This window comes from Streptomyces decoyicus, assembly GCF_019880305.1.
Taxonomy (GTDB): domain Bacteria; phylum Actinomycetota; class Actinomycetes; order Streptomycetales; family Streptomycetaceae; genus Streptomyces; species Streptomyces decoyicus.
In genome coordinates this window covers 973,057-1,030,727 of the sequence record NZ_CP082301.1, presented here as the reverse complement: position 1 = coordinate 1,030,727, position 57,671 = coordinate 973,057, and the positions used below count along the sequence as shown (strand labels likewise).

45 protein-coding genes, 3 rRNA genes, 2 pseudogenes and 1 riboswitch (2 of these 51 only partly in view) are annotated in these 57,671 nt (G+C 70.0%); of the genes and pseudogenes, 31 read left to right on the top strand and 19 right to left on the bottom strand.

Annotated elements, in window-relative coordinates:
• The 3 genes in view from K7C20_RS04365 to K7C20_RS04355 are tightly spaced (each overlapping or abutting the next) and all read left to right on the top strand, a layout consistent with a single transcriptional unit that may run on beyond the window.
• Positions 1-207, top strand: the end of a protein-coding gene (locus K7C20_RS04365; protein WP_078953455.1) for an NUDIX hydrolase. 846 nt of this gene lie to the left of the window's left edge; only the last 207 of its 1,053 coding nucleotides appear in the window; its start codon lies beyond the left edge, outside the window; the stop codon is at positions 205-207.
• On the top strand, positions 204-782 hold the full coding sequence (locus K7C20_RS04360) for a hypothetical protein (RefSeq protein WP_052414383.1): 579 nt from the start codon (positions 204-206) through the stop codon (positions 780-782). The genes K7C20_RS04365 and K7C20_RS04360 overlap by 4 nt, the downstream gene beginning before the upstream one ends.
• A complete protein-coding gene (locus K7C20_RS04355) occupies positions 689-2,047 on the top strand; it encodes an adenylosuccinate synthetase (protein ID WP_245171611.1) in 1,359 nt (452 codons plus the stop codon). Before K7C20_RS04360 ends, K7C20_RS04355 begins: the two co-directional genes overlap by 94 nt.
• Here K7C20_RS04355 and K7C20_RS04350 read toward each other — a convergent pair.
• The gene (locus K7C20_RS04350) at positions 1,977-2,822 is read right to left on the bottom strand and encodes a M15 family metallopeptidase (RefSeq protein WP_053209951.1); all 846 of its coding nucleotides are present in this window, start codon (positions 2,820-2,822) and stop codon (positions 1,977-1,979) included. The genes K7C20_RS04355 and K7C20_RS04350 overlap by 71 nt on opposite strands.
• Positions 2,823-2,983: 161 nt before the next feature.
• Positions 2,984-5,377 carry a glycoside hydrolase family 31 protein gene (locus K7C20_RS04345; RefSeq protein WP_222892563.1) on the bottom strand — a complete coding sequence of 798 codons (2,394 nt, stop codon included), beginning with the start codon at positions 5,375-5,377 and terminating at the stop codon, positions 2,984-2,986.
• A gap of 342 nt (positions 5,378-5,719) precedes the next feature.
• On the opposite strand from K7C20_RS04345, the gene K7C20_RS04340 reads away from it, so the two are divergent.
• Together K7C20_RS04340 and K7C20_RS04335 are read left to right on the top strand one after the other, a co-directional pair.
• On the top strand, positions 5,720-7,750 hold the full coding sequence (locus K7C20_RS04340) for an acetoacetate--CoA ligase (RefSeq protein WP_053208948.1): 2,031 nt from the start codon (positions 5,720-5,722) through the stop codon (positions 7,748-7,750).
• A gap of 148 nt (positions 7,751-7,898) precedes the next feature.
• Positions 7,899-8,825, top strand: a complete 927-nt coding sequence (locus K7C20_RS04335; RefSeq protein WP_030088800.1) for a hypothetical protein — start codon at positions 7,899-7,901, stop codon at positions 8,823-8,825.
• 93 nt (positions 8,826-8,918) lie between these two features.
• Here K7C20_RS04335 and ptsP read toward each other — a convergent pair whose 3' ends face one another.
• Positions 8,919-10,589 (bottom strand): phosphoenolpyruvate--protein phosphotransferase, encoded by a 1,671-nt coding sequence (ptsP, locus tag K7C20_RS04330; RefSeq protein WP_030088801.1) that lies wholly within the window; start codon positions 10,587-10,589, stop codon positions 8,919-8,921.
• A 77-nt stretch (positions 10,590-10,666) separates the two neighbouring features.
• The gene (locus K7C20_RS04325) at positions 10,667-11,116 is read right to left on the bottom strand and encodes a PTS sugar transporter subunit IIA (RefSeq protein ID WP_030088803.1); all 450 of its coding nucleotides are present in this window, start codon (positions 11,114-11,116) and stop codon (positions 10,667-10,669) included.
• Between the two features lie 607 nt (positions 11,117-11,723).
• On the opposite strand from K7C20_RS04325, the gene K7C20_RS04320 reads away from it, so the two are divergent.
• From K7C20_RS04320 to K7C20_RS04260, 13 genes and pseudogenes are all read left to right on the top strand, one after another.
• A 16S ribosomal RNA gene (locus tag K7C20_RS04320) occupies positions 11,724-13,252 on the top strand.
• Positions 13,253-13,554: 302 nt separating this feature from the next.
• Positions 13,555-16,676: ribosomal RNA gene (locus tag K7C20_RS04315) — 23S ribosomal RNA — on the top strand.
• A gap of 74 nt (positions 16,677-16,750) precedes the next feature.
• A 5S ribosomal RNA gene (rrf, locus tag K7C20_RS04310) occupies positions 16,751-16,867 on the top strand.
• The 16S, 23S and 5S rRNA genes sit together here, the layout of an rRNA operon.
• 149 nt (positions 16,868-17,016) lie before the next feature.
• Entirely contained in the window at positions 17,017-17,625 is a 609-nt protein-coding gene (locus tag K7C20_RS04305; protein WP_030084946.1) for a CDP-alcohol phosphatidyltransferase family protein, read from the top strand.
• A 122-nt stretch (positions 17,626-17,747) separates the two neighbouring features.
• On the top strand, positions 17,748-20,243 hold the full coding sequence (locus K7C20_RS04300; protein WP_030084944.1) for a mannose-1-phosphate guanyltransferase: 2,496 nt from the start codon (positions 17,748-17,750) through the stop codon (positions 20,241-20,243).
• A gap of 84 nt (positions 20,244-20,327) precedes the next feature.
• A complete protein-coding gene (locus K7C20_RS04295; protein ID WP_030084942.1) occupies positions 20,328-21,251 on the top strand; it encodes a DUF881 domain-containing protein in 924 nt (307 codons plus the stop codon).
• Positions 21,248-21,580: a small basic family protein gene (locus K7C20_RS04290; protein ID WP_003984969.1), complete on the top strand. Its 333-nt coding sequence runs from the start codon at positions 21,248-21,250 to the stop codon at positions 21,578-21,580. The genes K7C20_RS04295 and K7C20_RS04290 overlap by 4 nt, the downstream gene beginning before the upstream one ends.
• A gap of 5 nt (positions 21,581-21,585) precedes the next feature.
• Complete coding sequence (locus K7C20_RS04285) at positions 21,586-22,680, top strand: DUF881 domain-containing protein (RefSeq protein WP_209443895.1); 1,095 nt, start codon at positions 21,586-21,588, stop codon at positions 22,678-22,680.
• Positions 22,681-22,798: 118 nt separating this feature from the next.
• The gene (locus K7C20_RS04280; RefSeq protein WP_078953131.1) at positions 22,799-23,647 is read left to right on the top strand and encodes an FHA domain-containing protein; all 849 of its coding nucleotides are present in this window, start codon (positions 22,799-22,801) and stop codon (positions 23,645-23,647) included.
• Positions 23,648-23,664: 17 nt separating this feature from the next.
• Positions 23,665-24,411, top strand: coding sequence for a transcriptional regulator FtsR (gene ftsR, locus K7C20_RS04275; protein ID WP_030084936.1), 747 nt, complete (start codon positions 23,665-23,667; stop codon positions 24,409-24,411).
• Positions 24,412-24,467: 56 nt separating this feature from the next.
• Positions 24,468-24,941 carry a bifunctional nuclease family protein gene (locus tag K7C20_RS04270; RefSeq protein ID WP_006606439.1) on the top strand — a complete coding sequence of 158 codons (474 nt, stop codon included), beginning with the start codon at positions 24,468-24,470 and terminating at the stop codon, positions 24,939-24,941.
• 187 nt (positions 24,942-25,128) lie between these two features.
• Positions 25,129-25,733: pseudogene (locus K7C20_RS04265) on the top strand (MerR family transcriptional regulator).
• Between the two features lie 66 nt (positions 25,734-25,799).
• Positions 25,800-27,266 carry a DNA polymerase IV gene (locus tag K7C20_RS04260; RefSeq protein ID WP_078953132.1) on the top strand — a complete coding sequence of 489 codons (1,467 nt, stop codon included), beginning with the start codon at positions 25,800-25,802 and terminating at the stop codon, positions 27,264-27,266.
• Here K7C20_RS04260 and K7C20_RS04255 read toward each other — a convergent pair.
• Complete coding sequence (locus K7C20_RS04255; RefSeq protein ID WP_048829859.1) at positions 27,170-27,559, bottom strand: PRC-barrel domain-containing protein; 390 nt, start codon at positions 27,557-27,559, stop codon at positions 27,170-27,172. The genes K7C20_RS04260 and K7C20_RS04255 overlap by 97 nt on opposite strands.
• 114 nt (positions 27,560-27,673) lie before the next feature.
• Positions 27,674-27,771, top strand: a riboswitch (glycine riboswitch).
• 188 nt (positions 27,772-27,959) lie between these two features.
• On the opposite strand from K7C20_RS04255, the gene gcvP reads away from it, so the two are divergent.
• Entirely contained in the window at positions 27,960-30,845 is a 2,886-nt protein-coding gene (gene gcvP, locus K7C20_RS04250; RefSeq protein WP_053209116.1) for an aminomethyl-transferring glycine dehydrogenase, read from the top strand.
• Positions 30,846-30,929: 84 nt separating this feature from the next.
• Here the strand turns inward: gcvP and K7C20_RS04245 are convergent, their stop codons facing one another.
• Complete coding sequence (locus K7C20_RS04245) at positions 30,930-31,124, bottom strand: DUF5999 family protein (RefSeq protein WP_030084924.1); 195 nt, start codon at positions 31,122-31,124, stop codon at positions 30,930-30,932.
• A gap of 341 nt (positions 31,125-31,465) precedes the next feature.
• On the bottom strand, positions 31,466-32,056 hold the full coding sequence (locus K7C20_RS04240; protein ID WP_053209115.1) for a hypothetical protein: 591 nt from the start codon (positions 32,054-32,056) through the stop codon (positions 31,466-31,468).
• A gap of 567 nt (positions 32,057-32,623) precedes the next feature.
• Here K7C20_RS04240 and K7C20_RS04235 point away from each other — a divergent pair.
• Positions 32,624-34,177 (top strand): glutamate-cysteine ligase family protein, encoded by a 1,554-nt coding sequence (locus K7C20_RS04235; RefSeq protein WP_030084913.1) that lies wholly within the window; start codon positions 32,624-32,626, stop codon positions 34,175-34,177.
• A 79-nt stretch (positions 34,178-34,256) separates the two neighbouring features.
• Here the strand turns inward: K7C20_RS04235 and K7C20_RS04230 are convergent, their stop codons facing one another.
• Positions 34,257-36,044 carry a substrate-binding and VWA domain-containing protein gene (locus K7C20_RS04230; protein ID WP_053209114.1) on the bottom strand — a complete coding sequence of 596 codons (1,788 nt, stop codon included), beginning with the start codon at positions 36,042-36,044 and terminating at the stop codon, positions 34,257-34,259.
• Between the two features lie 194 nt (positions 36,045-36,238).
• Between K7C20_RS04230 and K7C20_RS04225 the strand changes: the two genes are divergently transcribed.
• Positions 36,239-37,060, top strand: a complete 822-nt coding sequence (locus tag K7C20_RS04225; RefSeq protein WP_053209113.1) for a CPBP family intramembrane glutamic endopeptidase — start codon at positions 36,239-36,241, stop codon at positions 37,058-37,060.
• Positions 37,061-37,123: 63 nt separating this feature from the next.
• On the opposite strand, the gene K7C20_RS04220 is transcribed toward K7C20_RS04225, so the two are convergent.
• Entirely contained in the window at positions 37,124-37,945 is an 822-nt protein-coding gene (locus K7C20_RS04220; RefSeq protein WP_053209112.1) for a PhzF family phenazine biosynthesis protein, read from the bottom strand.
• Between the two features lie 447 nt (positions 37,946-38,392).
• Between K7C20_RS04220 and K7C20_RS04215 the strand changes: the two genes are divergently transcribed.
• From K7C20_RS04215 to K7C20_RS04205, 3 genes are all read left to right on the top strand, one after another.
• Positions 38,393-40,798 carry an ATP-binding cassette domain-containing protein gene (locus K7C20_RS04215; protein WP_053209111.1) on the top strand — a complete coding sequence of 802 codons (2,406 nt, stop codon included), beginning with the start codon at positions 38,393-38,395 and terminating at the stop codon, positions 40,796-40,798.
• A 79-nt stretch (positions 40,799-40,877) separates the two neighbouring features.
• Complete coding sequence (locus tag K7C20_RS04210) at positions 40,878-41,306, top strand: helix-turn-helix transcriptional regulator (protein WP_030084907.1); 429 nt, start codon at positions 40,878-40,880, stop codon at positions 41,304-41,306.
• A 10-nt stretch (positions 41,307-41,316) separates the two neighbouring features.
• Entirely contained in the window at positions 41,317-41,733 is a 417-nt protein-coding gene (locus tag K7C20_RS04205) for a VOC family protein (protein ID WP_030084906.1), read from the top strand.
• A 127-nt stretch (positions 41,734-41,860) separates the two neighbouring features.
• Here the strand turns inward: K7C20_RS04205 and K7C20_RS04200 are convergent, their stop codons facing one another.
• The gene (locus K7C20_RS04200) at positions 41,861-42,415 is read right to left on the bottom strand and encodes a hypothetical protein (RefSeq protein ID WP_209443894.1); all 555 of its coding nucleotides are present in this window, start codon (positions 42,413-42,415) and stop codon (positions 41,861-41,863) included.
• A 259-nt stretch (positions 42,416-42,674) separates the two neighbouring features.
• On the opposite strand from K7C20_RS04200, the gene K7C20_RS04195 reads away from it, so the two are divergent.
• Positions 42,675-43,301 (top strand): PadR family transcriptional regulator, encoded by a 627-nt coding sequence (locus K7C20_RS04195; protein ID WP_030084904.1) that lies wholly within the window; start codon positions 42,675-42,677, stop codon positions 43,299-43,301.
• Positions 43,302-43,364: 63 nt separating this feature from the next.
• On the opposite strand, the gene K7C20_RS04190 is transcribed toward K7C20_RS04195, so the two are convergent.
• Positions 43,365-43,793, bottom strand: a complete 429-nt coding sequence (locus K7C20_RS04190) for a type II toxin-antitoxin system Rv0910 family toxin (protein WP_030084902.1) — start codon at positions 43,791-43,793, stop codon at positions 43,365-43,367.
• 313 nt (positions 43,794-44,106) lie between these two features.
• Here K7C20_RS04190 and K7C20_RS04185 point away from each other — a divergent pair, with 313 nt between their 5' ends.
• From K7C20_RS04185 to K7C20_RS04175, 3 genes and pseudogenes are all read left to right on the top strand, one after another.
• Entirely contained in the window at positions 44,107-44,637 is a 531-nt protein-coding gene (locus K7C20_RS04185) for a Clp protease N-terminal domain-containing protein (RefSeq protein ID WP_053209110.1), read from the top strand.
• Positions 44,638-44,710: 73 nt separating this feature from the next.
• Entirely contained in the window at positions 44,711-45,844 is a 1,134-nt protein-coding gene (locus K7C20_RS04180) for an EamA family transporter (protein ID WP_078953125.1), read from the top strand.
• Between the two features lie 74 nt (positions 45,845-45,918).
• Positions 45,919-46,184 (top strand): annotated as a pseudogene (locus K7C20_RS04175) (EamA family transporter); the annotation flags it as partial.
• 57 nt (positions 46,185-46,241) lie between these two features.
• Here K7C20_RS04175 and K7C20_RS04170 read toward each other — a convergent pair.
• Both K7C20_RS04170 and K7C20_RS04165 read right to left on the bottom strand, forming a co-directional pair.
• On the bottom strand, positions 46,242-46,904 hold the full coding sequence (locus K7C20_RS04170) for an FMN-binding negative transcriptional regulator (protein ID WP_030084893.1): 663 nt from the start codon (positions 46,902-46,904) through the stop codon (positions 46,242-46,244).
• Between the two features lie 9 nt (positions 46,905-46,913).
• Positions 46,914-47,579, bottom strand: coding sequence for a pyridoxamine 5'-phosphate oxidase family protein (locus K7C20_RS04165; RefSeq protein ID WP_053209109.1), 666 nt, complete (start codon positions 47,577-47,579; stop codon positions 46,914-46,916).
• Between the two features lie 35 nt (positions 47,580-47,614).
• Here K7C20_RS04165 and K7C20_RS04160 point away from each other — a divergent pair, with 35 nt between their 5' ends.
• On the top strand, positions 47,615-48,946 hold the full coding sequence (locus K7C20_RS04160) for an aminotransferase class I/II-fold pyridoxal phosphate-dependent enzyme (RefSeq protein WP_048829858.1): 1,332 nt from the start codon (positions 47,615-47,617) through the stop codon (positions 48,944-48,946).
• 135 nt (positions 48,947-49,081) lie between these two features.
• On the opposite strand, the gene K7C20_RS04155 is transcribed toward K7C20_RS04160, so the two are convergent.
• Positions 49,082-50,134 (bottom strand): DMT family transporter, encoded by a 1,053-nt coding sequence (locus K7C20_RS04155; RefSeq protein ID WP_107083379.1) that lies wholly within the window; start codon positions 50,132-50,134, stop codon positions 49,082-49,084.
• A gap of 74 nt (positions 50,135-50,208) precedes the next feature.
• On the opposite strand from K7C20_RS04155, the gene K7C20_RS04150 reads away from it, so the two are divergent.
• Entirely contained in the window at positions 50,209-51,117 is a 909-nt protein-coding gene (locus tag K7C20_RS04150; protein ID WP_030084883.1) for a LysR family transcriptional regulator, read from the top strand.
• 21 nt (positions 51,118-51,138) lie between these two features.
• Here the strand turns inward: K7C20_RS04150 and K7C20_RS04145 are convergent, their stop codons facing one another.
• The 3 genes from K7C20_RS04145 to K7C20_RS04135 form a co-directional block, all read right to left on the bottom strand.
• Positions 51,139-52,512 (bottom strand): carboxyl transferase domain-containing protein, encoded by a 1,374-nt coding sequence (locus K7C20_RS04145; protein ID WP_053209108.1) that lies wholly within the window; start codon positions 52,510-52,512, stop codon positions 51,139-51,141.
• Between the two features lie 178 nt (positions 52,513-52,690).
• Positions 52,691-54,151, bottom strand: coding sequence for an acyl-CoA synthetase (locus K7C20_RS04140; RefSeq protein WP_053209107.1), 1,461 nt, complete (start codon positions 54,149-54,151; stop codon positions 52,691-52,693).
• Positions 54,152-54,367: 216 nt separating this feature from the next.
• Positions 54,368-54,832, bottom strand: coding sequence for a pyridoxamine 5'-phosphate oxidase family protein (locus K7C20_RS04135; RefSeq protein WP_030084874.1), 465 nt, complete (start codon positions 54,830-54,832; stop codon positions 54,368-54,370).
• A 356-nt stretch (positions 54,833-55,188) separates the two neighbouring features.
• Between K7C20_RS04135 and K7C20_RS04130 the strand changes: the two genes are divergently transcribed.
• A complete protein-coding gene (locus tag K7C20_RS04130; RefSeq protein WP_030084872.1) occupies positions 55,189-55,845 on the top strand; it encodes a cysteine hydrolase family protein in 657 nt (218 codons plus the stop codon).
• Positions 55,846-55,916: 71 nt separating this feature from the next.
• Here the strand turns inward: K7C20_RS04130 and K7C20_RS04125 are convergent, their stop codons facing one another.
• Together K7C20_RS04125 and K7C20_RS04120 are read right to left on the bottom strand one after the other, a co-directional pair.
• Positions 55,917-56,468, bottom strand: coding sequence for a Rieske (2Fe-2S) protein (locus K7C20_RS04125; RefSeq protein ID WP_048829856.1), 552 nt, complete (start codon positions 56,466-56,468; stop codon positions 55,917-55,919).
• Positions 56,469-56,702: 234 nt separating this feature from the next.
• Positions 56,703-57,671, bottom strand: the end of a protein-coding gene (locus K7C20_RS04120) for a S9 family peptidase (protein ID WP_053209118.1). 1,251 nt of this gene lie beyond the right edge of the window; only the last 969 of its 2,220 coding nucleotides appear in the window; the start codon falls outside the window, past its right edge; it ends in the stop codon at positions 56,703-56,705.

Here is a 57,671-nt window from a genome sequence, read left to right as displayed (position 1 = left end):
TATGAATCCATCTGGGGCAGCCTGCTGCACGCCGGGAACTTCCACCGCAAGGTGCTTTCCGTCCCCGGCTTCGTCGAATCCACCGGCGCGACGGCGGCCCGCGGGGGAGCCCGCGGAGGTCCGCGCGCCCGCCTCTACCGTGCGGGCGACGCCCGTCTGCTGCACCCGGCGCTGCTGCGCCCCGACCGGGAGGAGAGCGTGCGATGACCCCCACGGCCGCGGACGCGCCGCGCACCCGCGCCGCCGCCCGCACCGCGCTGTCCGCCGCCCGCCGGCCCGCGGACCTCTTCGCCGACGACGCCGCCGCGGCCGCCCGGACCCACCGCAGACTCGCCCGTCTGCTGCACCCCGACACCGCTCCGGCTGCCGAACGCCCGCAAGCCGAGGCCGAGTTCGCCCGCCTCGACGCACTCTGGCAGCAGCACACCGCCGCCGCCCGCCCGACCCTGACCACCCGCCGCCGCACGTACACCCTCGGTGCCACCCTGGCCACCGGTGACCTCGCGGTGCTCCGTGAGGCGTCGTACGAGCAGGACGGCACCCGGCACCGCGCGCTGCTGAAGATCCCGCGCGCGGTCACCGACAACGACCTCATGGAGCGTGAGGCGCAGGCACTGGACCGGCTGGCGCGGCACGGCGACCGGCGCCACCGCGCCTATGCACCCCGCCTGCTGGAGTCCACACCATCGTGGTCGATCTCGGCTACGGCGACGCGGGCAAGGGCACCGTCGTCGACCGGCTCTGCGTCCCCCGGGCGGACGCGGCGCCGGTCACGGCGGTGATCCGCTTCAACGGCGGCGCCCAGGCGGCCCACAACGTCGTCACCACCGACGGCCGCCACCACACCTTCGCCCAGTTCGGCTCCGGCACCTTCAGCGGCGTCCCCACCCATCTCTCCCGCCTGATGCTGGTGGACCCCTTGGCGCTCGCCACGGAGGCCCGGCATCTCGCCTCGCTCGGCGTCCCGGACCCGCTCGCGCTGCTGACCGTGGACCGCCGCGCCCGGCTCACCACGCCCTACCACGCGGCCGCCAACCGGGCCCGGGAGTGCTCCCGGGGCGCCGCCCGGCACGGCTCCTGCGGCATGGGCATCGGCGAAACCGCCGCCTACGCCCTCGCCCACCCCGCCGACGCCCCCACGGCCGGAGACTGCACCTCCCGTACGGCCCTGCGCCGCAAACTCACCCTGCTGCGCGACCGCCTCACCGCCGCGGTGGGCCCGCTCGACGCGCCACCCGTCGACGCCTGCCTGGTCGCCTGCACCGCCTTCGCCGACCACGTCACGCTCGTCGACGAGACCCATCTGCCCGGCCTGCTGCGCCGCGGCCCGGCCGTCTTCGAAGGCGCCCAGGGCGTCCTGTTGGACGAATGGCGCGGTTTCCACCCCTACACCACCTGGTCCACCACCACCTTCGACGGCGCCGAAACCCTCCTCGCCGAGGCCGGCCGGCCGCACGCAGCGCTGCGTCTGGGCGTCGTACGGACCTATACGACCCGGCACGGCCCCGGCCCGCTCGTCACCGAGGACCCCGCCCTGGCAGCCGTCCTCCCCGAGCCGCACAACGGCCACGGCCGTTGGCAAGGAGCCTTCCGCGCCGGCCACTTCGACGTGCCCGCGCACGCCTACGCCATCGCTGCCTGCGGGGGAGTGGACGCCCTCGCCGTCACCCACCTCGACGCCCCGGCCCGCCACCGCGCGCTGCGCCTCGCCCACGGCTACCGCACCCCGGACGGACCCATGGACCGCATCCCGGCGGCGCGGCCGGGCGACCTGCGCCGCCAACAGGCGGTCACCGAAAGGCTGTTGAGCGCCCGCCCGGACCGCTGGCAGACGCCCGGCAGCGACCCGCATGCCTGGACCGACGCCCTCTCCGCCGCCTTGTCCGCCCCGGTCCTCCTGGAGTCCTACGGGCCGACCGCGGCGGACAAGGCAGGGCCGCCGGCAGGGTCACTGGCAGGGCTGCCGGCGCGGGCGGTCAGTGCCGGACGAGCGACCGCCGGGCGACCGGGAAGTCGAAGTAGGTGTCCGGAAACGTCTCCGGTGTGAAGGTGTAGTGCCACCACTCGTACGGGTAGTTGACGAAGCCGGCGCGCTCCATGCCGTCCTTCAGCAGCAGCCGGTTCGCCCGCTGCTCGCCCTTGATCCGGGGGTCGAGGGTGTGCGCCAGGGTGTCAAAGCAGTCGAAGCCGGTTCCCATGTCCAGTGAATTGTCCGGGAAGCGGGCCGCTCTCGGGCCGAAGCACGATGACAACGGCTCCCCGGGGACGTACGGCCGGGTCGGCAGGGCGGGCAGCCGCACCAGTGTCAGATCGAGGGTGCTGCCCCTGCTGTGTCCGGACTTCTCCGCGATATAGCCGTCCCGGAAGAGCGTCGACTTGTCGACCCGCGGATAGAACTCGCCCTTCATCCGCTGGTCGCCGAGGTCCTTGGCCCAGGCCACGAAGTGGTTCACGGCGCGCTGCGGCCGGTAGCAGTCATAGACCTTGAGGGAGTATCCGCGGCGCAGGAACACGCGCTGTGCCCGGTGCAACGCCCGTGCCGCGTCCCGGGTCAGCAGGCACATCGGCGCCCGGTAGCCGGTCACCGGCACCCCCATGAAGTTGTGCGGGGTGACGTAGCGCATCTCCTGGATGATCGTGGGATCCACGTCCCGCAGCGCGACGAACTCCCGTGGCGCCTTGGGGTCGTTGGCCGGATGCGACGACGGTGCCGGGCGGTGCGGGACGGTGCCCGCCGCCGCACCCGAAGGGACAGCGGCGACGGCGATCAGCGCGGCGGCAGCGGCAGCAAGGCCGCGCAGCGCGGCAGCAAGTCTCGGCATGGCCCCCGTTTACCAGCCACCGCAGTCGGAGGGGAAGACCCGCCGCACACCCGGTCCGCCGCGCAACAGGCCCACCATGCGCCGCGCCCGCCCCTTCCGCCCCGCCACACCGCCGGCCCGGCTACGCCACCGCCGGCCCGCTACGCCTCCGCCCGCCCCGGCTACGTCTCCGCCCCCTCCTCCAGCCCCCGCACCCGCACCGGATACCCCACCTCGCCCCCGTCCCGCCGCTCCACGACCACCCGGGCGCCCTCCCGCCGCGAGGTGAAGCGCTCCACGGTCGGCCGCTGCCAGCCGTCCCCGGCGTCCGGCACCACCAGCCCGCTGCCCCCGCGCCCGGCCACCGGCGCCCACACCTCCAGCTCCGTCCCGCCGTCCGCCCCCGCCACCGGCAGCACCGCACCGGCCCGGGCCAGCACCGGAATCCGCGACAGCGGCGCATCCACCCACACCTGCCCGGGACCGTCGTACGCCCGCCCGCTCGCGGTGTCGTACCACCGGCCGCGCGGCAGCCGCACCGGCCGCCGGGTCACGCCCGCCGCCAGTACCGGCGCCACCAGCAGCGCATCCCCCAGCAGAAAGGCGTCCTCGCAGTCCCGCAGCGCCCGGTCCCGCGGCGTGCTCCACCACACCGGCCGGACGTACGGGGCCCCGGTCAGCCGCGCCAGCTGCCCCAGCGTCTCGAAGTACGGCAGCAGCCGCTGCCGTTCGTGCAGCGCCGTACGGGCCGCTTCGAGCACCTCGGTCCCGTACTCCCACGGCTCCCGCCGCCCCGCCCCGAACGCCGAATGTGTACGGAACAGGGGCATGAAGGACCCCAGTTGGAACCACCGCAGATACAGCTCCGGGGACGGCACCCCGGAGAACCCGCCGATATCGGGACCGCTGTACGGCACCCCGCACAGCCCCAGCCCCAGCACCAGCGACAGCGAAGCACGCAGCCCCGGCCAGCCCGTCGCCACATCGCCCGACCAGCTGCCCCCGTAGCGCTGCATCCCCGCCCAGCCCGAACGGGAGAAGAGGAACGGCCGCTCGGCCGGCCGCAGTTCGCACAGCCCCTCGAAGCCGGCCCGTGCCATCGCCAGGCCGTAGACGTTGTGCGCCTCCCGGTGGTCGCCGCCCCGCCCCTCCAGCGCATGCCGTGCCGAGCGCGGCAGCGTCCGCTCCCCGAAGGCGGCAAAGGAGACCGGCTCGTTCCTGTCGTGCCAGAACCCCGAGAAGCCCTGCGCCAGCCGCTCCGCGTAGAGCGCACCCCACCACTTGCGCGCCCGTGCATCGGTGAAATCCGGGTACACCGACTCGCCCGGCCACACCACCCCGCGGACCTCCTGCCCCTGTGCGTCCCGGACGAAGGCGTCCGCTGCCGCCCCGCCCTCATAGACCGCGTCCCCCGGCTCCGCCTTGACCGCCGGATCCACGATCGACACCAGCCGTATCCCGTCCGCCCGCAACTCCCGCGCCAGACCCGGCAGATCCGGATAGCGCTGCCGGTCGACGGTGAAGACCCGGTGCCGGTCGTAGTGGTCGATGTCCAAATGGACGGCCGACAGCGGAAGTTCGCGCTCCTTGTAGCCCGCCACCACCCGGCGCACCTCGGCCTCCCCGCCGAAGCCCCAGCGGGCGTGCTGATATCCCAGCGCCCACTGCGGCGGCAGCGCGGGCGCCCCGGTCAGCGCCGTCCAGCCCTGGAGCACCCGGGCCGGGGTGCCCGCCAGCACCCAGTAGCGCAGCGGTCCGCCGTCCATCCGCAGCTCACAGGTACCCGGCCGGTCATGACCCGAGCCCGCGCCCTCCGCGCCCTCGCGCAGCGTCACCCGGCCGTCCCAGGAATTGTCGTGGAAGACCAGATGCGTACCGGCGTCCGCCACCACCAGCTGGACGGGCATCGTCAGCGACAGCGGCTCGTCCCCCGGCCCGAAGGCGCCACCGGGATCGGTGTTCCACAGCCGGTACGCACCGTCCCGCAGCCGCGGCCCGTGCGCCCGGCCGCCCAGCCCGAAGAACCGGGCATCGGCCGCGACCTCCGCCCGCTGCACCCAGCGCGCGGCGCCGCCCTCGGCCCGCCCGCCCGCACCCGCCGCGGCTATGCACTCCCACCAGCGCGGCGGCAACTCCCGCCGCAGCACCGCCCCGCCGGGCGTCCGCACCTCCACCGCCCCGTGCCGGGACACCACCACCAGCACCCGCTCGGAGACCACCCGCCAGCCGCCGTCCGTATCGGGCTCCAGCACCACCCGCGCGTCCACTTCGGGACACGCCCCGGCCAGTGCGTACGACGGCTCCGGCTCGGCACCGTCCCAGCCGCAGAACACCGCACCGCCCGCGGCGACCCGCACCCGCAGCGACGACCGGGCGAAGTGGATCACCCCGCCGCCCGGCTGGGACTCCGCGCCGCGCGCCGCACCCGGGACCCGCGCCCGCTCCGCCGTGCGGCGCGGCAGCGCCAGCGCATCCGCCCGCCGTGCCCGCCACGCCGTACGCACGGACCGTAGCCCCTGCGCCGGCCCGATCGCCTTGATCATCCGTACCGACCGCACCAGATCCCGCCCGTCCATGCCGGTCAGCCTGCCATTTCCGGCCCGGTGCGCGGGCACCGTTCAACTGCCGTTCACCTGCACCGGGTCACGCTCGGCCGCCTTCGGGCCCGCGGATCGCCGTCCGATGGCCTATTCCCGCCGTATGTCCCCCTGTGCGCCCCCCGGAACCGTCCCGCACCACATGCCGCCACCACATCCGCCACCCCTCGAATGTGGGGAGCCCACCCTGGTGCGGAAGTCGATCACATGGCATCGTCCAGGCAAGCCGTGTCACGCGCACACGCCCACCCGCTGGGCCGGGGGACCCCCGCCGCCGTGCGCGCCCGACGCCTACGACGCGTACCGCCCGGGAGCCGCATCATGACCACCGCACCGCCGTCCGCCCCGCAGCCGGAACCCCTCTGGCAACCAGGCCCGGACCGTATCGCCGGCGCACAGGTCACCCGCTTCCACGCCTGGGCGGCCACGCACCACGGCGCACCCGCCCCCACCCCCGGCGACCCCGCCACGAGCTACGCCGCTCTGCACCGCTGGTCCGTCGACGACCTCCCCGCCTTCTGGCAGGCCACCGCGGAGTGGTTCGACGTCCGCTTCGCCACCCCGTACGAGACCGTCCTCGCCGACCGTGCGATGCCCGGCGCCCGCTGGTTCCCCGGCGCCATCCTCAACTACGCCGAGCACGCCCTGCGCGCCGCCGAGGACCCGGCCCGCGCCGACGCGCCCGCGCTGCTGTACGTCGACGAGACCCATGAGCCCACCCCCGTCACCTGGACGGAGCTGCGCGCCCAGGTCGGATCGCTGGCCGCCGAACTCCGCCGCCTCGGCGTCCGCCCCGGCGACCGCGTCAGCGCCTACGTCCCCAACATCCCGCAGGCCGTCGTGGCGCTCCTCGCCACCGCCGCGGTCGGCGGCGTATGGACCTCCTGCGCCCCCGACTTCGGCGCCCGCAGCGTGCTGGACCGCTTCCAGCAGATCGAACCCGTCGTCCTGTTCACCGTCGACGGCTACCGCTACGGCGGCAAGGAACACGACCGCCGCGACACCGTCGCCGAACTCCGCGCCGAACTTCCCACCCTGCGCGCCGTCGTTCACATCCCCCTCCTCGGCACCCCCGCCCCCGAAGGCGCCCTGACCTGGTCGGACCTGACCTCGAACGACACCGAACCGGTCTTCGAGCAGGTCCCGTTCGACCACCCGCTGTGGGTCCTGTACTCCTCCGGCACCACCGGCCTGCCCAAGGCCATCGTCCAGTCCCAGGGCGGCATCCTGCTCGAACACCTCAAGCAGACCGGCCTGCACTGCGACCTCGGCCCCGACGACCGGTTCTTCTGGTACACCTCCACCGGCTGGATGATGTGGAACTTCCTCGTCGCCGGCCTCCTGGTGGGCTCCACGATCGTGCTCTACGACGGCAGCCCGGGCCACCCCGACATCTCCGCCCAATGGCGGGTCGCCGAAACCACCCGCGCCACCGTCTTCGGCACCTCCGCCGCCTACGTCATGGCCTGCCGCAAGGCCGGTATCCACCCGGCCCGCGACCTCGACCTCTCCGCCATCACCTGCGTCGCCACCACCGGCTCCCCGCTCCCGCCGGACGGCTTCCGCTGGCTGCACGACTCCTTCGCGGAGAGCGGCGCCGACCTGTGGACCGCCTCCGTCAGCGGCGGCACCGACGTCTGCAGCTGCTTCGCCGGCGCCGTCCCGACCCTGCCCGTCCACATCGGCGAACTCCAGGCACCCTGCCTCGGCACCGACCTCCAGGCCTGGGACGCCCAGGGCAAGCCGGTCGTCGACGAGGTCGGCGAGCTCGTCGTCACCAACCCCATGCCGTCCATGCCCACCCGCTTCTGGAACGACCCCGAGGGCACCCGCTACCACGACAGCTACTTCGACATGTACCCCGGCGTCTGGCGGCACGGCGACTGGATCACCGTCACCTCCCGCGGCAGCGTCGTCATCCACGGCCGCTCCGACTCCACCCTCAACCGCCAGGGCGTCCGGATGGGCTCCGCCGACATCTACGAAGCCGTCGAACGGCTCCCCGAGATCCGCGAATCCCTCGTCATCGGCCTGGAGCTCCCCGACGGCGGCTACTGGATGCCGCTCTTCGTCCACCTGGCCCCCGGCGCCACCCTCGACGACGCCCTGCGCGACCGCATCAAGCGGACCATCCGGGACCAGCTCTCGCCCCGCCACGTCCCCGACGACATCATCGAAGCCCCCGGCGTCCCGCACACCCTCACCGGCAAACGCATCGAGGTCCCCGTCAAGCGCCTCCTCCAGGGCACCCCGCTCGACAAGGCCGTCAACCCCGGCTCCGTCGACAACCTCGAACTGCTCCGGTTCTACGAGCGGGTGGCCCGCGACCACGCCGCCGACCGCGCGCAGTAGGCCCGTCCGGCGCCGGACCGCCAGGGCACCCACGCCCCGCGGCCCGGCGCCGCGCCGCATTGTCAGACCCCCCGATTACTCTCTGTGACAAGTGATGTACGGCCGCCGCACCTCAGACAGAGCCGGCGCATCTCACTCAGGGGGAGTCATGACATCCACATCCCGGCACACCGACCCGTCCACCGCCCGCCGCGCACTACGCCGCGAAGTCCCCAGCAGCGCCGCAGTCCTGGCCGACGAGCAGGACTTCACCGCCATGCGCCGCTACCGCACCTTCCCGTTCGACGACCACCGCAGCTACCTCCGGCAGATGGAGACCCTGCTGCGCCGCTTCGCCTCCCAGGGCGTGCTCACGACCATCAGCCTCTTCGACCCGGCCGCCTACGAGAAATACTGCACGGACCTCGCCCTGGACCCCGACCGCCCCGACAGCCGCAGCCGCTACACCGCCGAAGTCGCCCGCACCGGCGCCACCTTGACCTACCAGGGCGAGCCGCTGACCCAGCTGCTCCCGTTACTCGTCGAAGAAGCCGACCGCCAGGCGACCTGGGACCACGCCTCCGGCCTCCTGGCCCGCGCCGGCACCTGCGAGGAGTGCGGCGAAGACCTGGGCCACGCCGCCTTCGCCCGCGCCACCCAGGCCCTCCAGCAGCTTCTGGCCTCCCTCGGCGAAGGCACCCACCACCTCGTCTGCTCCGTCGCGGCCGGAGACCCGCCCCTCCTGGCGGTCCTCCACGCCACCGGCCGCGACGGCGCCCGGCCCCAGCTCGCCGAATCCGAGACCCTCGTCTTCTGCACGGTCCTCGCCGCCGGCTTCGCCCTGCGCACCCCCGGCGGCCTCGTCTCCCGCACCACCACCGCCCCCACCGACCGTGACGCCACGGGCGACGGCGCCCACGACACGGTCCGCGGCTGGACCCTGGGCGACTCCTGGCCCCGCCCCCTCGGCGCCGCCGAGGTCTTCACCGCCTACTGCACCGACGCCGACACCGGCGACCCGATCCCGCCCGAGCACCGCGTCGACTACGCCCCCGGCCTCCCCCTCACACCGCCGCCCGACCCCCACCACCACTGACCGCACCCTCCCGCCCGGCCCACACACAACGGCCGCCCCGCCAGAAGGGCGGGACGGCCGTCAACACTCCTGCGACGCATGCGCCGCGCGAGATCACTCCCCGGAGAGCACCGCCTGCGCGGCAGCCCGCGCGTCCTCGGCGGTGTCCGCGGCACGCGCCGCGGCCGCCGCCCGCTCGCACTGCGCCAGCGTGTGCTTGGACAGCGTCGACCGTACGTACGGAAGCGACGCCGCACCCATCGAAAGGCTGGTGACACCGAGCCCCGTCAGCACACACGCCAACAGCGGATCGGAGGCCGCCTCACCACAGACACCACAGCTCTTGCCCTCGGCCTTGGCCGCCTCGGCCGAAACCGCCACAAGATCCAGCAGCGCCGGCTGCCAGGGGTCCTGGAGCCGCGAGACGGCCCCCACCTGACGGTCGGCGGCGAAGGTGTACTGCGCCAGGTCATTGGTCCCCAGCGAAAGGAACTCGACCTCCTGAAGAATCGACCGCGCCCGAAGAGCAGCCGACGGGATCTCCACCATCGCGCCGAACTTCGCCTGGAGCCCGGCCTCCCGGCAGGCATCCGCGAACGCCTTCGCGTCGAGCCGGTCCGCCACCATCGGCGCCATGACCTCGAGGTAGACCGGCAGCCCCTCGGCCGCCTTCGCCAGCGCCGTCAGCTGCGTACGCAGCACATCCGGGTGGTCGAGCAGCGTCCGCAGCCCCCGCACACCCAGCGCGGGGTTCGGCTCGTCGGCCGGCGTCAGGAAGTCCAGCGGCTTATCGGCACCGGCGTCCAGCACGCGCACGACCACGCGGCCCTCCGGAAACGCCTCCAGCACCTTCCGGTACGCCTCGACCTGCTTCTCCTCGGACGGCGCGTTCTTGCTGTCGTCCAGGAACAGGAACTCAGTACGGAAGAGACCGACACCCTCGGCCCCGGCCTCAACCGCCGCGGCCACATCACCGGGCCCACCGACATTCGCCAGCAGCGGCACCTTGTGCCCGTCGGACGTGGCACCGGGACCGGACGACGCCGCCAGCGCGGCCTTCCGCTCCGCCGCGGCCTGCTCCAGCACCGCACGCTTCTCGGCGCTCGGCTCCACGAACACCTCACCGGTGCTGCCGTCGACCGCGATGACCGTGCCCTCGACGAGTTCACCCGCACCGGGCAGCGCGACGATGGCCGGCACACCCAGCGCCCGCGCGAGAATCGCGCTGTGACTGGTCGGCCCGCCCTCCTCGGTCACGAACCCGAGCACCAGCGTCGGGTCGAGCAGCGCAGTGTCGGCCGGCGCCAGATCGCGCGCGATCAGCACATACGGCTCGTCGCTGTCCGGCACACCCGGCATCGGCACACCCAGCAGCCGGGCGACGATCCGGTTGCGCACATCATCGAGGTCGGCGACCCGGCCCGCGAGGTACTCACCGGCACCGGCGAGCAGCGCCCGGTAGGCGGCGAACGCGTCGTACACACCGCGCTCGGCGGTGGAGCCGACGGCGATCCGCCGCTCGACATCAGCAATCAGCTCGGGGTCCTGAGCCATCAGGGCCTGGGCCTCCAGCACGGCCTGGGCCTCGCCGCCCGCCAGATTCCCCCGAGCTATCAGGTCAGCGGCAACAGCTTCCACGGCCTGCCGGGCACGCCCCTGTTCGCGCTCCGCCTCGTCCGCCGGAATCTGCTTGGCCGGCGGCTCGAGGACCGCCGTGCCCATGTGCCGCACCTCGCCGATCGCCACACCATGGCTGACGCCGACGCCTCGCAGCGTTGTCTCCATTGCACCCGTCTCCGGTTGATGCGACGGCTGAAGCCACCGCGATGGATGTCGTACCTGCCGTTCGGGACGGCGCCCGGCTACTGCCAGGAGAAGAGCTGGTCGCCCGCCTTGACGTCGCCGTCCTCGCGCACCTCGCCGAGCGAGTCCGCAGTGGCCTCCAGCGCGACGACCGGGCACACCGGCGACTTACCGGCCTCCTCGACCGCCGCCGGGTTCCAGCGCACGATCTCCTGGCCGCGGGCAACGGTGTCACCCTTGTTCACGAGCAGCTCGAAGCCCTCGCCATTGAGCTGAACGGTGTCGATACCAAGGTGGGTGAGCACGCCGTGCCCCTCGGAGTCGACGACGACAAACGCGTGCGGGTGCAGCGATACGAGAACACCGTCCACGGGCGAAACAGCAGTAGACGGCTCACGCACCGGATCGATGGCGGTACCGGGACCCACCATCGCTCCGGAGAACACCGGGTCGGGCACAGCCGCGAGTCCGATGGCGCGTCCGGCAAGAGGGGACGTCACGGTGGTCATGGGAAGCCTCCCAGGGGTGGAGATTCATCAGGCCGCCGTCACTACCTGTCCTGGACGGCGCACCGTTCAGAAGCGTAAGTCATAGGAACTGGCGGTTCCGCACGAGAGACGCCGGTTGCGGAGCGCGCGTCCCGCTGAATCGATTTGCCTCGCCCACACCGGAGCTGTACTGTCTGAGACCTGCCCCGGACAGCCAGAACGCAGTCAACTGCGTCCGGTTGAGGTGGGCGGCACTCCCAGCGTCTTGATCGCGACTCAAGAATTGCGCGCATCTGCATGTCTGCAGAAAAGCGGCGGTTCGGAAGACGAAAAAGGCCTGATAGAGTGTGAAACACCGAAGGGAAGCGCCCGGAGAGCCCGGTACTGAGTCAATCAGGACCGATAAGGCACAAAGGAAGCGTCCGTTCCTTGAGAACTCAACAGCGTGCCAAAAGTCAACGCCAGATATGTTGATACCCCGTCCACTTCGGTGGATGAGGTTCCTTTGAAAGCCCACCACGGCCCATGCGGTCGGGGTGGCACACACAGCGAGGACGCTGTGAACGACCGGACTTATTCCGTCTGGTCGTTCCGCTCTCGTGTGTGTTGACCCGATTACGGGTAAACATTCACGGAGAGTTTGATCCTGGCTCAGGACGAACGCTGGCGGCGTGCTTAACACATGCAAGTCGAACGATGAACCTCCTTCGGGAGGGGATTAGTGGCGAACGGGTGAGTAACACGTGGGCAATCTGCCCTTCACTCTGGGACAAGCCCTGGAAACGGGGTCTAATACCGGATACGACACACGACCGCATGGTCTGTGTGTGGAAAGCTCCGGCGGTGAAGGATGAGCCCGCGGCCTATCAGCTTGTTGGTGGGGTGATGGCCTACCAAGGCGACGACGGGTAGCCGGCCTGAGAGGGCGACCGGCCACACTGGGACTGAGACACGGCCCAGACTCCTACGGGAGGCAGCAGTGGGGAATATTGCACAATGGGCGAAAGCCTGATGCAGCGACGCCGCGTGAGGGATGACGGCCTTCGGGTTGTAAACCTCTTTCAGCAGGGAAGAAGCGAGAGTGACGGTACCTGCAGAAGAAGCGCCGGCTAACTACGTGCCAGCAGCCGCGGTAATACGTAGGGCGCAAGCGTTGTCCGGAATTATTGGGCGTAAAGAGCTCGTAGGCGGCTTGTCACGTCGGATGTGAAAGCCCGGGGCTTAACCCCGGGTCTGCATTCGATACGGGCAGGCTAGAGTTCGGTAGGGGAGATCGGAATTCCTGGTGTAGCGGTGAAATGCGCAGATATCAGGAGGAACACCGGTGGCGAAGGCGGATCTCTGGGCCGATACTGACGCTGAGGAGCGAAAGCGTGGGGAGCGAACAGGATTAGATACCCTGGTAGTCCACGCCGTAAACGTTGGGAACTAGGTGTGGGCGACATTCCACGTCGTCCGTGCCGCAGCTAACGCATTAAGTTCCCCGCCTGGGGAGTACGGCCGCAAGGCTAAAACTCAAAGGAATTGACGGGGGCCCGCACAAGCAGCGGAGCATGTGGCTTAATTCGACGCAACGCGAAGAACCTTACCAAGGCTTGACATACACCGGAAACGTCTGGAGACAGGCGCCCCCTTGTGGTCGGTGTACAGGTGGTGCATGGCTGTCGTCAGCTCGTGTCGTGAGATGTTGGGTTAAGTCCCGCAACGAGCGCAACCCTTGTTCTGTGTTGCCAGCATGCCCTTCGGGGTGATGGGGACTCACAGGAGACTGCCGGGGTCAACTCGGAGGAAGGTGGGGACGACGTCAAGTCATCATGCCCCTTATGTCTTGGGCTGCACACGTGCTACAATGGCCGGTACAATGAGCTGCGATACCGCGAGGTGGAGCGAATCTCAAAAAGCCGGTCTCAGTTCGGATTGGGGTCTGCAACTCGACCCCATGAAGTCGGAGTTGCTAGTAATCGCAGATCAGCATTGCTGCGGTGAATACGTTCCCGGGCCTTGTACACACCGCCCGTCACGTCACGAAAGTCGGTAACACCCGAAGCCGGTGGCCCAACCCCTTGTGGGAGGGAATCGTCGAAGGTGGGACTGGCGATTGGGACGAAGTCGTAACAAGGTAGCCGTACCGGAAGGTGCGGCTGGATCACCTCCTTTCTAAGGAGCACTTCTTACCAACTTCGGTTGGTCAGAGGCCAGTACATCAGCGAATGTCTGATGCTGGTTGCTCATGGGTGGAACGTTGACTATTCGGCACACTTGATTGGTTGTCACTAGTACTGCTTCGGCGTGGAACGTGGGGATTGATGGAGTGGGCCGGGCACGTTGTTGGGTATCTGAGGGTACGGACTGTGAGTCTGGACCTTCGCGATGCCGGCCCCAGTGAACTCAGCCTTCGGGTTGGGGTGGTGGGTGGCTGGTCGTTGCTTGAGAACTGCACAGTGGACGCGAGCATCTGTGGCCAAGTTTTTAAGGGCGCACGGTGGATGCCTTGGCACCAGGAACCGATGAAGGACGTGGGAGGCCACGATAGGCCCCGGGGAGCTGTCAACCGAGCTTTGATCCGGGGGTGTCCGAATGGGGAAACCCGGCAGTCGTCATGGGCTGTCACCCGCTGCTGAACACATAGGCAGTGTGGAGGGAACGCGGGGAAGTGAAACATCTCAGTACCCGCAGGAAGAGAAAACAACAGTGATTCCGGGAGTAGTGGCGAGCGAAACCGGATGAGGCCAAACCAGTCACGTGTGATACCCGGCAGGGGTTGCGTGGTTGGGGTTGTGGGATCTCTTTACTGCAGTCTGCCGGCTGTGGGACGAGTCAGAAACCGTTGGTGTAGGCGAAGGACATGCGAAAGGTCCGGCGTAGAGGGTAAGACCCCCGTAGCTGAAACATCAACGGCTCGTTTAAGAGACACCCAAGTAGCACGGGGCCCGAGAAATCCCGTGTGAATCTGGCGGGACCACCCGTTAAGCCTAAATATTCCCTGGTGACCGATAGCGGATAGTACCGTGAGGGAATGGTGAAAAGTACCGCGGGAGCGGAGTGAAATAGTACCTGAAACCGTGTGCCTACAAGCCGTGGGAGCGTCGCACAAGGAACTTGTTCCTTGTGTCGTGACTGCGTGCCTTTTGAAGAATGAGCCTGCGAGTTTGCGGTATGTTGCGAGGTTAACCCGTGTGGGGAAGCCGTAGCGAAAGCGAGTCCGAATAGGGCGTTGAGTAGCGTGCCCAAGACCCGAAGCGGAGTGATCTAGCCATGGGCAGGTTGAAGCGGAGGTAAGACTTCGTGGAGGACCGAACCCACCAGGGTTGAAAACCTGGGGGATGACCTGTGGTTAGGGGTGAAAGGCCAATCAAACTCCGTGATAGCTGGTTCTCCCCGAAATGCATTTAGGTGCAGCGTCGTGTGTTTCTTGCCGGAGGTAGAGCACTGGATAGGCGATGGGCCCTACCGGGTTACTGACCTTAGCCAAACTCCGAATGCCGGTAAGTGAGAGCGCGGCAGTGAGACTGTGGGGGATAAGCTCCATGGTCGAGAGGGAAACAGCCCAGAGCATCGACTAAGGCCCCTAAGCGTGTGCTAAGTGGGAAAGGATGTGGAGTCGCAGAGACAACCAGGAGGTTGGCTTAGAAGCAGCCACCCTTGAAAGAGTGCGTAATAGCTCACTGGTCAAGTGATTCCGCGCCGACAATGTAGCGGGGCTCAAGCACACCGCCGAAGTCGTGTCATTGCAGCATGAGGACCAACGTCCGTTGTGATGGGTAGGGGAGCGTCGTGTGCCGGGTGAAGCAGCCGTGGAAACGAGTTGTGGACGGTTCACGAGTGAGAATGCAGGCATGAGTAGCGATACACACGTGGGAAACGTGTGCGCCGATTGACTAAGGGTTCCTGGGTCAAGCTGATCTGCCCAGGGTAAGTCGGGACCTAAGGCGAGGCCGACAGGCGTAGTCGATGGACAACCGGTTGATATTCCGGTACCCGCTTTGAAACGCCCAATATCGAATCCATTAATGCTAAGGCCGTGAAGCCGGCCTGGAGTCTTCGGACAAAGGGACGTGGTGGAGCCGCCGATCCAAGGTGGTAGTAGGTAAGCGATGGGGTGACGCAGGAAGGTAGTCCAGCCCGGGCGGTGGTTGTCCCGGGGTAAGGGTGTAGCCCGTCATCTAGGCAAATCCGGATGACATGAGGGTGAGACCTGATGCCGAGCCGATTGTGGTGAAGTGGATGATCCTATGCTGTCGAGAAAAGCCTCTAGCGAGTTTCATGGCGGCCCGTACCCTAAACCGACTCAGGTGGTCAGGTAGAGAATACCGAGGCGTTCGGGTGAACTATGGTTAAGGAACTCGGCAAAATGCCCCCGTAACTTCGGGAGAAGGGGGGCCATTGCTGGTGATGGAATTTACTTCCTGAGCTGGTGGTGGCCGCAGAGACCAGCGAGAAGCGACTGTTTACTAAAAACACAGGTCCGTGCGAAGCCGTAAGGCGATGTATACGGACTGACGCCTGCCCGGTGCTGGAACGTTAAGGGGACCGGTTAGTCACATTTCGGTGTGGCGAAGCTGAGAACTTAAGCGCCAGTAAACGGCGGTGGTAACTATAACCATCCTAAGGTAGCGAAATTCCTTGTCGGGTAAGTTCCGACCTGCACGAATGGCGTAACGACTTCTCGACTGTCTCAACCATAGGCCCGGTGAAATTGCATTACGAGTAAAGATGCTCGTTTCGCGCAGCAGGACGGAAAGACCCCGGGACCTTTACTATAGCTTGATATTGGTGTTCGGTTCGGCTTGTGTAGGATAGGTGGGAGACTTTGAAGCAGCCACGCCAGTGGTTGTGGAGTCATTGTTGAAATACCACTCTGGTCGTGCTGGATGTCTAACCTGGGTCCGTGATCCGGATCAGGGACAGTGTCTGGTGGGTAGTTTAACTGGGGCGGTTGCCTCCTAAAGAGTAACGGAGGCGCCCAAAGGTTCCCTCAGCCTGGTTGGCAATCAGGTGTTGAGTGTAAGTGCACAAGGGAGCTTGACTGTGAGACTGACGGGTCGAGCAGGTACGAAAGTAGGGACTAGTGATCCGGCGGTGGCTTGTGGAAGCGCCGTCGCTCAACGGATAAAAGGTACCCCGGGGATAACAGGCTGATCTTCCCCAAGAGTCCATATCGACGGGATGGTTTGGCACCTCGATGTCGGCTCGTCGCATCCTGGGGCTGGAGTCGGTCCCAAGGGTTGGGCTGTTCGCCCATTAAAGCGGTACGCGAGCTGGGTTTAGAACGTCGTGAGACAGTTCGGTCCCTATCCGCTGTGCGCGTAGGAGTATTGAGAAGGGCTGTCCCTAGTACGAGAGGACCGGGACGGACGAACCTCTGGTGTGCCAGTTGTCCTGCCAAGGGCATGGCTGGTTGGCTACGTTCGGAAAGGATAACCGCTGAAAGCATCTAAGCGGGAAGCCTGCTTCGAGATGAGTACTCCCACCCCCTTTGAGGGGTTAAGGCTCCCAGTAGACGACTGGGTTGATAGGCCAGATATGGAAGCCTGGTAACGGGTGGAGTTGACTGGTACTAATAGGCCGAGGGCTTGTCCTCAGTTGCTCGCGTCCACTGTGTAGGTTCTGAAGTAACGACCTGTGTCTTTGCCGGGTTGGTCAACTTCATAGTGTTTCGGTGGTCATTGCGTTAGGGAAACGCCCGGTTACATTTCGAACCCGGAAGCTAAGCCTTTCAGCGCCGATGGTACTGCAGGGGGGACCCTGTGGGAGAGTAGGACGCCGCCGAACAAATTTTGAGAAAAGCCCCGCAAGAACCTCGGTTCTTGCGGGGCTTTTCTGCGTTTTCGTGATCTTGGGACCCGGAGCATGGCACGGCCGGCGGGGCAGGTAAGGTCAGGGGGCATCGTTGGCACATTTCCCCCACAGGAGGCCCCCGCGTGGAGGTCCAGGAGACGCGGGTCCAGACGGATCGCGTCCTCACCATCCCGAATGTCCTGAGCATGGCGCGCCTCGTTGGCGTGCCGGTGTTCCTGTGGCTGATCCTGTGGCCGGAATTCGGTGGCCCGAACGCTGATGTCTGGGCGCTCCTGATCCTCGCGCTGAGCGGTGTCAGTGACTACCTGGACGGCAAACTCGCCCGTCGCTGGAACCAGATCAGCAGTCTGGGGCGAATCCTCGACCCGGCTGCCGACCGCCTCTACATCCTGTCCACCCTCGTCGGTCTGACGTGGCGCGAGATCCTGCCGCTCTGGCTCACCGCGGCCCTGCTGGCACGGGAACTGATGCTGCTCATCGCGGTCGGATTCCTCGGACGCCACGGTTACGGGCCTCCCCAGGTGAACTTCCTGGGCAAAGCGGCTACGTTCAACTTGATGTATGCCTTCCCGTTGCTCCTCCTGAGCGACAGGAAGGGCTGGCTTCACGAACTCGCCACTGTTTTCGGATGGGCGTTCGCAGGATGGGGTACGGCGCTCTACTGGTGGGCAGGGATCCTCTACGTGGTCCAGGTCCGTCGACTCATCAGGGCGGACACCACGGCCGACTGAGCTTTCCGAACCGGCAGGTTGTGCCAGGGCCCGGCGCCCGCACCCAGAAAACTGGAACAGCGGGCGATTTGGACAGGTGAAGTCGGCAAGACCGTCGTCTCTTAGAGGAGGACGCTTCCGACATGAAGGCCGTTGTGATGGCCGGCGGCGAAGGAACACGACTTCGCCCTATGACGTCCAGCATGCCCAAGCCCCTGCTTCCTGTTGCCAACAGGCCGATCATGGAGCATGTACTCAGGCTGCTGAAACGGCATGGTCTCAATGAGACCGTCGTAACCGTGCAATTCCTCGCCTCGCTCGTAAAGAACTACTTCGGCGATGGCGAAGAGCTCGGAATGGAGCTCACCTATGCCAATGAGGAAAAGCCACTCGGCACCGCGGGCAGCGTGAAGAATGCCGAGGAAGCCCTCAAGGACGACGCTTTCCTCGTCATCTCCGGTGACGCCCTCACGGACTTCGATCTCACCGATCTGATCCGGTTCCACAAGGAAAAGGGCGCCCTCGTCACCGTCTGCCTCACGCGGGTGCCCAACCCGCTCGAATTCGGCATCACCATCGTCGACGAGGCCGGCAAGGTCGAACGTTTCCTGGAAAAGCCCACCTGGGGCCAGGTCTTCTCCGACACGGTCAACACCGGTATCTACGTCATGGAGCCGGAGGTCTTCGACTACTTCGAGCCCGATGTGCCGGTCGACTGGTCCGGCGATGTCTTTCCGCAGCTCATGAAGGAAGGCAAGCCGATCTACGGCTATATTGCCGAGGGCTACTGGGAGGATGTCGGCACTCACGAAAGCTATGTGAAGGCCCAGGCCGATGTGCTCGAAGGCAAGGTCGATGTCGAAATCGACGGCTTCGAGATCTCGCCGGGCGTATGGGTCGCCGAGGGCGCCGACGTCCACCCCGACGCGGTGCTCCGCGGCCCGTTGTACATCGGTGACTACGCCAAGATCGAAGCGGAAGCCGAGCTTCGCGAGCACACCGTCGTCGGCTCCAATGTCGTCGTCAAGAGCGGTGCGTTCCTGCACCGGGCCGTGGTGCACGACAACGTCTACATCGGGCAGCAGAGCAATCTGCGCGGCTGTGTGATCGGCAAGAACACCGACATCATGCGGGCCGCCCGGATCGAGGACGGTGCCGTCATCGGCGACGAATGCCTCATCGGCGAGGAGTCGATCGTCCAGGGCAATGTGCGGGTCTATCCGTTCAAGACCATCGAGGCCGGCGCGTTCGTCAACACCTCGGTGATCTGGGAGTCCCGCGGCCAGGCTCATCTGTTCGGCGCCCGCGGTGTGTCCGGGATTCTCAATGTCGAGATCACGCCGGAACTCGCCGTGCGGCTCGCGGGCGCGTATGCCACCACGCTCAAGAAGGGCTCCACGGTCACCACCGCGCGAGACCACTCCCGTGGCGCGCGGGCACTGAAGCGCGCGGTGATCTCCGCTCTTCAGGCCAGCGCCATCGACGTACGCGACCTGGAGAACGTCCCGTTGCCGGTCGCACGCCAGCAGACCGCCCGGGGCAGCGCCGGCGGCATCATGGTCCGGACGACGCCCGGAGTGCCGGACTCCGTCGACATCATGTTCTTCGACGAGCGGGGCGCCGACCTCTCGCAGGCCGGGCAGCGCAAGCTCGACCGGGTCTTCGCCCGCCAGGAGTACCGTCGCGCCTTCCCCGGCGAGATCGGTGATCTGATCTTCCCGGCCAGCGTCTTCGACTCCTATACCGGCAGCCTGTTGCGGGCCGTGGACATCACGGGCATCGGCGAGGCGGGACTGAAGGTCGTCGTGGACGCCTCGAACGGCAGTGCCGGCCTTGTCCTGCCCAGCCTCCTGGGCCGGCTCGGTGTGGACTCCCTGACCATCAACCCCGGGCTCGACGAGTCCCGGCCGACCGAGACGGCCGACGCCCGGCGTTCCGGGCTCGTCCGGCTCGGGGAGATCGTGGCCTCGGCACGGGCGGCGTTCGGTGTGCGCTTCGACCCCGTGGGCGAGCGGCTGTCCCTCGTGGACGAGCGCGGCCGGATCATCGAGGACGACCGGGCGCTGCTGGTCATGCTGGATCTGGTCGCGGCCGAACGGCGCACCGGGCGGGTGGCGCTTCCGGTGACCACGACCCGGATCGCCGAGCAGGTGGCGGCGTACCACGGCACGCAGGTGGAGTGGACGACGACGTCGCCCGACGATCTGACCCGGGTGGGACGCGAAGACGGCACCGTCTTCGGCGGGGACGGCATGGGCGGCTTCATCGTCCCCGAGTTCAGCAGCGTCTTCGACGGCGCGGCGGCGTTCGTCCGGTTGATCGGCCTGGTGGCCCGCACCCAGCTCACGCTCAGCCAGATCGATGCCCGGATCCCGCGGGCGCATGTCCAGCGCCGTGACCTGGCCACTCCCTGGGCGGTCAAGGGGCTCGTCATGCGGCATGTCGTCGAGGCGGCCGGTGACCGGGACGTGGACACGACCGACGGCGTACGGGTCGTGGAGCCCGACGGCCGCTGGGTTCTGGTGCTGCCCGACCCCGCTGAGGCCGTCACCCACTTGTGGGCGGAAGGCCCCGATGACGCCTCCGCCCAGCAGCTGCTGGACGAGTGGTCCGCAGTGGTGGACAGCGCAGGACGCTGACCCGGACCCCGCCGGCGGGTCGTGCCCGGGCACGCCGGTGGGGCCATTGGGAGACTGTGCGGCGGACGTGCGACGATGTGCGGCATGTCGCAGCAGCGCCCCGATCGGAGCAACACGAACACGCCGGCCGCGCGCCCCGATGCGTCCATGTCGCTGCTGAACAATGTGATGGATCACAGCCTCGACGACGGATATGCCGAGGCCGCCGCGCGGAAGTCCGAAGCCGGCGTGCGCGGCCTGCCGCGTACTTTGCGGGCGAAGTTGGGCCTCGCGGCCGGTCTGGTGCTCGCCGCGGTCGTGGTGACGGTGGGGGCGGCGCAGGCGCGGATATCCGCACCGACGCTGGCCAAGGAGCGTACGGAGCTGATCAACCGCATCCAGAAGGGCACCGGCGAGGCGGACCGGCAGCAGCAGCGGGTCGATGCGCTCCGGGACGACGTCAGCAGAATGCAGCGCGAGGCGCTGAAGAAGCACGGCGGCGACAAGGCCGAACTGCTGGCTCTGCTCTCCGGTTCCTCGCAGGCCACCGGGCCCGGCGTGAAGCTCGTCGTGGACGACGCCAAGGGCGCGGAGTCCCATGGCGGCGGTCCGCGCGAGAGCAGTGGTTTTTCGGACACGGGGCGGGTACGCGACAGGGACATGCAACGCGTGGTCAACGGCCTGTGGGCGTCCGGTGCGGAGGCCATCTCCGTCAATGGACAGCGGCTTACGTCACTCTCGGCGATCAGAGCCGCAGGAGACGCCATACTGGTCGACAACAAGCCACTGGTGCCGCCTTATACGGTGCTGGCGGTGGGGGACGGGCAGCGGCTGAGCACCGCGTTCCAGGGCAGCGCCGATGGCCAGTACCTGCATGTGTTGCAGGAGAACTACGGCGTACGTACCAGGATTTCCGCGGAGAACGAGGTCACGCTGCCGCCCGCGCCCAGTTTGATCGTACGTACCGCAAAGCCACAGGCCGGTGCCGCCAAGGCGGACGGCGCCGACACAGGGAAGGGCACATCGTGATCGCCGTATTGGGCCTCATCGTGGGAGTCGTGGTCGGACTTGTCGTCCGACCCGTGGTGCCGACGGTGGTCGAGCCCTACTTGCCGATCGCTGTCGTCGCGGCGCTGGATGCCGTGTTCGGTGGTCTGCGCGCGATGCTGGACGGCATCTTCGACGACAAGGTCTTCGTGGTCTCCTTCCTGTCGAATGTCGTCGTCGCCGCGCTGATCGTCTTCCTCGGCGACAAGTTGGGCGTCGGCGCCCAACTCTCCACCGGCGTCGTCGTGGTGCTGGGTATCCGGATCTTCTCCAACGCCGCCGCGATCCGCCGGCACGTCTTCCGGGCGTGAGGCGGATGTCGACCGAGGAGACCCCGGAGCCGGTGAAGAAGCCGGAGCAGTCGGTGCAGCCGGAGCGGGCGGAGCGGCCCGAGCCGGTGGCGAAGTCGGAGCGGGCGGAGCGGCCCGAGCCGGAGTCGAAGGCGCTTGAGTCGGAGCCGGACCAGCCGGAGCCGGAGCGGTCGGAGCCGGGCCGGCCGGAAGCGGGGCAGGACAGGGGCCCGGCCGGCCGGCTGCCGATGCCGCCCGAGAGCCGGAGCATCCCGGAGCGGGCGGACTCCGAAGAGGAGACCGAAGCGCAGGAACCGGACAGTGCTGGACAGAAGACGGACAAAGGGGCAGACTCCTCGACTCCGGATGTGATCGCCGATGACGGGAGTGCGGAGCGCCCGAAGAACGGTCGGGAGCGGCTGGTGGCGAGCCTGTGGCCGCCGCGGCTGACCCGGGCTCAACTGATCGTCGCGTTGCTCCTGTTCATTCTCGGACTCGGTCTGGCGATTCAGGTACGTTCCACAAGTGACAGCAGTGCGCTGCGGGGTGCGCGCCAGGAAGACTTGGTGCGCATTCTGGACGAGCTGGACAACCGCTCCCAGCGGTTGACCGACGAACAGCGGCGCCTGGAAGGGCAGAAGACCGAGCTGGCGAACAGCTCGGACCAGGCCGAGGAGGCCCGTAAACAGACCGTGGAGAAGGAACAGCAGCTGGGTGTGCTGGCCGGGACCGTCGCGGCGCAGGGGCCCGGCATCAACCTGACCATCGATGACCCGACGCACTCCGTCGAGGCGGACAAGCTGCTGGACACCATCCAGGAGCTGCGGGCGGCCGGCGCCGAGGCCATCCAGGTCAATGACGTCCGGGTCGTCGCGAACACCTCCCTCTCGGATCTTCAGGGTGGTGTGGGGATCGACGGCAAGCGCGTCGCGCAGCCGTTCCGCTTCAAGGTCATCGGGAAGCCGGAGGACCTCGAACCGGCGCTGAACATTCCCGGCGGAGTGGTTCAGACGCTGGAAAAGGAGCAGGCCAAGGTGTCTGTGACCCGTGAGGAGAAGATCATTGTGGACGCCTTGCGAGAGGCGAAGCGGCCTGACTACGCTCGGTCGTCATCGCAGTGAGGCGTAGGCGTATGTCGAGTGCCCGGCGAGGGCATGAGGTAGCGGGGGGTCGACGCACCGTGCGTGTGGTGTGTGGTGGAAACTGTCTGAAGGCCACGGACGTTCACAGGATGTCCGGATGGGCCGGTGTGTGCATCGAGGGTTCGTCCTGCCCCACGGGCGGGTCTATTTCGTTCAAGGGGAATCGCCCGTGAAGTTGTTTGGAAAGCTGTTCGGCAAGAGCGCGCGCCAGGAGGGCGGCAGCGGCTCCGCGCGGCACCGCGCGTCGGGCCGGCCCGACGAGAGCGGTTCGGCCGAGGACCGTCCGCTCTTCCGTGACGAGGTCAGCGGTCCGTCCGGGGGGTACGGCGCGGGTTCTGTTGACCCCTCCGGTCCCGGCCGCATAGGTTCCCAGGAACCATCAGCCGCACGCACGGGTGGAGGGTCGGCCTTGCCGGTTTGTACGAGGTGTGGGAACCGGAACGCCGAGGCGAGCCGGTTCTGTTCCAACTGTGGTGCGCCCCTGCGTCCGGGCGCTCAGCCCGAGCGCGCGTCCGAGACGACCTCCACCATCTCCATTTCGGGGCTGGAGGCCTACGACTCGGAGGCGACGGGCCAGAACCTGTCGCCGTCGCTGTCCCCCGAGGCGCAGGCGGCCGTCGACGCCCTTCCGCTCGGGTCGGCGCTGCTGGTCGTCCGCCGGGGTCCGAATTCGGGCAGCCGCTTCCTTCTGGACAGCGAGCTGACGACGGCGGGCCGGCATCCGCAGGGCGACATCTTCCTCGACGATGTGACGGTCTCGCGCCGCCATGTGGAATTCCGTCGCGGTCCGGACGGTCTCTTCACGGTCGCCGACGTCGGCAGCCTGAACGGCACCTACGTCAACCGTGAGCGGATCGACTCCGTCGCCCTCGCCAACGGTGATGAGGTCCAGATCGGCAAGTTCCGCCTGGTCTTCTACGCGAGCCAGCGAGGCGCCGGTATCTGACCGGTCGGGGAAGGCATATGCGCGATACACCGAAAGGCGGTGCCGGCTCTGCCGGCGCCGCCTCCTCGGACGGCAGGCCGGTGAGCATCGGCACGGTGCTCACCCTGCTGCGCGAGGAGTTCCCCGAGGTCACGATCTCCAAGATTCGCTTCCTGGAGGCCGAGGGACTGGTCGAGCCGAAGCGCACGCCTTCCGGATACCGCAAGTTCACACCGGCGGACGTGGAGCGGCTGGCCGGCGTCCTGCGGATGCAGCGGGACCACTATCTGCCGCTGAAGGTCATCCGGGAGCATCTGGACGCCCTGGAGCGCGGAGAGCAGGTGCCGCTGCCGGCCCCGACCACTCCCTCGCGGGATCTGGTCGAGGGCGTACACGAACCTGGTGAGGAGCGCCCCACGGCTGCCCGGATCGGCCGGGCAGAGCTGCTGGCCGCCGCGGAGGTGGACGAGGCGGCGCTCGCCGACTGGGAGTCCTACGGACTCATCGTCCCTCATGCGGAGGGCGGATACGACATCGAGGCCGTCACGGTGGCCAAGCTTGTTGCGGACCTGGGCCGTTTCGGTCTCGAACCGCGGCATCTGCGTGCCGTGAAGGCGGCCGCCGAGCGCGAGGCGGGCCTGGTCGAGCAGGTCGTTGCACCCCTTCGGCGGCACCGTAACCCGCAGACCAGGGCCCATGCCGAAGCCACCGCCAGAGAGCTGGCGACGCTGTCCGTACGGCTGCATGCGGCACTGGTGCAGAGCGCTTTGCGGGTCCGGCTGTAGTGAGCAAACGAGTGCCCGACTACCCAAACCGGCCGGGCACGTCCTAGGGTTGCTGTGTGAACGAGCTCGACGTCGTGGGTGTCCGGGTGGAAATGCCTTCCAGCCAACCGATCGTGCTCCTGCGGGAGGTGGGAGGCGACCGATACTTGCCCATTTGGATCGGGCCAGGGGAGGCCACCGCCATCGCCTTTGCCCAGCAGGGCATGGTCCCTGCCAGGCCGCTGACGCACGACCTTTTCAAGGACGTGCTCGAAGCGGTGGGCCAGGAGCTGACGCAGGTCCGCATCACGGATCTGCGCGAGGGGGTTTTCTATGCCGAACTCGTCTTCGCGAGCGGGGTCGAGGTCAGCGCGCGTCCGTCCGACGCGATAGCGCTGGCTCTGCGCACCGGAACGCCGATCTTCGGTACCGACGGTGTGCTGGACGACGCGGGGATCGCCATCCCGGACGAGCAGGAGGACGAGGTGGAGAAGTTCCGCGAGTTCCTCGACCAGATCTCGCCCGAGGACTTCGGGACCAACAGCCAGTAATACCGGCCAGGCGAACCACCTGTTTTTGGCCAAACAACTAGCCCTTCCCCGTGCGAGGTCACGAGAAACCACTCGTAGGGTGATTATCACTCGGCGTGGCGAGCGCGGCGATCGTTGACGCACCCCGAGTGACTGCATACCGTCGATATGGCAGGTCCCGTCCGGGACGTGGAGGACGGAGGGCGGCGTGGCAATCACCGGCGACGGTATGGCGGCGGAAGGGGCGTTGCCGCTCCACTCGGGCGCAGCAGCGAATCCTGCCCCGGCACCGGCCGCGGCGGTGTCGGGGGACTGCGAGGCGCAGAACATCGGCTATCGCGGCCCGACCGCCTGTGCGGCAGCGGGCATCACCTATCGGCAGCTCGACTACTGGGCGCGTACGGGCCTGGTGGAGCCGAGCATCCGGCCGGCGTACGGCTCGGGCACCCAGCGGCTCTACAGCTTCCGGGACGTCGTGGTCCTGAAGATCGTCAAGCGGCTGCTGGACACCGGGGTGTCGCTTCAGAACATCCGCACGGCCGTCCAGCATCTGCGCTCGCGCGGGCTGGCGGATCTGACGCGGATGACGCTGATGAGCGACGGCGCGACGGTCTACGAGTGCACCTCGCCCGACCAGGTCGTGGATCTGCTCCAGGGCGGTCAGGGCGTCTTCGGGATCGCCGTGGGCGGGTCTGGCGGGACGTGGAGAGCGCGCTGTCACAGCTCCACGGAGAGCGTGTGGACACCGGCGAGACCCTGGTCGGGAAGAACCCGCAGGACGAGCTGGCGCGGCGGCGCAACCGCGCGGGCTGAGTCCCTGACGGCGCTACCGGCCCGGCATCGGGCCGATTGTCAGTGGCATGGGGCAGCATCGGACATGTGAGACCTGCCCCGACGATCCTGCATCTCGACATGGATGCGTTCTTCGCGGCCGCCGAGCAGGCGGCCAAGCCGAGCCTGCGCGGCAAACCCGTGGTGGTCGGCGGGATCGGGCCGCGCGGAGTGGTCTCCACGGCGTCGTACGAGGCCCGGGTGTTCGGTATCCGCTCCGCGATGCCCACGGCCCAGGCGCGCCGGCTGTGCCCCAACGCCGCCTATCTCACCCCTCGCTTCACGTTGTACCGCCAGGTGAGTGAGGCGGTGATGGAGCTGCTGCACGCGCTGTCGCCGCTCGTGGAGCCGCTGAGCCTGGACGAGGCGTTCGTCGACCTGGAAGCGGGCGGGGTGCCGCCCGAGACGGCCGCCGTGCGGGGCGTGGGGGAGCAGCTGCGCCGCGACATCCGCTCCGCCACGGGCCTGACCGGCTCGGTGGGGCTGGCCGGCGCGAAGCTGCTGGCGAAGATCGCGTCCGAGGCGGCCAAGCCGGACGGCCTGGTGGTGATCGAGCCCGGTACCGAACGGGAGCTGCTGGGCCCGATGACGGTGCGGACGCTGCCCGGGGTGGGGCCCGCGACGGCCGAGACGCTGCGCCGGGCCGGGATCCACACCGTCGCCGAGACCGCGGAGGCCGGTGAGGCCGAGCTGGTGCGGCTGCTGGGCAAGGCGCACGGCGCGGGGCTGTATGCGATGGCGCTGGGCCGGGACGACCGGCCCGTGGTGGCCGAGCGGGATGCGAAGTCCATCTCGGTCGAGGACACCTTCGAGGTCGATCTGACCGACCGGACCCGGGTGCGCAGTGAGGTGCTGCGGCTGGCCGACCGCTGCGTCCAGCGGCTGCGGGCCGCCGGGCGGTCGGGACGGACGGTGGTCATCAAGGTGCGCAACTACGACTTCTCGACGCTGACCCGCTCCGAGACGCTCCGGGGGCCCACCGACGACCCGGCGGTGATACGGGAGGCCGCGGCGCGGCTGCTGGAGATGGTGGACACCACCGGCGGGGTGCGGCTGCTGGGTGTGGGGGTCAGCGGACTGGCCGACTTCACGCAGGAGGACCTCTTCGCCCAGGTGGCGACGGAGCGGGAGGCGGAGGAGACCGCGAAGGCCGCGGCAGCCGCGGCGGAGGCGGCCGGCGGCGGGACGGAGCCGCACGAGGCCGAGGAGGAGCGGCCGCGGCGCTGGCATCCGGGACTGGACGTGGTGCACGACGAGTACGGGGCCGGGTGGGTGCAGGGCAGTGGGGTGGGGAGGGTGACCGTACGCTTCGAAACGCCATGGTCCGCACCGGGAAGGGTGCGGACCTTTGCTGTCGAGGATCCGGCGCTGCGGCCGGGGGAGCCCCTGCCGCTGGTGCGCGGGGGGCCGGCGGACGGTCAGTCGTCCGAGCCGGCGATCCTGCCGAAGTCCTTGTCGCCGGAGCCGGGGGAGGACACCGGGTCGGAGGTCGGGGAAGAGATATCCAGTCGGTAGTGGTGATAGAGCTGAAGTTCCTGCTCAGGCGAGAGGTGACGGCCGACACCGAAGTCCGGCGCATCCTTGATCAACTTGCGGTCATAAGGAATGTGCAGGCCCTCACCGACCATCTTGCTGGGTTCCAGGGGGACGAACGCGTCCCGGCTGAAGAGTCCGGTACGCACGGCCGCCCACTCCGGTTCCCCCGTCGCGTCGTCGAGATATACCTCGTCGATCGTGCCTATTTTGGTGCCGTTACGGTCGAACGCTTTGCGGCCGATCAGGCTCCGGGGATCGATATCGGTTTGCACGGCCCCTCCAATTGGTCGCAACTGCCCTCTGACAACTACCAAACGGCACATTTCATGCCCTGGCCACTCGAAGGAGCCTTCGAGAGCGGCGCTGGTAGGCTGGCCAATGGCCGCAGACCCCGTGCGGGAGAGTCCTGTGTCGTTCGCGACCTGGGCGCCGAAGGAGCAAATCCTCCCCGGAATCTCTCAGGCACACGTACCGCATGGGTGAGGTCACTCTGGAAAGCAGGGCGGGCGACGGAAGGCACAGTGCCGGGGCCCCTCCTCACCGACGGTGAAAGCCGGGCCGCCTCGTGCGGGCCGGTGAAACTCTCAGGTTGAGATGACAGAGGGGGAGGCCGTCCGGGCACCCGCGTCGCGGTGCCCCTCGTAGGTCGCGCCGACCAGGAGGCCCCCGCAGATGACCACCAATCGCATCTCCTTGACCGAGCTGGAACGCGGCACCCCGTTCGAGCACCGTCACATCGGTCCCGACCACGAGGCGCAGGCGAAGATGCTCGCGCACGTCGGGTTCGGTTCGCTGGACGAGCTCACCGCCACCGCCGTCCCCGACGTGATCAAGAGCGCGGAGGCGCTCGGCCTGCCGCAGGCCCGTACCGAGGCCGAGGTCCTTCAGGAGCTGCACGGCCTCGCGGACCGTAACCAGGTGCTGGCGTCCATGATCGGACTCGGCTACTACGGCACGTTCACGCCGCCCGTGATCCTGCGCAACGTCATGGAGAACCCGGCCTGGTACACGGCCTACACCCCCTACCAGCCGGAGATCTCGCAGGGCCGCCTCGAGGCGCTGCTGAACTTCCAGACGATGGTCGCCGACCTGACCGGACTGCCCACCTCCGGCGCCTCGCTGCTGGACGAGGGCACCGCGGCCGCCGAGGCGATGGCGCTCTCCCGCCGGGTCGGCAAGGTCAAGCAGGGCGTCTTCCTGATCGACGCCGACTGTCTGCCGCAGACCATCGCCGTGATCCAGACCCGCGCGGAGCCCACCGGCGTCGAGGTCGTGGTCGCGGATCTGTCCGACGGCATTCCGGCCGAGATCGCCGAGCGGGGTGTCTTCGGTGTGCTGCTCCAGTACCCGGGCGCCTCCGGTGCGGTGAGTGACCCCCGCCCCGTCATCGAGCAGGCCCACGAGCTGGGCGCGATCGTCACCGTCGCCGCCGATCTGCTGGCCCTGACGCTGCTGACCTCGCCCGGTGAGCTCGGCGCGGACATCGCCGTCGGCACCACCCAGCGCTTCGGCGTCCCGATGGGCTTCGGCGGACCGCACGCCGGCTTCATGGCCGTACGCGACCAGTTCGCCCGCAGCCTCCCCGGACGTCTGGTGGGCGTCTCCGTCGACGCCGACGGCAGCAAGGCCTACCGCCTCGCGCTCCAGACCCGTGAGCAGCACATCCGCCGGGAGAAGGCCACCAGCAACATCTGCACGGCGCAGGTGCTGCTCGCCGTCATGGCCGGCATGTACGCGGTCTACCACGGGCCCGAGGGCCTGCGGACGATCGCCCGGCGCACCCACCGCTACGCCGCGGTCCTCGCCGAGGGCCTGCGGGCCGGCGGGGTGGAGATCGTCCACGACGCGTACTTCGACACGCTGACCGCGCGGGTGCCCGGCCGGGCCGCCGAGGTCGTCGCGGCCGCCCGCGAGGCCGGTGTCAACCTCCGGCAGGTCGACGCCGACCTGGTCGGCATCGCCTGCGACGAGACCACCGGGCGCGCGCAGCTGGCCGGCGTCTGGGGTGCCTTCGGTCTGCACGGCGACGTCGAGCAGCTGGACGCGGCCGCCGCGGAGACGCTGCCGCAGGCCCTGCTGCGCAGCGACGACTACCTCGCCCACCCGGTCTTCCACCAGTACCGCTCCGAGACCGCGATGCTGCGCTACCTGCGCACCCTCGCCGACAAGGACTACGCGCTGGACCGCGGCATGATCCCGCTCGGTTCCTGCACGATGAAGCTGAACGCGACCACCGAGATGGAGCCGGTCACCTGGCCCGCCTTCGGCCAGCTGCACCCGTTCGCGCCGGCCGCCCAGGCTCAGGGCTACCTCACGCTCATCCAGGAGCTGGAGGAGCGGCTGGCCACGGTCACCGGCTACGACAAGGTCTCCATCCAGCCGAACGCCGGATCGCAGGGCGAGCTGGCCGGTCTGCTGGCGGTGCGCGCCTACCACCGCGCCAACGGCGACGAGCAGCGCACCGTCTGTCTGATCCCGTCCTCCGCGCACGGCACCAACGCCGCCAGCGCGGTGATGGCCGGGATGAAGGTCGTCGTCGTCAAGACCGGCGAGGACGGCGAGGTCGACACCGACGATCTGCACGCCAAGATCGAGAAGCACCGTGACGAACTCGCGGTCCTGATGGTCACCTACCCCTCCACGCACGGAGTGTTCGAGGAGCACATCACCCAGATCTGCGCGGCGGTGCACGACGCCGGCGGTCAGGTCTACGTCGACGGCGCCAACCTCAACGCGCTGGTCGGCCTCGCCGAGCCCGGCAAGTTCGGCGGCGATGTCTCGCACCTCAACCTGCACAAGACGTTCTGCATCCCGCACGGCGGCGGTGGCCCGGGTGTCGGTCCGGTCGGCGTGCGCGCCCACCTGGCGCCGTACCTGCCCAACCACCCGCTCCAGCCCGCTGCGGGCCCCGAGACGGGTGTGGGACCGATCTCCGCGGCGCCCTGGGGCTCGGCCGGCATCCTGCCGATCTCCTGGGCGTACGTCCGCCTGATGGGCGGCGAGGGCCTCAAGCGCGCCACCCAGGTCGCGGTGCTGAGCGCCAACTACATCGCCAAGCGCCTGGAGCCGCACTACCCGGTGCTCTACACCGGCCCCGGCGGTCTGGTCGCGCACGAGTGCATCATCGACGTCCGGCCGCTGACCAAGGCGACCGGTGTGAGCATCGACGATGTGGCCAAGCGGCTCATCGACTACGGCTTCCACGCGCCGACGATGTCCTTCCCGGTGGCCGGCACGCTGATGATCGAGCCGACCGAGAGCGAGGACCTGGGCGAGCTGGACCGGTTCTGCGACGCGATGATCGCCATCCGCGCGGAGATCGAGAAGGTCGGCTCGGGGGAGTGGGACAAGGACGACAACCCGCTGCGCAACGCCCCGCACACCGCGGGCGCGCTCGGTGGCGACTGGTCGCACCCGTACACCCGCGAGGAGGCGGTCTTCCCGGCCGGCGTCGAGGCCTCGGAGAAGTACTGGCCGCCGGTCCGCCGCATCGACGGTGCCTTCGGCGACCGTAACCTCGTGTGCTCCTGCCCGCCGCTGGACGAGTACGACAACTGAGTCACCGCACCTGACTCACGGCAACATCAAGGGCCCTCGGCAGATCTGCCGGGGGCCCTGTCGTTCGTGCCGCGCGCTCGCGGGTCAGGCGGCGGCGGTGGCCCGTGCTCGGTGCGGGGCGATGACCTGCCCGTTGGGCAGCAGCTCACCGGTGTCCTCGAAGAGCAGGACGCCGTTGCAGAGCAGGCTCCAGCCCTGTTCCGGGTGGTGCGCCACAAGGTGTGCGGCCTCCCGGTCGCTGGAGTCGGCTGACGGGCATGGCGGTTGGTGCTGGCACATGGAAGTTGTCTTTCGCTGCGGAGTGGTGAACGTCGTCGTGCGGCTCGATGAGGTGTTCATGGCCGCTCCCCCGTTTCCTTCGGTCGATCCCAGTGTTGCCCCACGGACGGGATTCCGCAGGGATTTCGCAGCAGCGGTACTCACTCGATAGGGACGCGTCACCCATGCGGGCGGTTGCTCCCAATTGCACTCCTTCCCAGGAGGGTTGGGAGTGGTATCCGCGGGCTAGGCCGCCCGGGTGAGCGCGACAGAGCGCCCCGCGGCCGGAAGGGGCCGCGGGGCATGCTCGTGCGGGGTCGCGGGCGCCGGTGTCCGTGCGGGAAACGGTCCGGCGCGTCGGCTCAGGCGGGTTCGGCGAGGAGCGGGGTGGTGGGGGTGAGGCGCAGCGTCAGCCGGGGAAGCAGGTCGGCGATGCGCTGCGGACGGTGCGAGGCGATCCCCGGCGGGGCGGGCGCGAGCGGTATCAGCAGGTCAGCGGGCGTGGGCAGGCCTTCGGCACCGTCGGAGGCGATGTCGTGATGCAGCCACAGGGTGAGCATGTAAAGCTCGGGGACGGACAGCAGGCGCGGCTGGTAGGGCGTGCCGAGCGCTTCGGCCTGGGCCAGCGCCTGCTCGGTCGCGGCGACGTACGGGCCGCCGCAGAAGCGTGAGAACGTCCAGCCGTCCGCCGTGAGCATCGCCTCGGCGGTGGCCACGGCACGTTCCCCGCCGCGGACCAGGAAGCGCCAGCCGGCCAGACGGGTGTGCGGCATGCCGCCGGCCCGGCTGACGTCGTCCCAGACGTGGACGGGCAGCGGGTGGTCGGGGCTGAGCGGACCCTGATGGGCGCGCAGTGCGGCGACCGGGGCCTCGCGGACCGCGGTGGGCGAGCCGAGGGCGGCGAGAACGCTGCGCAGGGCAGGCGCGGGGGCAGGGGGAAGGTGCAGCGGCATGGTGGGTCGCCTCTCACTTCGGAGACACGGTGGAGCGTGGCAGGGTGCAAACGACGCTGTCTGCGTGCGGGTCAGAGCGTGGCCGGCCGGGGCTGCGGCCCGGCGAGGTCAGTCGCTGTGCCCCCGTGCCGGCGAGAACCCCGGGACGCTGGGCGCCAAGTCTCTGCCTCGTAAGCGGAGTTTATACGACGTATGTTCTGAAAGTGTTTCGGCTACCGGCCTTGTGGATTTCGGGCAAGGTGAAATCCAGACCGTTGTGCGAGGTGATTTCCGCCGCTTTGTGCAACGGTTTTACGGCACCACCTCGTATTGCCTCGGCAGCGCGGTAGGCCGGATCTCGTCAGTGATTCTCACCAAGGAAATGCGGTCTGCTGTCGCCAGTGAGATATGCCTTCGGGATGTGCCGGTGGCTGGCCCACTTCGAGCCTACCGGTACCGGCATGCCCCCGCGGCGTTATCGATCAGATTGCCGGGGCATCATCGACCGTAGCGTGAGCCCCGGTGGAGTCGGGGAAGGCCCCAAGCGGCCCGTGTCCGCGGGCCGTTCACTCGAGGAGGGACCCGTCGATGGGGGAGAAGGTCGCCGCGGACGGGATCGACCTGGCGGACCGGGAGCGTTATCGAAGAAAGCTTCACGAGTGTCTCGAGGGTTTGCAGAGGCTCCTGAAGGAGGAGAGGTTCGACCGGCCCAAGAACCTCATGGGCCTGGAGATCGAACTCAATCTGGCCGGCGCCGACGGGCTGCCCCGCATGATGAACTCCCAAGTTCTCGAGCGCATCGCCAGCTGTGATTTCCAGACCGAACTCGCCCGGTGCAATCTGGAGGTCAACATCCTTCCGCACCGATTGAGCGGCCGCGTCCTGGACCAGCTTGCCGAGGAACTCCGTACGGGACTCGCCTACGCCGAAAGGAAGGCACGGGAGGTCGCCGCCCGGATCGTGATGATCGGCATTCTGCCCACCCTGCACGCCACCGATCTCACCGCTGCCAGCCTCTCCGAGAACGACCGCTATGTGCTGCTCAACGACCAGATGCGGGCGGCCCGCGGCGAGGACTTCGCACTCGACATCCGGGGCGTGGAACACCTGGTCTCCCGCTCGCCCTCGATCGCACCGGAAGCCGCCTGTACCTCGGTCCAGCTGCACCTCCAGGTGACGCCGGGCCGTTTCGCCGCCGTCTGGAACGCGGCCCAGGCCATCGCCGCGGTGCAGGTGGCGGTCGGCGCCAACTCGCCCTTCCTCTTCGGCCGTGAGCTGTGGCGCGAGTCCCGGCCGCCGGTCTTCCAGCAGGCCACGGACACCCGCGTGCCCGAACTCCAGGCCCAGGGAGTGCGCCCCCGCACCTGGTTCGGCGAGCGCTGGGTCGACTCCGCATACGACCTGTTCGAGGAGAATCTGCGCTACTTCCCCCCGCTGCTGCCGGTGTGCGGACCGCAGGAGCCGCTGCGGGTCCTCGACGAGGGCGGGGCGCCCGACCTGGCCGAACTGGTGCTGCACAACGGCACGATCTACCGGTGGAACCGACCCGTCTACGCGGTCGCCGACGGTGTCGCGCACCTCAGGGTCGAGAACCGGGTGCTGCCGGCCGGCCCCACCGTCGCCGACGTCATCGCCAACACCGCCTTCTACTACGGACTGGTGCGGGCACTGGCCGAGGAGCCGCGCCCCATCTGGTCGCGTCTCCCGTTCGCCGCCGCGGCCGGCAACTTCGACACCGCCTGCCGGTACGGCATCGACGCCACCTTGGACTGGCCCCGCCCCGGACGGGCCGGCGGACTCGCCCGGATCCCGGCCGTACGGCTGGTACGCCAGGAACTGCTGCCGCTGGCGGCCCGCGGGCTGGACGCCTGGGGGGTGGAACCGGCCGATCGCGACCATTACCTCGGCATCATCGAGGAGCGCTGCCGGCGCCGGGTCAACGGCGCGTCCTGGCAGGCCGCGGCCTGCCACCACGCCCGGCGCCAGGGACTGGACCGGGAGGCCGCGCTCGCCGCGATGACCCGGCGCTACAGCGAGCTGATGCACACCGGGGAGCCGGTGCACACCTGGCCGGTCGCCTGGCCGGTCGCCGGGCGGGCCGCCGTACCGGAGCCCTGGGAGGCGGCGGCCGAGGGGGCGTAGGGCGTGTCTCAGCGGGACGGAAGAGTGCCCGGCGCGTGTCGGCGCGGCGGGCCGGGGCCCGTGAGCCACCGTCCGGGGCTCAGCGCGGCTTCTTGCCGCCCGCCGCCATGATGGCCTTGAGGATCACCTGGTGGATCTGCGACGGGTCGCTGACCTGGTGCGCCGATCCGCCGGTCGGCGCCGTGATGCGCTCCAGGGCCGCTGTGTCGGCCGCCGGGCCGATGGCGAGGGCGATCAGCGGCACCGGCCGCTGGGGGTCGGAGAGCTTCTTCAGCTTCTCGGCCAGGGCATCGAGGCCGAGGCTGCCGGCGTCGTCGTCGGCGCCGTCGGTGACGATGACCAGTGCGTTGAACTTCCCGCTCGCATACGTCGCGCAGGCTTCCTGGTACGCGGCGAGCGTGGTGTCGTAGAGGCCGGTGGCGCCGCGGAGTACCGGGGCCAGTGAGCTGAAGGCGGCGGTGAGCGTGTCGCGGTGGGTGCCGCCGGCGGGGTCCCGGTCGCCGAGGCGGCTGGTGGGGGACAGCTCCGCATAGTCCTTGGCGCCGTCCAGGAAGGTGGCGAACTTCCACAGCCCGATCTCGTCCTCGGGCGTGAAGGTGGCCAGCGCCTGGAGCAGTGAATTCTTGGTGAGGTCCATACGGGTCCGGCCGCCGCCGCCCGGGACCGGGGTGCCCATCGACGGCGAGGCGTCCACGACCGTGGTGAGCCGGGTGTTCTGCACCGTGACCGTCCACATGCCCATCAGCGCCTGGAGTTCCTCGACCGTCGGCGGGTCGGCGGGATCGGCGGAGTACGGCTGCGGATCGCGCCCGCCGGCCGCGGCGGTCACTTTCGGGTCCGCCTCGCCGTTGCCGGCCCGGAAGCCGTGCCGGCGCAGCGTGCGCTGTCCTCCGTTCTCGCCCAGCAGTGTCATGAAGCGGTTGGCGGCGCGGGTCTGCTCGGGGCTCAGCTCCGTGTCGTCGACCAGCGTGAACGGGAAGTCGAGCCGGGCCGTGCCGTCCTGCGGGTAGAACAGGTCCAGATCGGGGCCGCCGCCCGCCTTCGTGTTGTGGGTGTAGGCGGCCTGCTCCGAGAGCAGCAGCGCCTGGTTGCGGCGCGGATTGGCCTGCTCCGTTGAGGAGTTGTCGTGCGGCAGGGTGGTCAGTACCCGTCCGTCGCCGTCCGTGACCCGCTGGTAGAGGAGCTTTGCCGTCGCGGCGGTGCGGGTGTCGGCTTCGTCGCTGTCCTTGGCGTCCTTGGCGTTGGCGGCGCTGATACGGGCCAGCGCGAGCATCCCGGTGGCGCTGCGGGCCGGGTCGGCGAGGCCCAGGCGCAGTTCGTCGCCGGAGGTCGCGGTCCGGGTCAGCTTCGTCCAGGTGTAGGTCTTCTTCGGCCAGCCCATTGACGTGGCGGCCTCGGGGACGGCGCCCAGCGCGATCGGGGACGAGGCGATGGTGCCGACGGCGGTCAGCGGAGTGCCGCGCTCCGCTTCGACCCGGTCCACCCACAGGCTCGAATCCGGTATCCAGACCTGGAAGTCGGGGCTGACCGGCCGCTGCCCGAAGGCGTCGGCGATGTCATTGGCGGCGCGCGCGGTGATCCTGACGTCCAGACATCTGCCGTCGGTGCGCGTCGCGTGCTCGCGGGCCGTCTTGGCCACCGCTTCGAGCGCCGGGGCGATATCGGGCGAGGCCGCCACGTCGAGCCGCGTCGACTGGCCGTCGCACGGGCCCCCGAACGGGAGCAGACCGCTGCGCACTGCCACCACCGAGCCCGCGGCCACGGCGAGAACGAGACCGGTCGAGATGATGATGGTGCGCCGGCGAAGCCCCGGTCGGGCCCCCGTGTGCTCCGTCGGGGAGCCGTCGGGCAAGCTGTGTCGTCCCATTGCGGTAGCGCCTCTCCTTCTCGGAGCTCGATCGGGAATCGATGGGGAGAGGGGAAACGCACCACGTGGATGGCGCCCGTCCCCGGCCTGTCGCGCGCGATCTTCGTACCTGCTGTCGAGACCCTAGCGGGGCGGTGGTGGCGAAGAGGGGGTAATGCGGAAGTGGAGGAAGCGTGCAGTCGGATACAAGTCCCGTGGCTGATGCGGACGTTCCAGGTAATGGGCCCGGGAAGGGCCCGGGAACGGGGGCGGCCGAGGAGCCGTCGCGGAGCATCCTGCGGAGCGAGACGCTGATCGTCCTGGCCCTCTCGCTGGGGGCCAGCGGGGTGTCGGCGCTGATCAGCTTCATCGGCTCGGTGACCAAGCCCGGCGGCCTCAAGGACCAGGCGGCGACGCTCAACGGCTCCCACGCGCCCGGCCGCCCCTGGCTGGATCTCGCCTGGCAGCTGTTCGGGATCGCCAGCGCCCTCGTCCCCGTGGTGCTGGTGGCGCATCTGCTGCTGCGTGAACGGGCCGGCGGACTGCGGGCGGTCGGCTTCGACCGGCAGCGGCCCGGTTTCGACCTGAGCCGCGGAGTCGCGCTGGCGGCCGTCATCGGCAGCAGTGGTGTGCTGCTCTATCTGGGTGCGCGGGCGGGCGGATTCAATCTGACGGTGGTCCCCGAGGCGCTGCCCGCGGTGTGGTGGAAGATCCCGGTGCTGATCGCCTCCGCGGTGCAGAACGCCGTCCTGGAGGAGGTCATCGTCGTCGGGTATCTGCTGCGCAGGCTGGGGCAGTTGGGCTGGACTCCGACGGCCGCACTCGCGGCCAGCTCCCTGCTGCGCGGTTCCTACCACCTCTATCAGGGCCTCGGCGGCTTCGTCGGCAACATGGTGATGGGCGTGATCTTCGTCCTGCTCTACCGGCGGTGGGGACGGGTCGGGCCGCTGGTCGCCGCGCATGCCCTGATCGACACCGTGGCGTTCGTCGGCTATGCGTTGCTCGCGGGGCACGTGGGGTGGCTGCCGACCGCGTGAGGAGGCGCGGGGCACCGCCGGTGCCTCCCGCGCCTCCTGGCGGCTGCTTCCGCCGGGGCCCGCTCAGCCGGTGACCAGCAGCTCGCCGTCGATGACCGTGACCGCCGAGCCGGTCAGCAGCGTACGGTCGCCGCGCAGCTCGGTCCGTACGAAGCCGGTGCGGGCGGCGCCCTGGAGGCCGACCAGCGCGTCACGGCCCAGGCGCGCGGACCAGAACGGGGCGAGCGCGGTGTGCGCGCTGCCCGTCACCGGGTCCTCGTCGATGCCCACCCCGGGGAAGAAGCAGCGCGAGACGAAGTCGTAGCCGCCGTCGGCATGGTCGGCGCGCGCGGTGGTGATCACACCGCGGCCGCCGTGCCCGGCCAGCGCCTTGAGGTCCGGGGTGAGCGCCCGTACGGACTTCTCGTCGGCCAGCTCGACCAGGAGATCCCCTACATCGGGACCGGTGTCGTACGCGGAGCGGATCTCGGTGCCCAGCGCGCCCGCGACGGCCGGCGGTACCTCGACGGGGGTGAGCGGGGCGGTCGGGAAGTCCATGGTGATCGCCCCGTCGGCATCGGCCGTCGTGGTCAGCACCCCGCTACGGGTGCGGAAGCGGACCGTACCGGTGGCCGTCCCGGTGGTGTGCAGCACGTGTGCGGTGGCCAAAGTGGCATGGCCGCACATGTTCACCTCGGCGGCCGGAGTGAGCCAGCGCAGCGCCCAGTCGGCGTCGCCGCCCTCGGGCAGCGGGTGCGCGAAGGCGGTCTCGGAGAGATTGACCTCGGTGGCGACCTGCTGGAGCCAGGCCGTATCGGGAAAGGCGCCGGAGTCGAGGAGCACGACTCCCGCGGGGTTGCCGGTGAACGGACGCTCACTGAAGGCGTCGACGATACGAATCCTCATGGCCGTGAGCGTAGAGGTGCCACAAGGCCGCGGACCAAGGCCAATCCGAGGGAATTGGACATGGAGTGGAGGTCTGGTGGGGGCCACCGGTGGCGCGGGGCGTGCGGATGCGGCGTTCCCGGTGACCTGTGCCGGTGACGGCTGCACGGCGGCATGGCGGCATGGCGGCACGGCGGAGTGGCTGTCGTGCGTCGGGAAGCCGGTGACCGGACCGATCAGGAATGGAGAAGCGCGGCTCCCGAGCCACGGCTAGCGTGACCGCGGGCCGATCGCGACGGCCGCCGGCTGGTCCGACACCTCGGCCGGGTGTGCCGCGTGGCCCGGGCCCGGAAGCCGCACGGGCGGAAGCGAAGGCCAACGAGAAGCACTGTGCGAGGCTGGCCGGACCGAGCCGGGCGACACCCACGGAGTCCGCGAAGGCGGCCCCGACCGACAAATGGAGACACGATGAGCATGGCCACGAGGACGGACTCGCAGTCGCCTGCGCTGCACGTTGCCGACAGCCACGACCTGATCCGTGTGCACGGCGCGCGCGTGAACAACCTCAAGGACGTCAGCATCGAGATCCCGAAGCGCCGGCTGACGGTGTTCACCGGCGTCTCCGGCTCGGGCAAGAGCTCTCTGGTGTTCGACACGATCGCCGCGGAGTCGCAGCGGCTGATCAACGAGACCTACAGCGCCTTCGTGCAGGGCTTCATGCCCACTCTGGCGCGGCCCGAGGTCGACGTCCTCGAAGGGCTGACCACCGCGATCATCGTCGACCAGCAGCGGATGGGGGCCGACGCCCGCTCCACGGTCGGCACCGCCACCGACGCCAACGCGATGCTGCGCATCCTCTTCAGCCGGCTCGGGAAGCCGCACATCGGCCCGCCCGGCGCGTACGCCTTCAACGTCCCTTCGGTCCGGGCGAGCGGTGCCATCACCGTCGAGCGCGGTGCCAAGAAGACGGTGAAGGCGACCTTCCACCGCACCGGTGGCATGTGTCCGCGCTGCGAAGGCCGGGGCACGGTCTCCGACATCGACCTCACCCAGCTCTACGACGACTCCAAGTCGATCGCCGAGGGCGCGTTCACCATCCCCGGCTGGAAGTCCGACAGCTTCTGGACCGTGCGGGTCTACGCCGAGTCGGGGCTCCTGGACCCGGACAAGCCGATCCGCAAGTTCACCAAGAAGGAGATGCAGGACTTCCTCTACCGGGAGCCGACGAAGGTGAAGGTCGAGGGGGTGAACCTCACCTACGAGGGGCTGATTCCCAAGATCCAGAAGTCGTTCCTGTCCAAGGACAAGGAGGCGCTTCAGCCGCACATCCGGGCATTCGTGGAGCGGGCGGTCACCTTCACCACCTGCCCCGAGTGCGACGGCACCCGGCTCAGCGAGGGGGCCCGGTCGTCGAAGATCGGGCGGATCAATATCGCCGACGCCTGCGCGATGCAGATCAGCGACCTGGCCGCCTGGGTCCGCGGCCTCGATGAGCCGTCGGTGGCACCGCTGCTCACCGCGCTTCAGCAGACCCTCGACTCGTTCGTGGAGATCGGCCTCGGCTACCTCGCGCTCGACCGGCCGGCCGGCACGCTGTCGGGCGGCGAGGCGCAGCGCGTGAAGATGATCCGCCACCTCGGCTCCTCGCTCACCGACACCACCTACGTCTTCGACGAGCCCACCATCGGGCTGCACCCCCATGACATCCAGCGGATGAACGACCTGCTGCTGCGCCTGCGGGACAAGGGCAACACGGTACTCGTCGTGGAGCACAAGCCGGAGACGATCGCGATCGCCGACCACGTCGTCGACCTCGGCCCCGGCGCGGGTACGGCGGGCGGCACCGTCTGCTTCGAGGGCACCGTCGAGGGGCTGCGGTCCGGTGGCACCGTCACCGGCCGCCACTTCGACGACCGGGCGGCCGTCAAGGAGACGGTGCGCAAGCCCACCGGCCTGCTTCCGATCCGCGGGGCGACGGCGCACAACCTGCGCAACGTCGACGTCGACATCCCCCTCGGGGTGCTGGCCGTGGTCACCGGCGTCGCCGGCTCCGGCAAGAGCTCGCTCGTGCACGGGTCGCTGCCGGGCAGGTCGGGGGCCGCCGGCGAGGGGGTGGTGTCGGTAGACCAGGGCGCGATCCGCGGCTCGCGACGGAGCAACCCGGCGACGTACACCGGACTGCTCGACCCGATCCGCAAGGCGTTCGCGAAGGCCAACGGCGTGAAGCCGGCGCTGTTCAGCGCCAACTCGGAGGGCGCCTGCCCCACGTGCAACGGCGCCGGTGTCGTCTTCACCGACCTGGCGATGATGGCCGGTGTCGCTACCACCTGCGAGGAGTGCGAGGGGAAGCGGTTCCAGGCCTCGGTGCTGGAGTACCACCTCGGCGGCCGCGACATCAGCGAGGTGCTCGCGATGCCGGTGACCGAGGCCGAGGAGTTCTTCGGCTCGGGCGAGGCGCACACCCCGGCCGCGCACAAGATCCTCGACCGGCTCGCCGACGTCGGGCTCGGCTACCTCAGCCTGGGCCAGCCGCTCACCACGCTGTCCGGCGGCGAGCGGCAGCGGCTCAAGCTGGCCACGCACATGGCAGAGAAGGGCGGCATCTACGTCCTCGACGAGCCGACCGCCGGCCTGCACCTCGCCGACGTCGAGCAGCTGCTAGGCCTCCTCGACCGGCTCGTCGACTCCGGCAAGTCGGTCATCGTCGTCGAGCACCACCAGGCGGTCATGGCGCACGCCGACTGGATCATCGACCTGGGCCCCGGCGCCGGCCACGACGGAGGCCGGATCGTCTTCGAGGGCACGCCCGCCGACCTCGTCGCCGCCCGCTCCACCCTCACCGGCGAGCACCTCGCGGCCTACGTCGGCGCCTGAGGCGAGGAGCCGGGGAGCACCCGAGGGCGTCGTCCCTGTTCCTCCTCATGGGCCTCGGGTGCTGTGGCAAGCTGAGCAGGTGAGACAGCAGGATCTCGACGACCTCGTCCGGCTGCGGCGGGCCCGCGACCGGATGGACCGCGACTACGCCGAGCCGCTCGACGTCCCGGCGCTGGCGCATGGCGCCCTGATGTCGCCGGGTCATTTCTCCCGCAGCTTCCGTGCCGCTTTCGGTGAGACCCCCTACAGCTACCTGATGACCCGCCGCATCGAGCGGGCCAAAGCGCTGCTGCGGCGCGGCGATCTCACGGTGACCGAGGTCTGCTTCGCGGTCGGCTGTACGTCGCTGGGCTCGTTCAGCTCGCGCTTCAGCCGGCTGGTCGGCGAGAGCCCGAGCGCCTACCGGGCCCGGAGTCATGAGCATGGCGCCGCCATCCCGGCCTGCATGGCCAAGATCCACACGAGGCCGGTCAGGAACGGAGAAGCGAGCCCCGCCGCCGGGCCGTAGCGTGAACGGCATGGACATCAGGCTTTCCACCACCTTCATCGCCGTCGACGACCACGACAAGGCGATTCCCTTCTACCGCGATGTGCTCGGCCTCGAGGTACGCAATGACGTCGGGTTCGAGGGGATGCGCTGGGTGACCGTCGGGGCAGCCTCGCAGCCGGACGTGAACATCGTCCTGGAACCGCCGCTCGCCGACCCGAACGCCTCACCGGCCGACAGACAGACCATGGCGGAGCTGATGGCCAAGGGCCTGCTGCGCGGTGTCCTCTTCGCGACGGACGACTGTGATGCCACCTTCGAGCGCATCAGCGCCGCCGGCGGTGAGGTGCTTCAGGAGCCGATGGACCAGCCCTACGGCGTCCGTGACTGCGCGTTCCGCGACCCGGCGGGCAACATGTTGCGCTTCACCCAGCCCCTCCGGAAGTGAGCCCTCGGGCCCGGCTGCCTGGCTGCCCGGCTGTCCGGCTGCCCGACTGTCCGTCTGACAACGGATCTTGCTTGATCGTGGCTGTAGTGGCCGGAGCGGCCGAAGTGGGGGAGGGAGCGCGGCCCGCCTACAGGCCGACGTCCAGTTGGCGGGCGCGTGCCCACTGTTCCTCGAACTCGTCCCGGCCGATCTGGAGGCCCACGAGATCCGGGTCGAAGAGATCCACGATCGGAGGGTTGAACGGCCAGTCGTCGGGGCCGCTCTTGACCGCGGTCCCGTCCTCGGCCAGCTCCACCTGGCGGATGCGACGGCCGTCGGGGCTCACCTCCATCAGATAGACGGCCGGATCCTCGTCGTCCTCCTCGTCCCATCGGCGACGCAGGTACACGACGTCCCTGTCCGCGAGCGCACCGAAGCCCGGACGACCGCGCTGTGCGTGGCGTGTGGCGCGCATGCTGTCCAGACCCGGAGGCATCCGCGGGGCGTCGATGTCGACTTCCTCCAGCTCGCCGTCTTTTTCCTGCCGCGCCACCGTCTCGGGGTCGGTGACGACCTCGATCCACGCGAACGTCTCGATGATCTCCCGCGCGGACCGCGCCTGGATCCACCACCAGGACCCGCCCATGCCGTAGTCGTGCAGGGCGAGGAAGCGCGACTTGGGCGCGGCGTCATTACTGCTCACAGCGGTTGACGGTAACAAGTCGCTTCGCTGGGACCGACGTTGGCCCTCACGCCGAGGGGCGTTCCGGGTTCCGGGCCGGGGGCCGGTGATCGGCCTCTTCGCTCCTTCGGCAGGCGCTTGCACCAGTCGCGCGGTGGGAACCGGCTCGATCGAGTGCGCCAGGACAGCCGGACACCACTCAGGGGGTTGCTTCGACGAACAGTCCCGATATATCGTTGAGGCATCGCGACCGATCAGTGAAAGAAAGGGAGGACGCCTCATGCGTTCCCAAGGAAACGAACACGGACATGAGCATCGGCATGAGCACTGCGGACCCGGGCGCCACGGCGGCCGCGGTGACTTCGCGGGCGGCTGGGAGCGGCGGCGTGCCGCCTTCGGCCCGTTCGGCCCGCCTTTCGGGGGCCCGCCCTTCGGCGGCGGCCGGGGGCGTGGCGGACCGCGCGGCCGGGCGCGGCGCGGCGATGTGCGCGCCTCGATTCTGGCGCTGCTCAAGGACCGCCCGATGCACGGCTACGAAATGATCCAGGAGATCGCCGAGCGCAGCGGCGGGGCGTGGAAGCCCAGCCCCGGCTCGGTCTACCCGACGCTCCAACTCCTCGAGGACGAGGGGCTGATCGCCAGCGCCAGCGAGGGCGGCAAGAAGCTGTTCTCGCTGACCGACGCCGGGCGCGCCGAGGCCGACAGTGGTTCGGACGCCCCCTGGGAGGACGCCGGCCGCGGCGTCGACTGGGAGGCGATGAACGAGATCCGTAAGGCGGGCGGGGGCCTGGTCGAGGCGTTCCGGCAGGTGTGGGCCACCGGCAGCCCCGAGCAGCGGGAGAAGGCCATGGCCGTGGTCAACAAGGCGCGCAAGGAGCTGTATCTGATCCTCGCCGAGGAGGACTGACCCTGTGCGGGGTGGCAGGGGGAGGAGTCTTCGGGGCCGCGCGTGTGGGTGGCTCCCGAAGGCTCAGGCGACCAGGGTGGCGAGCCTGCGCAGCGACTCGTTCAGTGCGGCGCTCGCCGAGTCCCTGAGCTTGCCGGCCATCAGTGAGACCGCGGCGCCGGTGAACGCCCCGTCGATCCGCACGGCTGTGGCCTCGCCGTCCGGGGTGAGTTCGTAGCGCATTCCCAGGTTGACGCCCATCGGGCCCTTGCCCTGGATGTCGAGCAGCCGTCCCGGATCCAGCTCCCGGACGGTCCAGATGACCTCCGCGGGGAAGCCCATCAGCTTCATGTTCTCCTCGTAGCCCGCGCCGACCTCGAGCGATTCCGGCCCGCCTTTGGGGAAGGCGGTGTGGGTGGCGTTCCACTCCCCGTACGAATCGAAGTCGGTGAGCCGGTCCCAGAGCTTGTCGGCCGGCGCTTCGATACGGGCCTGCGCGGTGACTTCGGCCATGCGATCACCCCTTCGGTGACGGTGCTGGCTGGTGCCGCGGAAGGTAGCCGTACGGGGGTGAAGGTTCAATACCGACGACCGGCCTTGCTGATGAGGCGTCAGGTTTTGGTGGCTGGCGTTTTGGTGGCCGGCCCGACAGGAGGCGGCCGTGCCAGGCGGACGGCCATCCGGTGCCCGCATGTCCGGCCTCCACGGTTCCCCCACATCTCCTCCGTAAGGATGAGATGGTGCGGCCGTGCCCAACCACCGTGGGAGGCGCAAATGCTCCCCGCCGGGGATGTTCCGGCGCTCGGAGGCTGGTGGGGTGGGTGCTGTGCAAAACCGTACTGCGTACAGTGCTGGCGACGGGCCCGCCCAGGAGGAGCTCGACAGCCGGCTCACCGTCGAACTCGCGACGGTCGTGTCCGCTGCTCGCAGGCGGGCCACCCGGGACGGCGACCGGCAGGTCGACACCGCGCATCTGCTGCACGGCCTCCTGGAAACGGACCCCGCCGTACGCGCCGCCTTCGACGGTTCTCCGCAGGTCGCCCGGCTGCTGGGCTACCTCGTCCAGCGCAGCATCGGCTACGGACTCCAATGGCACGGCACCATCGAGGACTCCGGTGCGGTCCCCACGGTCGCCGAGGGCGGCGTCCCCGGATGGTCACCGGCCGCGGCGGCCGCCATGGACGGCGCGCTGGACCGCGCCCATGCCTGCTATGCCACCCGCGCGGGCTGCCTGGACCTGCTCGCCGCTTTGGTGGACGACCCCGAATCCCGGGCCGTCGAGGTGCTGCATCGGGCCTCCGTGGACACCGCCCGGCTCGCCGCACGGCTGGACGGGGAACGCCCCGGGGGCGACTGACGAGAACGCCCCGGCCGGGGATGACAGGGGTATCGGGGGTGGCACTGCTGACGGCGGCTGCCATGATGGCCGGATGCACGCGTCTTCGGGGAGCCCGGCAGGTCCATCGACCGGTCCGGGCCAGGGAACTCCAGGGTCCCGGGGGACCCAGCCGTCACCACCCGCCCTCGGGGCGGGCCGTAGCGAGGCGCCCCGGGGACGCGGCGCCGGCCTCGGCATCGCGCTCGTGTCCGCCCTCGCCTTCGGCGGTTCGGGCGTCGCCGCCAAGCCTCTGATATCCGCCGGTCTCGAACCGCTGCATGTCACCTGGCTGCGGGTCGTCGGTGCCGCGCTGGTCATGCTGCCGGTCGCCTGGCGCCACCGGGAGCTGGCGCGGCGCCGGCCCGTGCTGCTCGCGGGCTACGGGCTGCTCGCCGTCGCGGGCGTACAGGCCTGCTACTTCGCCGCGCTCTCCCGTATCCCAGTCGGCGTGGCGCTGCTCATCGAATATCTGGCTCCTGCCCTTGTGCTGGGCTGGGTCCGCTTCGTTCAGAAACGGCCGGTCACCCGTGCCGCCGCGGTCGGGGTGGTGCTGGCCGTCGGCGGACTGGCCTGTGTCGTCGAGGTCTGGTCCGGGCTGAGCTTCGACGTCATCGGACTTGCCCTCGCGCTCGGCGCGGCCTGCTGCCAGGTCGGCTACTTCGTGCTCTCCGATCACGGCAGCGACGGCGACGACACGGTGGACCCGCTGGGCGTGATCGCCTACGGACTGCTGATCGGCGCCGCCGTCCTCACTGCGCTCGCCCGCCCCTGGGACATGCGCTGGCCGGTACTCGGCGGCAGTGCGGAGATGAACGGCACGCAGGTGCCCGCCGTCCTGCTGCTCGCCTGGATCGTGCTGATCGCGACGGTGGCCGCCTACCTCACCGGAGTGGTCTCCATCCGCCGGCTCTCGCCGCAGGTGGCCGGGGTGGTCGCCTGTCTGGAGGCGGTCATCGCGACGGTGCTGGCCTGGGTCCTGCTCGGCGAACATCTCTCCGCGCCGCAGATCGTCGGTGGCGTGGTGGTGCTGGCCGGCGCCTTCATCGCGCAGTCGGCGAAGCCGAAGGCGACCGAGACCGTGCGGGTGGCCGGAGCCGGGGCGGGGGCGGGGCCCGGGACGGAGGACGGCGCGGGCGCCGGCGCTCCGGGGGGCGGCGTTTCCCCGGCGTCGTCGTCGGCTCCCTAGGGGGTGTCTCCCCCTAGGGAGCCTGCCGCACCGCCCCACGAGCGTTCCGGGGCCGGCGCGGCGGTCGGTTCGGCAGCCTTTTGCTGCTGGGGTATGTCGCGGCCGTGCCCACGGCGCTGGCCTACGGGCTGTACTTCGCGGGGCCGGCCGCCGTCCGCGCCGCGACCGCGTCCGTGATCTCGCTGATCGAGCCGTGCCGGCCGCGGTGATCGCGGTGCTGTTCCTCGGGGAGCGGCTCACGATGGCGACGGTCATCGGCACCGCCGTGCTGCTGTCGGCCGTGGCCGCGTTGGCGGTGACGGAGGCGCGCGGAGCGGTGACGGCCGCGCGGTCCGCGGCCTCAGCTCATGCCCGGCCGACGACCGGCCGGGCGGGAAGGGGCGGGGCAGGGTGCCGTTCAGGAGCGGGGCGCCCCGGTGGCGGTGCCGCCGGCCGCCAGGCGGCGCTGCTGGTGGGTGCGGGCCGCCGCGTCGCCGGGGCCGTCCCGTTCGGTGAGGCGTTCCGAGATGCGGTGCTGGACTGCCTCGCTCCGCTTGCCTCCGTACTTGAACTTGGCGCGGACCTCCCGCACTTCGAGGCGCAGACCGCGGATGCCCGAGAGCAGCCGTCCGTAGGGAGCCGCATCCGCGGCGACCGGAGCCGAGCCGCCGTCCGGCTGGAAGTGGCCCAGCTGCCGTTGCAGGAGTGCTGCCTTCGCCTCCGGGTCGTCCACGACATGGGCGGTGCAGGTCAGCTGGACCGCGGCATAGAAGCTGGTCGGGACGCCGTGCTCGGGCGGCTGGTCCTCGGCCGCCTGCCAGGGGCCGGGGATGAAGGTGTGGTCGTCCACCACACTCAGCAGCACCGTCGGCCGTTGCTCCAGCGCGTCCCAGAGGGGGTTGGGGCGGGCCAGGTGGGTGACGGCCTCGCGCCGGGCCGGGTCGTAGGCGAAGTGCAGCGGCTGCAGCATCGGCGGTTCGCCGGGCGGTCCGTTGGTGGCCAGCTGACCAAAGTCATGTGTCGTGAGCCACTGTTGCCACTCGTCATCGTCGGTGGGGGCGTCCCAGGGATGGATCAGCACGCGGGCTCCTCAGCGGGCGGGGAGATACGCCGGCTCGGGCGTGCCCGGCGCGAGATCGTCGGACGGTATGGGGGCGCCGTACACCGGTGCGACGGGCAGGACACCGCTCCAGTACGGCAGCGCGAGGTCCTCCGGCTCGTCGTTGGGGCCGCCGGTGCGGAGCTTGGCGGAGACGTCGCGCAGGTCGAGCCGGATGACGGCGGTGGCGGCCAGCTCCTTGGCGTTGCCGGGGCGGGAGTCCGCGGCGCGTCCGGGCAGGACATGGTCCACCAGCGCGTCCAGAGCGGCCTTCTTCTCCTCCTCGTCCGTCACCTGGTAGGCCGTGCCGTGCACCACGACACTGCGGTAGTTGATGGAGTGGTGGAACGCGGACCTGGCCAGGACGAGGCCGTCGACGTGGGTGACCGTGACGCAGACCTCCAGGCCGGGGTCCGGCGCGGCACCGCTCATCCGCAGCGGGCGGGAGCCGGTCGACCCGTGCAGATAGAGGCGGTCGCCGACGCGGCCGTAGAGCGTCGGCAGGACGACGGGGGAGCCGTCGCGGACAAAGCCCAGATGGCAGACGTAGCCCGCGTCGAGGATGGCGTGCACCGTCTCGTGGTCGTAGGCGGCGCGTTCGCGGGCGCGGGTGGGGGTCGTGCGTGCGGTCGGTTCGTACGCCTCGGCTCGTGCCATTGCCAACTCCATTGCACTAGTGCATAATCAAGTTTGTGCTAGGAGAGTATCGGATCGAAGGGCGGCGCGCATCGGAGATTGCCGCCAGTGTCGAGCGAGCCGTCGGTGCGGGCGAGCTCCAGCCGGGCGAAGTCCTGCCGCCGCTGCGGGAGTTGGCTGTCTATCTGGAGGTGAATCCGAATACGGTCGCTGCCGCGTACCGCACCCTCCGCGACCGCGGAGTGATCGAAACCGCGGGCCGGCGCGGCAGTCGGGTCCGTCCCCGCCCCGCGAGCACGCCGCGCGAGGCCCTGCGGGTGGAGGTGCCGCCGGGCGTCCGGGACGCCTCCGACGGAAACCCCGATCCGTCCCTGCTGCCCCCGCTGGAGCGGGCGCTGGCGGCGGCCGCGGCGCGCAGCGTGCGGCGCCCCGTCCTCTATGGCACGCCTGCCGTGGACGACGACCTCGCGGCCCTCGCCCGCGCGGCGTTCGCCGACGACGGTGTGCCGGTGGGCCCGGTCGCCGTCACCAGCGGCTCACTGGACGCCATAGAGCGGGTGCTGGCCGCCCATCTGCGGCCCGGCGACACCGTGGCGGTGGAGGACCCGGGGTGGGGGAGCCTGCTGGATCTCATCCCGGCACTCGGGCTGCGCCCCGCTGCCGTCGGCGTGGACGACGAGGGCCCGCTGCCGGAGCAGTTGGCGCGCGCGCTCCAGGACGGCGCCCGTGCCGTGGTCATCACGGACCGGGCGCAGAACCCCACCGGGGCCGCCGTCAGCCGCGCCCGCGCCACCGAACTCCGCACCCTCCTTGCCGCGCACCCCGGCACCCTCCTCATCGAGGACGACCACGGCCACGGCATCGTCGACGTCCCGCTCCATCCCCTCTCCGGCATCACCGACCACTGGGTCCTGGTCCGCTCGACGGCCAAGGCGTACGGCCCGGATCTGCGCCTGGCGGTGCTCACCGGCGATGCGCTGACCATCGACCGGGTGCGGGGCCGTCAGGGACTCGGGCCGGGCTGGATCAGCCATTTGCTCCAGGACACGGTCCTCCATCTGTGGCGGACGTCCGCGGTCGACCCGAAGGCGGTGGCCGAGGCGTACGGCCGGCGGCGCGATGCCCTGATACGGGCGCTGGCGGAGCGCGGCGTCCGCGCGCGGGGCCGCAGCGGTATGAACGTCTGGGTGCCGGTCCCGGACGAGACCGGTGCGGTGGCCCGGCTCCTGCACTCCGGCTGGGCGGTGGCCCCCGGCGCACGCTTCCGCCTCCAGTCCCCGCCTGGCATCCGCATCACCGTCTCCGCCCTCTCCGATGACGACATCACTCCGGTCGCGGAGGCCGTGGCCGCGGCCACCGGGGTGGGGGAGGTGCGGCGCTACGAGTGAGGGGGTGGGAGGCATACGGGCCGACGGACCTCGCAAGGCTGTCACGGCCGGTCGTCGGTGATCCTCTGCCTGCGCGCAAGGACCCTGGCGCCGGTAAGTGGCCAGGGTCCTCGGTGCGTTGTGCGCTGGGGGCGGTCAGTCTGTGGTCGAGCCGGGCCGGGGGAGCGACGGGCCGCTCGGGCGGGGCTTGCTCTGGGTGAGGGCGGCGCCGGCCAGGACGATGAGGGCGCCGACCGGAGTGTTCCAGCTCAGCTGTTCGTGCAGGAGGGCCACGCCGGCCGCGGTGGCGATCACGGGGATGAAGTACGTGACCATCTGGGCGGTGGTGGGGCCGATCTCGGCGACCAGGCCGTATTGGAGGAGGAAGGCGAAGCCGGTGCCCAGGGCGCCGAGCGCGAAGACGGCGAGCAGCGGGATGACCGGGTAGCCGGCCGGTGCGGTGGTGAACAGCGGGGTCACGACGGCCAGTTGGGCGGTGGCCAGCAGCAGCTGGGTGCTGGACATGGACAGGTGGGAGTGCCGGCTGCCCGCCAGGGTGCGGCGGACGTAGATCCAGCCGATGGGGTAGCAGAGCGAGGCGCCCAGTGCCATCGCGGTGCCCGTGAGGTCCGTGCCGGAAAAGCCCTGCCAGGCGCCGAGCACGGTGAGCACGCCCAGGAACCCGACGCCGAGGCCCGCGACCCGGCGCCGGCTGGGACGGTCCTCGGAGAGTGCGACGACCGACAGCGCCATGCCCCACAGCGGGGAGGTGGCATTGCAGATGCCGGCCAGCGTGGAGGGGATGGTCAGCTCGGCGTAGGCGTAGAGGGAGAACGGCAGCGCATTGAGGAAGAACGCAGCGACGGTGAGGTGGGCCCAGGTGCGGGGCGAGCGGGGGAGCCGCTCACGCTTGATCGCGAGCATGGCCAGCAGCACCAGCGCACCGAACGCCACCCGGCCCAAGGTGACCTGGAGCGGGGCGAAGCCCTGGGTGCCCACCTTGATGAAGAGAAAGCTGAAGCCCCAGACGAGGGAAAGGGCGGCGAAGCGGATCGGCCAGCCGCGGGCCCGGCCGGTGGCCTTCGGGGGCGTCGCCCCGGTGTAGGTCGCGGCTGCCGCTGTGCGCTCGTCGGCAGCGGGGAGGGCAGGCGTGGCCGGGGAGTTCGTGGCGTCGGCTGAGGCGGTGGGTGCGCCGGTGGTGGTGCTCATGGCGTCCACGATGCGGCGTACAACTTTGAAGCACAAGCGAGAATTCGTGGCGGGTATCGCTTAGCATTGCTTATATGTTGAACCTTGATCGCCTGCGGACGCTGAGTGCGGTCGCCCGGCACGGCTCCGTGAGCGCCGCCGCCGACGGACTGCATGTGACGACCTCTGCCGTCTCCCAGCAGATCGCCAAGCTCGAGCGGGAGACCGGACAGCAGCTGTTGGCCAAGAACGGCCGCGGGGTGCGGCTGACCGACGCCGGACGGCTGCTCGCCGACCATGCGACGCGCATCCTCTCCCAGGTCGAGCTGGCCCAGGCCGAGCTGGAAGCGCATCGCGGCCAGGCGGTGGGTGAGCTGCGGCTGGGCGCGTTTCCCACCGCTGCGCGCGGGCTCTTCCCGGCCGCGCTGGTGGCTCTCCGCGCCGAGCACCCGCAGCTGCGGGCGCGGCTGACGGAGATGGAACCGGACGAGTCGGTGCGCGGCGTGGTGCGCGGTGATATCGATCTGGCCGTCGTCCTGGACTGGTACAACCGGCCGCTGTCGTTGCCCGAAGGGCTGGCGAAGGCGCCGCTCCTGGACGACCCGGCCGATGTGGCGATGCCGTCCACCCATCCGCTGGCCCGACGGCGGTCCGTGGAGCTGGAGGAATTCGCGGACGAGGAGTGGATCTCCTGGCCGCAGGGGGAGTTCTGCAATGAATGGCTGATGTTCACGCTGCGCAGCAAGGGCATTGAGCCGCGCGTCGCGCACATGGCGGAGGAGCACGGCACACAGCTCGCCCTGATCGCGGCCGGGCTGGGGGTCGCGGTGGCTCCGCGCCTCGGCCGCGGGCCGGTGCCGGAGGGGGTGAGCGTGGTGCCCGTACGCCATACGATGCGCCGTCATGTCTATGCCATTTGGCGCGCGGATGCCGACCGCAGGCCCTCGATCCGTGCCGCCGTGGGTGCGCTCCGCGTGGCGGGGAAGGGCGTGGAGAGCAGCTGAGGCCGGCGCTCCCGGCCCGCCTCAGGCCGGTGGGACGATGCCGCGGATGACGCCCAGTTCCCGCAAGTCCTGCGGGCGGATGCGGAGTTGGTCGGCGGTGTCGTGGATCTGCGCTTCGTCGCGTTTGAGGATGGCCGCGGCCAACTCCGGGGCGATCACGGAGAAGTAGCTGTCCGGTGTCGCCCAGAGCCGGTCCGGTGCGGCCAGGGCCAGCGCACCGCCCGAGCCGCCTTCGCCGATGAGCAGGGAGGTCACGGGCACCTGGGCGGTGGCGAGCGCGGCGAAGGCGTCGGCGATGGCCGCACCGGCGCCGGCCTGCTCGGCCGCCGCGTCGTTGGCGGCGCCCGGGGTGTCCACGAGGGTGAGGACCGGGATGCCCAGCCGGTCGGCGAGCCGGACGAGCCGGGCGGCGGTGCGGAAACCGGCCGGGCGGGTGGCCGTGCCGCACTGGGCGGCGAAGGCGATCGTGCGCCCCTCACGATGCCCGAATCCGCACCGTATCCCGGGGTCGACGCCGCCACAGCGGTCGCCGCTGATCTCTTCCCGGTCATCGAAGTACGCGCGCAGATACGCCTCGGCGCGCGGCCGCACTGCCTCCCGGGCGCGCACCACCGCATCCCAGCCGGTCTCCGGCAGCTCGGGCACTCCCAGCGCAGCCGGCGGGGGCGCCGGCTCCACGGCGCGAGTGCGGGACTCCGGCGGCGGGCACAGCAGTTGCAGCCACCGCTGGAGCGTGGCGCGCAGCCGGTCGCTCGGGGCGACGGCGTCGATATGGCCCGAGGCGAGCTGACCTTCGGCGGAGTAGGCGTGGGGATCGGCGTCGGGGGGCCGCACCCGCGAACCCGCGAAGCCGATCTGTGCTCCGGGGAGCGCGAGGATGACATCGGCGCCCGCGCCGAGGGTGGCCCAGCCCCCGCCGGTCGTGGGATCGCGCAGCACGGCGATCTGCGGCAGCGCCGCGGCACGGTTCAGCGCCGATTGCCGTGCCACCCGCTGGAGTTGGGTCAGCGCGCGCATCCCTTCCTGCATCCGGCTGCCGCCCGTGGCGATCAGCGAGACGACCGGCAGACCGCGCTCGCGGGCCAGGGTGTAGGCGGCCTCCAGACGGTCGCCGGTGCGCTCACCGAGGGAGCCGCCCAGATAGCGGAACTCGAAGGAGAGCACGACCGTTTCCCTGCCGCCTATCGTGGCCAGGGCTGTGACCACCGACTCGTCCTCGCCGGTCCGGGCGCGGGCGCGGGCCCGCGCCTCGTCGTAGCCGCGCCAGCCGAGCGGGCCGTCCGGTGCGGAGGATGCCGCGGCCGGCGTGCGACGACCGTCGGGAACGGCCGTCTCGGTATACGAATCCGCCACGGCCGCGATGGCTTGACGGGCCGTCAGCCGGGCACACGGCATCGTCGAGGCAGTCGAGGCAGTCGAGGCAGTCGAGGCAGTCGAGGCAGTCGAGGGAGCCGTGGCCGGAGTCCGGTCGCCCGTCGCGTCCTCGTGGGCCGCGCCCCGGAAGTCGTCCCCGCCGTGGCGCCCGCCCCCGGCTCCGTTGCAGGCTCCGTTCCCGGCCGAGGCGCCTCCCCCGTTACGCACGGAGCTCACGCTTCAGGATCTTGCCCATGTCGTTGCGCGGCAGGGCGTCCAGGAAGTGCACGGTGCGGGGGCGTTTGTGCGGCGCGAGCTGGCGGGCGACATGATCGGCGAGCTCCTGGCCGGTCGGCGGCGGCCCGGCGTCCGGACCGGTCTCGGCCACGACCCACGCGACGATCCGCTCGCCGAGGTCCTCGTCCGGAGCGCCGGTGACGGCCGCCTCGGCGACCCCGGGGTGGGCCAGCAGCGCATTCTCGATCTCGCCCGCGCCGATCTTGTAACCGCCGCTCTTGATCAGGTCGGTGGCCTTCCGGCCCACGATGCGGTAGTTCCCGGCGGCGTCCCTGACCGCCATGTCGCCGGTGCGGAACCACCCCCCGTCGAAGGCGGCGGCGGTGGCATCGGGGCGGTTGAGATACTCGACGAAGAGGTTCGGGCCGCGGACCTGGATCTCGCCGACCGTCTCGCCGTCGTGCGCCTCGATGGCCTGGCCCGCGTCGTCGACGAGCCGGACGTACACCCCCGGCAGCGGTACCCCCACCGTGCCCACGGCATCGGGGCCGTCCGCCCGCACGCTGGTATTCATGAGCGTCTCCGTCATGCCGTAGCGCTCGATCACCCGTCGGCCGGATGCCGCGGCGATCCGCTCATGATCGGTCAGCGGCAGCGCGGCCGAGCCGGAGACCAGCAGCCGGGCACGGGAGAGTGCCTTGGCGAGCGCGGGGTCGTCGCCGGCCTCGGCGGCCAGGCGGTGGTACATCGTCGGTACGCCGAACAGCATCGTGCCGGCCGCGGACAGCTCCCGGGCCACCGCGTCGGTGCTGAAGCGCCCCAGGTGGTGGACGCTGCCGCCGCGGCGCAGCGGTCCGAGGATGCCGAGGATCAGGCCGTGGACATGGAAGAGCGGCAGGGCGTGGACGAGGACGTCGTCGGCGGTCCACTGCCAGGCGTTCTCCAGGGCGTCGAGGGTGTGCGCAACGGCGCGCCGGGGGAGGACAACGCCCTTGGGCGGCCCGGTCGTGCCGGAGGTGTAGACGATCAGGGCCGGAGCCTCGTCGCCCGGTTCGTACGGAAGCGGGGCCGGCTCGGCGCCCTCGGGCGGCTCCGCGGCCTCGATGTCGAGCCGGGACAGTGCGGCGAGCGGGCCCGGCAGCTCGGCGCCCGGTTCGGCCAGGACGAGTGACGGGGCGCTGTCCGTCACGATGTGCGCCAGCTCGCTCTCGCCGATCTTCGGATTCACCGGGACCACGGCCACACCGGCGAGCAGCGCGGCCACCACACCGACCGAGGTCTCCAGCGTCGGCGTCGCCCAGACGGCGATACGGCTCTGACCGGCGATCCGTTCGGCGAGCGCACCCGCCACCGACGCCAACTGGCGATAGCTGAGACTACGGTCGCCGAAGCGCAGCGCGGGTGCGGGCGAAGCGTCGCGCAGCGCGGGGAAGAGCACGTTCACCGGATCTCCTTCGTCCTCGTCGGAGCCCGGCCCGTCGCGGCCGGGCCGTCCCGCTTTCCGCACCTGCCGGTACCGCACGGGCTGACCCACACCACTCTCGCAGAGACCACCGACAACGCGATCACATCCGGCGACCGATCCGCTCCGCCCGCGGTGATCGACCCCACACCCGTCGCCCCACCGTCCACACACCGCCCCGCTCCCGCGCCCCGCCCCTCATCCCGGGATCTTGCGGAAATCCCATGACGCGACCGACTCCGGCGTCAGACGCAGCCACGCATGGCGGCCGTCGTGCGGCATCCGGGACATCCCGAAGTACTTCTCCGCGAACAGCCGCTCCGGGGCGTCGAGCGCGGGGCACGGTTCGCCGGTACGCGGAGCCTCGCCGACGAAGTCCGCCTGGCCCGTCAGCTCGGCCCCGCGCAGCTCGTCGTATGCGTGCCCGTCGTCGACGACCACAGCGATCCGCGGGTCCTTGCGCAACTGGGCCCACCGCTTGCTGCGGGTGATCGAATACAGCCACAGCGCCGTACCGTCCCAGACGAACCACAGGGCCCCGACGTGCGGCGCGCCGTCGTCACCGACCGTCGCGACCCGGCAGGTGCGCTGCGCCGCGAGGAACGCGTCGAGCTCGCCCTGCGTCATCATGATCCGGCGCCCGCGCCGCTGTGTGTCGGCCATCCGTCATCGCCCTCCGCCGTGTGCCCCCGCTCGTGGGGCACTGACCCGCTTGCCTGACACCGATCCTGTAGCCGTACCTGACTAAGTGTCAGAAATCATGCGGGCTCTTCCTGGTGTGCGCAATGCCCGGTATCCTCGCCCGGCTCGGACGGGCCGGGAGATCAGGCCCGGCAGGAAACCGGCCCAGGCTGGGGATCAGCCCCCCGCAGGGAAGCACTTCCGGCAGGGAGGCACGCCCGGCAGGGAAGGGAGTCCGGCAGTGAAGCAAGTCCGGCAAGAAAGCACGTCGGGCAAGAAAGCACGTCGGGCAAGAAAGCACGTCCGGCAGGGAAACGAGTCCGCCAGAGGGGGATGCGATGTCTTCGGGGTCTTCGGGCGCTGCACGGATCATCGCGCAACTGGACCCGGCCTCGACGGTGCTGCTCACCGTCGAGTGCCAGCGCGGTGTGGTCGGTCCGGACAGCGCGCTGCCCGAACTTGCCGACGCGGCCCGCACGTCGGGGGCGCTGGCGAATGTCGCCCGGCTGGTGGCGGCCGCCCATGACGCCGGCGTCCAGGTGCTGCATGCCGTGGCCGAACGCCGTCCCGACGGCCGCGGCGCCAGCCACAACGCCCGCCTCTTCAAGGCGGCCGAGCGGCTGCCCGTCCAGCAGCTCACCGGATCCACCGCGGTGCGCATCGCCGATCCGATACCCGTCTCCGGGGACGACCTGGTGGTGCGCAGACTGCACGGCCTCTCGCCGATCGCCGGCACCGATGTGGACGCGCTGCTGCGCAACTTCGGGTGCCGGACGCTCGTCGTCACCGGGGTGTCGGCGAATGTGGCGATCCCCAATGCGGTGTTCGACGCGGTCAACCTCGGTTACACGGCCGTGGTGCCCGCGGACGCCATCGCAGGGGTGCCATCCGACTACACCCCTGCGATGGTCCGCAACACCCTCGCTCTGGTCGCCACCGTCACCACCACCGATGACCTTCTGACCAGCTGGAGGCGGCCGCGCCGTGGCCGCTGACCCGGGCGGCGGGCGGCGGGTGGCCGGGAAGGGGCGGCCGGGAACGGGCGGCCGGGGGACGGCCCGTTCCCTCAGTCCAGGGTGACCGAGCCGCCCTTCACATTCACCTTGGCGGGCGCCAGCCCCTTGGTGGCGGGCCCCTTCTTCACGCTGCCATCGGTGATGTCGAACTTGCTGCCGTGGCACATGCAGTTGATGGTGCCGCCGGTGACCTCGCCGACGACGCAGCCCGCGTGGGTGCAGATCGCGGAGAACGCCTTGATGTCGCCGTCCTGCGGCTGGGTGACGACGACCTTGTCGGCCTTGAAGATCTTGCCGCCGCCCTTGGGGATCTCCGACGTCTTGGCGAGGATGGTGCCACCGCCCCCACCACCCCCACCGGCGGCGCCGTCGCCCCCACCGCTCGCCCCTGAACTGCCGGCCTGATCGCCACCCTCAACCTTGGAAGCGCCGCTCCCCGCGTCCGCCGTGCTGCCGCCGCAGGCCGCGAGCGCCGCCGTCAGCCCGGCCGCGCCGACCGCCGCGACGACGGTCCGCCGCGCCGCCCCGCGCCCCGCCGCCTGGCCGGGTTCCTCCGTCACCGCTTCGGTCTCCGTCCGCTCCGACGCTGCCTGTCGAGCCATGGTGTGCCTCCGGTTCTTGGTGGTGCCTTCGGTGCGCGTTGTGCTCAAGGACGTTGCACAGGGTCCATACGGCGGGACGGCCCCGCGTGTTCAACGCGGGACGCGTTCCTTTCGCCGAGGCGAAAAGCCGGCGGCGAACCGCCCGGACGAACGGCCGGAGGGGAGCCGCCGCCGGGAACGGGCCGGGGGGAGTCGCCGAGGCCCGAAACGCCAGGGTGAACCGCCTCGGCCCCCTCAGCCCCCGTCGACGCGCCTCGCCAGCGCGTCCAGCAGGAAGTCCCGCTGGAAGTGCAGCAGCTGCTCATTGACCGCGTCGCCGGCCGGCAGATGCGTGGCGCCGGGCAGCGGGAGCACGCTGTGCGGTCTGCCCGCCGCCAGCAGCTCCGCCGAGAAGCGCAGGGTGTGCGCGGCCGCCACATTGTCGTCCGCGAGCCCGTGGACCAGCAGCAGCGGGCGGCGCAGCAGGTGGCCGTGGCCGATCAGGGAGGAGCGCACATAGTTCTCCGGCTGCTCCTCCGGGTGGCCCAGGAAGCGCTCCTTCCAGTGGGTGTCGTACAGCCGCTGGTCGGTGGGCGGGGCGCCGGCGACCGCGGCGTGGAAGATGTCGGGATGGTGCAGCACGGCGGCCGCGGCCAGGAACCCGCCGAACGACCAGCCGCGGATCGCCACCCGTGTCAGGTCCAGATCACCGAAGCGCGCCCCGGCCGCCCGCAGCGCGTCCACCTGGTCCTCCAGCGCGGGCGTGAGCTGGTCGCCGTGTATGGCCTTCTCCCAGGCCGGGCCCCGATTCGGGGTTCCGCGTCCGTCCACCACCAGCACCGCGAAGCCCTGCTCGGCGAACCACTGCGACACACAGGTGAACCATCCCCGGGCCCGTCCCACGATCTGCATGGCCGGGCCCCCGTACGGGTCGAGGAGCACCGGCAGCTTCCCGGTGCCCTCCCTGTGCCATGACGGCAGGAAGAGCGCGCCATGCAACTGCCGCTCGCCGAGGGTGAGATGGAGCGGCCGCGGGGTGACCGAAGGCTCCTCGGCGAGCGAGGAGAGGGGCTCGTACGGCACCCCCCTGGCCGACCCCGTCTCCCCGGCCGACCCAGCCTCCCCGGCCGGCCCCGTACCCGTGCCTATGCCTGTGCCTGTGCCCGTTCCTGAGGCCGGAGTGCCCGGTTCCGTCCCCCGCAGCACGCCCACTTCATTGCCCTG

Bases quoted from the DNA above. Each gene is read 5' to 3' on its own strand.
- K7C20_RS04155 (WP_107083379.1), bottom strand. From the start codon at position 50,134: ATGAGCACCACCACCGGCGCACCCACCGCCTCAGCCGACGCCACGAAC.
- K7C20_RS04190 (WP_030084902.1), bottom strand. From the start codon at position 43,793: ATGGCCGAAGTCACCGCGCAGGCCCGTATCGAAGCGCCGGCCGACAAG.
- K7C20_RS04300 (WP_030084944.1), top strand. From the start codon at position 17,748: ATGAAGGCCGTTGTGATGGCCGGCGGCGAAGGAACACGACTTCGCCCT.
- K7C20_RS04345 (WP_222892563.1), bottom strand. From the start codon at position 5,377: ATGGACGGGCGGGATCTGGTGCGGTCGGTACGGATGATCAAGGCGATC.
- K7C20_RS04285 (WP_209443895.1), top strand. From the start codon at position 21,586: ATGTCGACCGAGGAGACCCCGGAGCCGGTGAAGAAGCCGGAGCAGTCG.
- K7C20_RS04180 (WP_078953125.1), top strand. From the start codon at position 44,711: ATGCACGCGTCTTCGGGGAGCCCGGCAGGTCCATCGACCGGTCCGGGC.
- K7C20_RS04340 (WP_053208948.1), top strand. From the start codon at position 5,720: ATGACCACCGCACCGCCGTCCGCCCCGCAGCCGGAACCCCTCTGGCAA.
- K7C20_RS04135 (WP_030084874.1), bottom strand. From the start codon at position 54,832: ATGGCCGACACACAGCGGCGCGGGCGCCGGATCATGATGACGCAGGGC.
- K7C20_RS04150 (WP_030084883.1), top strand. From the start codon at position 50,209: ATGTTGAACCTTGATCGCCTGCGGACGCTGAGTGCGGTCGCCCGGCAC.
- K7C20_RS04325 (WP_030088803.1), bottom strand. From the start codon at position 11,116: ATGACCACCGTGACGTCCCCTCTTGCCGGACGCGCCATCGGACTCGCG.
- K7C20_RS04350 (WP_053209951.1), bottom strand. From the start codon at position 2,822: ATGCCGAGACTTGCTGCCGCGCTGCGCGGCCTTGCTGCCGCTGCCGCC.
- K7C20_RS04165 (WP_053209109.1), bottom strand. From the start codon at position 47,579: ATGGCACGAGCCGAGGCGTACGAACCGACCGCACGCACGACCCCCACC.
- K7C20_RS04280 (WP_078953131.1), top strand. From the start codon at position 22,799: ATGGGCCGGTGTGTGCATCGAGGGTTCGTCCTGCCCCACGGGCGGGTC.
- K7C20_RS04360 (WP_052414383.1), top strand. From the start codon at position 204: ATGACCCCCACGGCCGCGGACGCGCCGCGCACCCGCGCCGCCGCCCGC.
- gcvP (WP_053209116.1), top strand. From the start codon at position 27,960: ATGACCACCAATCGCATCTCCTTGACCGAGCTGGAACGCGGCACCCCG.
- K7C20_RS04295 (WP_030084942.1), top strand. From the start codon at position 20,328: ATGTCGCAGCAGCGCCCCGATCGGAGCAACACGAACACGCCGGCCGCG.
- K7C20_RS04130 (WP_030084872.1), top strand. From the start codon at position 55,189: ATGTCTTCGGGGTCTTCGGGCGCTGCACGGATCATCGCGCAACTGGAC.
- K7C20_RS04205 (WP_030084906.1), top strand. From the start codon at position 41,317: ATGGACATCAGGCTTTCCACCACCTTCATCGCCGTCGACGACCACGAC.
- K7C20_RS04220 (WP_053209112.1), bottom strand. From the start codon at position 37,945: ATGAGGATTCGTATCGTCGACGCCTTCAGTGAGCGTCCGTTCACCGGC.
- K7C20_RS04230 (WP_053209114.1), bottom strand. From the start codon at position 36,044: ATGGGACGACACAGCTTGCCCGACGGCTCCCCGACGGAGCACACGGGG.
- K7C20_RS04145 (WP_053209108.1), bottom strand. From the start codon at position 52,512: ATGCCGTGTGCCCGGCTGACGGCCCGTCAAGCCATCGCGGCCGTGGCG.
- ftsR (WP_030084936.1), top strand. From the start codon at position 23,665: ATGCGCGATACACCGAAAGGCGGTGCCGGCTCTGCCGGCGCCGCCTCC.
- K7C20_RS04125 (WP_048829856.1), bottom strand. From the start codon at position 56,468: ATGGCTCGACAGGCAGCGTCGGAGCGGACGGAGACCGAAGCGGTGACG.
- K7C20_RS04235 (WP_030084913.1), top strand. From the start codon at position 32,624: ATGGGGGAGAAGGTCGCCGCGGACGGGATCGACCTGGCGGACCGGGAG.
- K7C20_RS04245 (WP_030084924.1), bottom strand. From the start codon at position 31,124: ATGTGCCAGCACCAACCGCCATGCCCGTCAGCCGACTCCAGCGACCGG.
- K7C20_RS04335 (WP_030088800.1), top strand. From the start codon at position 7,899: ATGACATCCACATCCCGGCACACCGACCCGTCCACCGCCCGCCGCGCA.
- ptsP (WP_030088801.1), bottom strand. From the start codon at position 10,589: ATGGAGACAACGCTGCGAGGCGTCGGCGTCAGCCATGGTGTGGCGATC.
- K7C20_RS04195 (WP_030084904.1), top strand. From the start codon at position 42,675: ATGCGTTCCCAAGGAAACGAACACGGACATGAGCATCGGCATGAGCAC.
- K7C20_RS04215 (WP_053209111.1), top strand. From the start codon at position 38,393: ATGAGCATGGCCACGAGGACGGACTCGCAGTCGCCTGCGCTGCACGTT.
- K7C20_RS04240 (WP_053209115.1), bottom strand. From the start codon at position 32,056: ATGCCGCTGCACCTTCCCCCTGCCCCCGCGCCTGCCCTGCGCAGCGTT.